Annotated in this window: 56 protein-coding genes and 1 CRISPR repeat array (1 of these 57 running past the window's edge); of the genes, 31 read left to right on the forward strand and 25 right to left on the reverse strand. The window is 35.8% G+C overall.

From position 1 onward, the window contains the following. Positions 1-89 precede the first annotated feature (89 nt). The 9 genes from J2743_RS08270 to J2743_RS08310 all read right to left on the reverse strand — a co-directional run bounded on the left by J2743_RS08270 (position 90) and on the right by J2743_RS08310 (position 8,524). Positions 90-518, reverse strand: a complete 429-nt coding sequence (locus tag J2743_RS08270; protein WP_342451642.1) for a nucleoside deaminase — start codon at positions 516-518, stop codon at positions 90-92. A gap of 14 nt (positions 519-532) precedes the next feature. Continuing rightward, complete coding sequence (locus J2743_RS08275) at positions 533-958, reverse strand: DUF1284 domain-containing protein (RefSeq protein ID WP_209626120.1); 426 nt, start codon at positions 956-958, stop codon at positions 533-535. Positions 959-967: 9 nt separating this feature from the next. After that, positions 968-1,585, reverse strand: coding sequence for a biotin transporter BioY (locus tag J2743_RS08280; protein WP_209626121.1), 618 nt, complete (start codon positions 1,583-1,585; stop codon positions 968-970). A gap of 436 nt (positions 1,586-2,021) precedes the next feature. After that, the gene (locus tag J2743_RS08285; RefSeq protein ID WP_209626122.1) at positions 2,022-3,209 is read right to left on the reverse strand and encodes an MFS transporter; all 1,188 of its coding nucleotides are present in this window, start codon (positions 3,207-3,209) and stop codon (positions 2,022-2,024) included. A gap of 107 nt (positions 3,210-3,316) precedes the next feature. Then, positions 3,317-3,619 carry a PadR family transcriptional regulator gene (locus J2743_RS08290; protein WP_245248180.1) on the reverse strand — a complete coding sequence of 101 codons (303 nt, stop codon included), beginning with the start codon at positions 3,617-3,619 and terminating at the stop codon, positions 3,317-3,319. A 354-nt stretch (positions 3,620-3,973) separates the two neighbouring features. Next, entirely contained in the window at positions 3,974-4,972 is a 999-nt protein-coding gene (gene xerA / locus J2743_RS08295; protein WP_209626123.1) for a site-specific tyrosine recombinase/integron integrase, read from the reverse strand. A gap of 174 nt (positions 4,973-5,146) precedes the next feature. After that, complete coding sequence (locus tag J2743_RS08300; RefSeq protein ID WP_209626124.1) at positions 5,147-6,658, reverse strand: ATP-binding protein; 1,512 nt, start codon at positions 6,656-6,658, stop codon at positions 5,147-5,149. A gap of 193 nt (positions 6,659-6,851) precedes the next feature. Then, on the reverse strand, positions 6,852-8,018 hold the full coding sequence (dnaG, locus tag J2743_RS08305) for a DNA primase DnaG (RefSeq protein WP_209626125.1): 1,167 nt from the start codon (positions 8,016-8,018) through the stop codon (positions 6,852-6,854). 83 nt (positions 8,019-8,101) lie between these two features. Then, on the reverse strand, positions 8,102-8,524 hold the full coding sequence (locus J2743_RS08310; protein ID WP_209626126.1) for a toprim domain-containing protein: 423 nt from the start codon (positions 8,522-8,524) through the stop codon (positions 8,102-8,104). Positions 8,525-8,852: 328 nt separating this feature from the next. Between J2743_RS08310 and J2743_RS08315 the strand changes: the two genes are divergently transcribed. The 6 genes from J2743_RS08315 to J2743_RS08340 all read left to right on the forward strand — a co-directional run bounded on the left by J2743_RS08315 (position 8,853) and on the right by J2743_RS08340 (position 12,990). Further along, a complete protein-coding gene (locus J2743_RS08315) occupies positions 8,853-9,143 on the forward strand; it encodes a DUF211 domain-containing protein (protein ID WP_209626127.1) in 291 nt (96 codons plus the stop codon). Between the two features lie 29 nt (positions 9,144-9,172). After that, complete coding sequence (locus tag J2743_RS08320) at positions 9,173-9,841, forward strand: RraA family protein (RefSeq protein WP_209626128.1); 669 nt, start codon at positions 9,173-9,175, stop codon at positions 9,839-9,841. Positions 9,842-10,071: 230 nt separating this feature from the next. Next, the gene (locus tag J2743_RS08325; RefSeq protein WP_209626129.1) at positions 10,072-11,151 is read left to right on the forward strand and encodes a UPF0104 family protein; all 1,080 of its coding nucleotides are present in this window, start codon (positions 10,072-10,074) and stop codon (positions 11,149-11,151) included. 124 nt (positions 11,152-11,275) lie between these two features. Next, the gene (locus J2743_RS08330) at positions 11,276-11,551 is read left to right on the forward strand and encodes an H/ACA ribonucleoprotein complex subunit GAR1 (protein ID WP_209626130.1); all 276 of its coding nucleotides are present in this window, start codon (positions 11,276-11,278) and stop codon (positions 11,549-11,551) included. Positions 11,552-11,607: 56 nt separating this feature from the next. Continuing rightward, on the forward strand, positions 11,608-12,543 hold the full coding sequence (locus J2743_RS08335) for a transcription initiation factor IIB (protein WP_048199818.1): 936 nt from the start codon (positions 11,608-11,610) through the stop codon (positions 12,541-12,543). A gap of 177 nt (positions 12,544-12,720) precedes the next feature. Continuing rightward, complete coding sequence (locus J2743_RS08340; protein ID WP_209626131.1) at positions 12,721-12,990, forward strand: hypothetical protein; 270 nt, start codon at positions 12,721-12,723, stop codon at positions 12,988-12,990. A 4-nt stretch (positions 12,991-12,994) separates the two neighbouring features. Here J2743_RS08340 and J2743_RS08345 read toward each other — a convergent pair whose 3' ends face one another. The 4 genes from J2743_RS08345 to J2743_RS08360 form a co-directional block, all read right to left on the reverse strand. Further along, positions 12,995-13,192: a YwbE family protein gene (locus J2743_RS08345; RefSeq protein WP_209626132.1), complete on the reverse strand. Its 198-nt coding sequence runs from the start codon at positions 13,190-13,192 to the stop codon at positions 12,995-12,997. A 67-nt stretch (positions 13,193-13,259) separates the two neighbouring features. Then, positions 13,260-15,374: a phage holin family protein gene (locus tag J2743_RS08350; protein ID WP_209626133.1), complete on the reverse strand. Its 2,115-nt coding sequence runs from the start codon at positions 15,372-15,374 to the stop codon at positions 13,260-13,262. 32 nt (positions 15,375-15,406) lie between these two features. Continuing rightward, positions 15,407-16,261, reverse strand: a complete 855-nt coding sequence (locus J2743_RS08355; RefSeq protein ID WP_209626134.1) for a metallophosphoesterase — start codon at positions 16,259-16,261, stop codon at positions 15,407-15,409. A gap of 149 nt (positions 16,262-16,410) precedes the next feature. After that, positions 16,411-17,115, reverse strand: a complete 705-nt coding sequence (locus J2743_RS08360) for a DUF2238 domain-containing protein (RefSeq protein WP_209626135.1) — start codon at positions 17,113-17,115, stop codon at positions 16,411-16,413. A 263-nt stretch (positions 17,116-17,378) separates the two neighbouring features. On the opposite strand from J2743_RS08360, the gene J2743_RS08365 reads away from it, so the two are divergent. Together J2743_RS08365 and J2743_RS08370 are read left to right on the forward strand one after the other, a co-directional pair. Next, positions 17,379-19,394 carry an FUSC family protein gene (locus tag J2743_RS08365; protein ID WP_209626136.1) on the forward strand — a complete coding sequence of 672 codons (2,016 nt, stop codon included), beginning with the start codon at positions 17,379-17,381 and terminating at the stop codon, positions 19,392-19,394. A 45-nt stretch (positions 19,395-19,439) separates the two neighbouring features. After that, complete coding sequence (locus tag J2743_RS08370) at positions 19,440-20,282, forward strand: ion channel (protein ID WP_209626138.1); 843 nt, start codon at positions 19,440-19,442, stop codon at positions 20,280-20,282. 78 nt (positions 20,283-20,360) lie between these two features. Here the strand turns inward: J2743_RS08370 and J2743_RS08375 are convergent, their stop codons facing one another. Together J2743_RS08375 and J2743_RS08380 are read right to left on the reverse strand one after the other, a co-directional pair. Continuing rightward, a complete protein-coding gene (locus J2743_RS08375; RefSeq protein ID WP_209626140.1) occupies positions 20,361-20,840 on the reverse strand; it encodes a DUF308 domain-containing protein in 480 nt (159 codons plus the stop codon). A gap of 226 nt (positions 20,841-21,066) precedes the next feature. Continuing rightward, positions 21,067-21,582 (reverse strand): DUF308 domain-containing protein, encoded by a 516-nt coding sequence (locus J2743_RS08380; protein WP_209626142.1) that lies wholly within the window; start codon positions 21,580-21,582, stop codon positions 21,067-21,069. A 239-nt stretch (positions 21,583-21,821) separates the two neighbouring features. Here J2743_RS08380 and J2743_RS08385 point away from each other — a divergent pair, with 239 nt between their 5' ends. From J2743_RS08385 to J2743_RS08395, 3 genes are all read left to right on the forward strand, one after another. Continuing rightward, positions 21,822-22,874 (forward strand): AI-2E family transporter, encoded by a 1,053-nt coding sequence (locus J2743_RS08385; RefSeq protein WP_209626144.1) that lies wholly within the window; start codon positions 21,822-21,824, stop codon positions 22,872-22,874. Between the two features lie 64 nt (positions 22,875-22,938). Beyond that, a complete protein-coding gene (locus tag J2743_RS08390; protein WP_209626146.1) occupies positions 22,939-23,646 on the forward strand; it encodes an ABC transporter permease in 708 nt (235 codons plus the stop codon). A gap of 229 nt (positions 23,647-23,875) precedes the next feature. Next, positions 23,876-24,031: a hypothetical protein gene (locus J2743_RS08395; RefSeq protein ID WP_209626148.1), complete on the forward strand. Its 156-nt coding sequence runs from the start codon at positions 23,876-23,878 to the stop codon at positions 24,029-24,031. 23 nt (positions 24,032-24,054) lie between these two features. Here J2743_RS08395 and J2743_RS08400 read toward each other — a convergent pair whose 3' ends face one another. After that, positions 24,055-24,207 carry a pilus assembly FimT family protein gene (locus J2743_RS08400; RefSeq protein WP_209626150.1) on the reverse strand — a complete coding sequence of 51 codons (153 nt, stop codon included), beginning with the start codon at positions 24,205-24,207 and terminating at the stop codon, positions 24,055-24,057. Between the two features lie 295 nt (positions 24,208-24,502). On the opposite strand from J2743_RS08400, the gene J2743_RS08405 reads away from it, so the two are divergent. After that, positions 24,503-24,979 carry a DUF308 domain-containing protein gene (locus tag J2743_RS08405; protein WP_209626152.1) on the forward strand — a complete coding sequence of 159 codons (477 nt, stop codon included), beginning with the start codon at positions 24,503-24,505 and terminating at the stop codon, positions 24,977-24,979. Positions 24,980-25,098: 119 nt separating this feature from the next. Here J2743_RS08405 and J2743_RS08410 read toward each other — a convergent pair whose 3' ends face one another. Together J2743_RS08410 and pyrH are read right to left on the reverse strand one after the other, a co-directional pair. Next, the gene (locus J2743_RS08410; protein WP_209626154.1) at positions 25,099-25,299 is read right to left on the reverse strand and encodes a DUF2116 family Zn-ribbon domain-containing protein; all 201 of its coding nucleotides are present in this window, start codon (positions 25,297-25,299) and stop codon (positions 25,099-25,101) included. Positions 25,300-25,379: 80 nt separating this feature from the next. Next, positions 25,380-26,060 (reverse strand): UMP kinase, encoded by a 681-nt coding sequence (pyrH, locus tag J2743_RS08415; protein WP_209626156.1) that lies wholly within the window; start codon positions 26,058-26,060, stop codon positions 25,380-25,382. Between the two features lie 479 nt (positions 26,061-26,539). Between pyrH and cas6 the strand changes: the two genes are divergently transcribed. The 15 genes from cas6 (at position 26,540) to prf1 (ending at position 46,603) form a co-directional block, all read left to right on the forward strand. Further along, complete coding sequence (gene cas6, locus J2743_RS08420; protein WP_209626158.1) at positions 26,540-27,292, forward strand: CRISPR-associated endoribonuclease Cas6; 753 nt, start codon at positions 26,540-26,542, stop codon at positions 27,290-27,292. A 399-nt stretch (positions 27,293-27,691) separates the two neighbouring features. Continuing rightward, positions 27,692-29,041, forward strand: coding sequence for a type I-B CRISPR-associated protein Cas8b1/Cst1 (gene cas8a1, locus J2743_RS08425; protein WP_209626160.1), 1,350 nt, complete (start codon positions 27,692-27,694; stop codon positions 29,039-29,041). 2 nt (positions 29,042-29,043) lie between these two features. Then, complete coding sequence (gene cas7i / locus J2743_RS08430; RefSeq protein ID WP_209626162.1) at positions 29,044-30,042, forward strand: type I-B CRISPR-associated protein Cas7/Cst2/DevR; 999 nt, start codon at positions 29,044-29,046, stop codon at positions 30,040-30,042. Further along, positions 30,039-30,656 carry a type I-B CRISPR-associated protein Cas5b gene (cas5b, locus tag J2743_RS08435; RefSeq protein WP_209626164.1) on the forward strand — a complete coding sequence of 206 codons (618 nt, stop codon included), beginning with the start codon at positions 30,039-30,041 and terminating at the stop codon, positions 30,654-30,656. Before cas7i ends, cas5b begins: the two co-directional genes overlap by 4 nt. Next, entirely contained in the window at positions 30,641-32,884 is a 2,244-nt protein-coding gene (cas3, locus tag J2743_RS08440; RefSeq protein WP_245248182.1) for a CRISPR-associated helicase Cas3', read from the forward strand. The genes cas5b and cas3 overlap by 16 nt, the downstream gene beginning before the upstream one ends. 268 nt (positions 32,885-33,152) lie before the next feature. Then, entirely contained in the window at positions 33,153-33,386 is a 234-nt protein-coding gene (locus J2743_RS08445) for an AbrB/MazE/SpoVT family DNA-binding domain-containing protein (RefSeq protein ID WP_209626166.1), read from the forward strand. Further along, positions 33,383-33,772 carry a type II toxin-antitoxin system VapC family toxin gene (locus J2743_RS08450; RefSeq protein WP_245248185.1) on the forward strand — a complete coding sequence of 130 codons (390 nt, stop codon included), beginning with the start codon at positions 33,383-33,385 and terminating at the stop codon, positions 33,770-33,772. Before J2743_RS08445 ends, J2743_RS08450 begins: the two co-directional genes overlap by 4 nt. Then, on the forward strand, positions 33,773-34,291 hold the full coding sequence (gene cas4, locus J2743_RS08455) for a CRISPR-associated protein Cas4 (RefSeq protein ID WP_209626168.1): 519 nt from the start codon (positions 33,773-33,775) through the stop codon (positions 34,289-34,291). A 54-nt stretch (positions 34,292-34,345) separates the two neighbouring features. Then, positions 34,346-34,879 carry a nucleotidyltransferase domain-containing protein gene (locus tag J2743_RS08460; RefSeq protein ID WP_209626170.1) on the forward strand — a complete coding sequence of 178 codons (534 nt, stop codon included), beginning with the start codon at positions 34,346-34,348 and terminating at the stop codon, positions 34,877-34,879. A gap of 99 nt (positions 34,880-34,978) precedes the next feature. After that, positions 34,979-35,944, forward strand: a complete 966-nt coding sequence (gene cas1b, locus J2743_RS08465) for a type I-B CRISPR-associated endonuclease Cas1b (RefSeq protein WP_209626173.1) — start codon at positions 34,979-34,981, stop codon at positions 35,942-35,944. A gap of 3 nt (positions 35,945-35,947) precedes the next feature. After that, a complete protein-coding gene (gene cas2, locus J2743_RS08470) occupies positions 35,948-36,211 on the forward strand; it encodes a CRISPR-associated endonuclease Cas2 (RefSeq protein ID WP_209626175.1) in 264 nt (87 codons plus the stop codon). Positions 36,212-36,565: 354 nt separating this feature from the next. Next, a CRISPR array of direct repeats spans positions 36,566-39,705; the repeat unit is 30 nt; unit sequence GCTAAAATCAGACTATTTTAGGATTGAAAT. Positions 39,706-40,011: 306 nt separating this feature from the next. Beyond that, positions 40,012-43,683: a DEAD/DEAH box helicase gene (locus tag J2743_RS08475; RefSeq protein ID WP_209626178.1), complete on the forward strand. Its 3,672-nt coding sequence runs from the start codon at positions 40,012-40,014 to the stop codon at positions 43,681-43,683. A gap of 674 nt (positions 43,684-44,357) precedes the next feature. Then, entirely contained in the window at positions 44,358-44,660 is a 303-nt protein-coding gene (locus tag J2743_RS08480; RefSeq protein ID WP_209626180.1) for a nucleotidyltransferase domain-containing protein, read from the forward strand. Further along, on the forward strand, positions 44,653-45,024 hold the full coding sequence (locus tag J2743_RS08485) for a HEPN domain-containing protein (protein ID WP_209626182.1): 372 nt from the start codon (positions 44,653-44,655) through the stop codon (positions 45,022-45,024). Before J2743_RS08480 ends, J2743_RS08485 begins: the two co-directional genes overlap by 8 nt. A gap of 349 nt (positions 45,025-45,373) precedes the next feature. Beyond that, on the forward strand, positions 45,374-46,603 hold the full coding sequence (gene prf1, locus J2743_RS08490) for a peptide chain release factor aRF-1 (RefSeq protein WP_209626184.1): 1,230 nt from the start codon (positions 45,374-45,376) through the stop codon (positions 46,601-46,603). A 178-nt stretch (positions 46,604-46,781) separates the two neighbouring features. Here prf1 and J2743_RS08495 read toward each other — a convergent pair whose 3' ends face one another. The 7 genes from J2743_RS08495 to J2743_RS08525 all read right to left on the reverse strand — a co-directional run bounded on the left by J2743_RS08495 (position 46,782) and on the right by J2743_RS08525 (position 53,281). After that, positions 46,782-47,381: an orotate phosphoribosyltransferase-like protein gene (locus tag J2743_RS08495; protein ID WP_209626186.1), complete on the reverse strand. Its 600-nt coding sequence runs from the start codon at positions 47,379-47,381 to the stop codon at positions 46,782-46,784. A gap of 148 nt (positions 47,382-47,529) precedes the next feature. Continuing rightward, positions 47,530-48,489 (reverse strand): Gfo/Idh/MocA family protein, encoded by a 960-nt coding sequence (locus J2743_RS08500; RefSeq protein WP_209626188.1) that lies wholly within the window; start codon positions 48,487-48,489, stop codon positions 47,530-47,532. Beyond that, positions 48,486-49,358: a hydroxymethylbilane synthase gene (gene hemC / locus J2743_RS08505; RefSeq protein WP_209626190.1), complete on the reverse strand. Its 873-nt coding sequence runs from the start codon at positions 49,356-49,358 to the stop codon at positions 48,486-48,488. Before hemC ends, J2743_RS08500 begins: the two co-directional genes overlap by 4 nt. A 211-nt stretch (positions 49,359-49,569) precedes the next feature. Next, the gene (cfbE, locus tag J2743_RS08510; RefSeq protein WP_209626192.1) at positions 49,570-51,009 is read right to left on the reverse strand and encodes a coenzyme F430 synthase; all 1,440 of its coding nucleotides are present in this window, start codon (positions 51,007-51,009) and stop codon (positions 49,570-49,572) included. Next, complete coding sequence (locus J2743_RS08515; RefSeq protein ID WP_209626194.1) at positions 51,006-51,845, reverse strand: NAD(+) kinase; 840 nt, start codon at positions 51,843-51,845, stop codon at positions 51,006-51,008. Before J2743_RS08515 ends, cfbE begins: the two co-directional genes overlap by 4 nt. Further along, complete coding sequence (locus J2743_RS08520) at positions 51,842-52,684, reverse strand: bifunctional fructose-bisphosphatase/inositol-phosphate phosphatase (RefSeq protein WP_209626196.1); 843 nt, start codon at positions 52,682-52,684, stop codon at positions 51,842-51,844. Before J2743_RS08520 ends, J2743_RS08515 begins: the two co-directional genes overlap by 4 nt. Positions 52,685-52,837: 153 nt before the next feature. Then, a complete protein-coding gene (locus J2743_RS08525) occupies positions 52,838-53,281 on the reverse strand; it encodes a pyruvoyl-dependent arginine decarboxylase (RefSeq protein ID WP_209626199.1) in 444 nt (147 codons plus the stop codon). 238 nt (positions 53,282-53,519) lie between these two features. On the opposite strand from J2743_RS08525, the gene J2743_RS08530 reads away from it, so the two are divergent. The 4 genes from J2743_RS08530 to ade form a co-directional block, all read left to right on the forward strand. After that, positions 53,520-53,909, forward strand: a complete 390-nt coding sequence (locus J2743_RS08530) for a translation initiation factor IF-5A (RefSeq protein ID WP_209626201.1) — start codon at positions 53,520-53,522, stop codon at positions 53,907-53,909. A gap of 53 nt (positions 53,910-53,962) precedes the next feature. After that, positions 53,963-54,841 carry an agmatinase gene (gene speB, locus J2743_RS08535; RefSeq protein ID WP_209626203.1) on the forward strand — a complete coding sequence of 293 codons (879 nt, stop codon included), beginning with the start codon at positions 53,963-53,965 and terminating at the stop codon, positions 54,839-54,841. 265 nt (positions 54,842-55,106) lie between these two features. Further along, entirely contained in the window at positions 55,107-56,327 is a 1,221-nt protein-coding gene (locus J2743_RS08540; protein ID WP_209626204.1) for an ornithine cyclodeaminase, nickel-pincer nucleotide-dependent, read from the forward strand. A gap of 255 nt (positions 56,328-56,582) precedes the next feature. Continuing rightward, positions 56,583-57,671: the 5' portion of an adenine deaminase gene (ade, locus tag J2743_RS08545; RefSeq protein ID WP_209626205.1), read on the forward strand. The gene runs 519 nt beyond the window's last position; only the first 1,089 of its 1,608 coding nucleotides appear in the window; it begins with the start codon at positions 56,583-56,585; the stop codon falls past the right edge of the window.

Raw genomic sequence — 57,671 nt, forward strand, 5'->3', positions numbered from 1 at the left:
TACAATGAAATAATCGGAAATAAAACATTTTACGAAGGATGGATAAAAAAAATTTTAAGAACAAATTGTTAAATTTTTAATGTCGTGGACTATAAATTGATTAACTGAATATTGTTATCCTGAAGATGTTTTTCTGGACCTTTGAAGTTTTCATTTTCCCCAATAACTACCACAGGAATGTTATAAAGTATTATTGCTCCAGAACACATCACACATGGTGAAAGAGTTGTGTAAAGTATACAATTTTTATAATCATCTGCTTTCATCCTACCTGCATTTTCCAAACAGGCCATCTCAGCATGTAAAATAGTAGAATTCATTTGCACCCTTTGGTTATGGCCTTTGCCTACGATTTCGCCATTTTTAACCAGGACAGCACCAACTGGAATTCCCCCACCATTTAAACCTTTTATGGCCTCTTTTTGAGCCTGTGACATGAACCAGTGATGTTCATCTTCAAGTGTGTCTGGGTTTTCCTGCATGTTCCTACTTCCCACCCTAATTATCCAGTGTTTCAACAGTAGCATCTAATCTATAACATCTTTTCTTGAAAATAAAGGCATTTGTTCCGCCAAGAACAATTTCCGCATAATTTTTTTACAGTTTGACTGTTCAACTTCATTGTTTTGGATAGGAGTGATGCTGAAGAATGTACTGATCCTTGTTCAATCTTTAATTTCTCAATGACTGCAGAATCCATGATTTTAATATTGTTTGATGAGTCCCTATTGCATATCCCCTGAGAATTATGCGGACACATCTGGCATATCGAATCCGTCCCAATCATAACCTGAATAAAAGAAGAAGAATTTTTTATGGTTTTTTCTATGATCTGGGCCATGTTTTCAGTGAATTTTTTATTGTAACCAAATCCCTGAAATCCTTGCATGCAAAGGAGATGGTGGGCTCTGATCCTTATCGGTTCCGAACCAACGCCATTTTTGACGTTTTTCACCATTTATACCTCTTAATATTCTTTTTTTGGAGTTATGGCTTTTGTGAGTGCTGCTGCACCGGCAATTTTCACCAAATCCCCCAAGATGAAGGGGAAAAGACCCATGGTAAGAAGGGTCAGAATTGTTGGAAAGCTTCCGTTTACCATGTACATCCATAATCCTAATCCTAAGAGTCCGGGAATGTAAATAAATGCGAAGTTTGCCACGGATAGCAACCCTAACATAGGACGGAAGTTTCGGGACTGAACATATTTATCTGTGAAGTATCCCATGAAAAATGCGGTTAGAATGAACCCAAGGAAATATCCTCCGGTAGAACCCAAAAGTATACTATATCCACCAGTCATCCCTGCAAACCATGGGACTCCTAACAAACCTACGGCAAGATACATTACTTGGCTGAGTCCACCCCACCAACGACCCAGAACCACACCTGCCATTAAAACAGCGAAGGTTTGGGCAGTTATGGGCACAGGAGTCCATGGCAATGGTATTACTATCTGAGCCATTATTCCAGTGACACATGCCATGAAAAATGCCATTATTACTTTGTTAACTAAAGAAGTATTAGAACGCCACGTGAAAAATGAGTATCTTTTCCGGAAATAATTTTCTATACTGATTTCCATTTCTATCACCCACATATGTGTATAAATTCTGAATCTGTTGAAAACTATTTAAATCCATTTTAATTAGTTAAGATCTATTTAAATTCCATCTAAATTGGTTGGAATCTATTAAATCCCCAAATTATCTTTTTAAATGTTCAAAGAGCAGATATGCGGAGATAACTGCTTTTTCAAATATTTTTTATAATATTTTAGAAGTCTCTAAAAGATTAAGAAAAGCTTGATAAGCTCTTTTAATGATTAGATTCCTGATAAATATATAGTTATCTTAAACTAGAATTTCACGAATAAATTCGATTACAACTTTTAGAAAGTTAGTCGAACTCCTAAAAAGATTTGAAAGAACAAAGAAATTTAAAAATTTCATATGGAACTAATTACTGAATTAAAATATTATATAAATGGCTTTAAATAATTATTTTTTCTCGGTTTCTAATTAAGGCCGATATTTTCTAATTAGAAATAATGGTATCACTGCCAAAATCTGGGCAAAAAGGGAGAATGTCACCATCAAAGTTATGGAGAAATCATAGATTATTCCCAATGTAAAACTACCAATAAACCATGAAATCCCATAAATAGTGCTGAATACACCATATGCTGAACCTCTTATGTTTACTGGGGACATTTCAGCAACAGCTGCTCTCATGATGGATTCTTGAGCTCCCATGCCCACCCCCCATAACCCCATTCCCAGTAGAGCCATGCTGAAATCACCCCAGAAAACCAGTGGGGCGAAAAATGCCGATGAGGTTACTGCAATGATCAATGCCCACATACCGATTTTATCAAATAATCTGCCGAATACTAAAGCTGCCAGTGCATCTACTCCCATAGCCACTGAATAAAAAATTGGAATCATCACTGGTGATACCACTTCTGCCCTTTGGAAGTGATAAGCAACCAGGGGAAAATCAGCAAATCCCAGGGCAATAAAAATCACTGCTACTATGTATATCCAGTAAACCTTCATTAAACCCTTTGTTTGGATTTTTGGAACATTCACTTCAAGATCATGCGGATTGGGATAGAGAAGTCTTGAAGTTACTAGAACGGTTAAGGTCAATATCGCAGGTAAAAGTAGAAAAGCAAAACACAACTGGTAGTTACCAGAGAAGTACAGGATGACTGCAACCATTAAAGGTCCTATGATGGCCCCTATTTGATCCATGGCTTCGTGAAGTCCAAAACCCCATCCACGACCCACCTGTGATGTGGCATGGGATAACATCACATCCCGGGAAGGTGTGCGAATTGCCTTTCCCATTCTCTCAGCAATAAGTAGAAGGGCAGCCATGGGCCAGTTTCCTGCAAGGGCTAGTAACGGTACTGCAAAGAGGTTAACTGCATAGCCGATGATGGTCATAGCCCAGTATCTTCTTGTTTTGTCAGCCAGATACCCAGAAAGAAAACGAAGGGCATATCCAACCAATTCACCAAATCCGGCAACGAAACCCACTACAGCTGCATTTGCACCCAGTAATGCAAGGTATGGTCCAGTTATGCTTCGAGCACCTTCATAGGTCATATCTGCCAATAGGCTTACAATTCCAAGCAAAATAATGAATTTAAGAGCATGACCCTTAATATCATTATCTGGAATATTTAGTTTTAGATTGACCATATAAATCAGATTTTTTTTTAAGCTGTGATTTTCATCAATGCTTTACCTATCCCCAGAGTAGTAGGAGTGGTGGGAGAAGTAAGATGAATATTGGTTTTTAACTTATTTTATTCTTCTATAACTTCTTTTATGAGTTCATTAATTTTTTGACGTGATTCATGGAGGATTTTTTCTCCTCTGGGTGTTATCTTATAATATTTCCTTATCTTTCCTTTCACATTTTCTTTTCTACATTTCAAAAAGCCTTCACTTTCCAGAGAATGGAGAATAGGGTACATAATACCAGGACTTACTTTATAACCATGATTTTTTAGTTCTTGAATCATTTGAACCCCATATATTTCTTCTTTACTTGCATGGTAGAGTATGTGTATTCTAATAAATCCCAGGAAAAATTTTCTATTTAACATAATGAGTACCTCTACTAATTTAATATCTGATTTAGATATTTAGTTTAGATATCTTTAACCAATATCTCATATAGATTTTATACTTAATAAATTTTCATTTAAAATTTTTTAAAAAAAATCAAAAAACCATCCTTAGTTAAAGTAAAACCTGAAAAAAAACAACTGAAGGTTGATCAAAGATGTCACTTGTTGCGTTATTACTATAAATGGCAAAAATTAATATTAATTTTATGCGACATTCAATGTGATCTCATCAATTAATTAAGTATAAATTATTACTTTTATTGATAATTTTACTACATGATCTTGTAAATCACTTAATCAATAACCCGGAAAAAAGAATAATATACGAATTTAAAGTAATTTAGCACGGTCATAAACATTTTTGAGTGTTTTCATATCCACACTGGTATATATCTGGGTTGTAGATAGGTTAGAATGGCCTAAAAGTTGTTGTATAGCGCGAATATCCACACCATTCTTTAACAGATGCGTGGCAAATGAATGGCGGAGAATGTGAGGAGTTACCTTCTTTTTTATACCTGCTACTCTGGCGTAATCCTTGATCATCATCTGCACATAACGAGGAGTTAAATGGTTGCTCTGACGATTGACGAAAATGTATTCACTATCACATGATCTTTCTTGGAGATATTCTTCCATCAGCGTTTTGGTAGCATCGTCAAACAGAACAATTCGATCTTTTTCTCCTTTCCCCCGAATACGGATGGTTCTTTCTTCTAGATCAACGTTGTTAGTCTGAAGGGTGACCAGTTCAGAAACCCTTAAACCTGAAGAGTATAGTAAAGCCAGTATCAATTTATTTCTAAGTTTTAAAGATTTGGATGTGGGAGAATCAGAGTCCACAGGATTGTAATTATCCAGAGCATTTATAAGATTTTTCACTTCATCCTCATTTAGGGATTTAGGAAGTGATTTGGTTCTTTTTGGGGTTTTGACCTCTTCAAGAACGTGGATCCCTCCAAATTCAAAGAACTTCTTAACAACCACGGTCACCAGGTAAATGTAGTTCTGGGAAACTTTTTTTTCACGCTTCAAATATCGTATATAACGTTTGAATCCTCTTAAAACTTGTTGTTCGTTGTTAAGTTCTTTTTCATTCTGTAGATGTTTGTAAAAATTGTTTATAATGGAACGATAGGTTTTGATGGTGTTACGGGAATAGTTGCGTATTTCCAGTTCAAAAAGATAGTCTTCAATCATTTCTGGAATATCAAAAACTTCCAAGAAGTTTGCTTCCGGAGGATAGTTAGAAGTGTTACCTACAAATCTTTTGATATCCGTAGGATCCCCACCAGATGATTTCCAGTTTCCGTTGGAATAAGGGTTCATGGTACCAATAATAAATTTTTGTTTAAACCGAATTCTAGGTTAATTATATAAGAATATTTCCTCTAGAATAATTAAATCTTTTCATTTTCCAACTTTATATTGGATAAATAGAATAATTTCAGTATAAAGACTTCAACAAAAGAATAAAAAAGTAATAGTTAAAAAAAAGATTTCTTAAAGGTAGCTGCGGTCCACATGGTCATTGGGAATGCCCTTACTACCTGAATGCATCTTCTGAGAACTGGATGTATCCTTCTCTATTGCCTGTTCAAAGGACTGATAACGTTCAAGTATCTGGTCTTCAATGGATATGGCGTTTTTAACAGCAAATTTTATATGACGAGCCTCAATTAATTCACTGCCTTCCATCACTGCCATATCTCCAGCCATACGAACCAAACCCCCCATGTCTCGAAGTCTTAATGTTAAAGAATCTTTTTGATCGTCTATTATGTGGGCTCTCTTTCTGGATTCATCCATAATCAGTTCAACAGCATTTAAGGTTGCATGTGGGATTTTACCATCCATTTCAATCTCCTGAGCTACGAATTGAGCCATTTTTGCCTGATTTTCCCCAGTATCTGGCATAGTGGTGCGCATCAAAATTTCATATCCTTCCCCCTGAATACGAGAACGCAACGGAGGTAATATATAATGAAGGTCTCGAATATTGCAGGCCCCTACAAATATAAAATCACAGGGCACATCCTCTACTTTCACCGAACTCCCAGCGCTTTGAGGATTTCTGCCAACAATGGGAAAGCATTTATCCTGCATTGCACTTAATATGTAGCGCTGCAGAGGTGCTATGTGTACGATTTCATCAATGAAGAGAACTCCTTCGTGGGCTTCATGGATTGCACCTGGAACAACTCTTTCATAGGGTTGTGTTCCCAGGTCAGGGTGTCCACCATATGGGTCATGCCTTACATCCCCCAGTAACTCGGTTTCACTGGCACCGGTAGCTTGGATGAAATTTTTCCGTTTTAAGGGAACAATAATGTTTTTGGGTTTTTCCTCAACCATCTCCCTTCTCTTCTCCAGAGCATGTTGGTCAAGTATCTTAATCTTGTCCCCATCAACCCGTTCATAAATCACCACTTCTTCGCGACCCTGATGCATTCTTGTGGTGGTGACTCTGTCCTGTGGAACATTTACAGGCTCATTATCCATTTCAAACATTCCTAAAAGATCACCTAAATGTTTTCTACGTGCATTTATATGAGAGTATTTGTCCGCTCCACACTTAGGGCATATGCTCTGATACGCACTACTATAACTTTCACAAGTAGGACATCGAAAACCTAAACGTTCTGCAACAAGTTCCGGAACTTCCTGGGGGGTGACAACATCCCCTTCAGCCCTTTGTAAATCCTCTATTTCACTTTCAATTTCCGATCTGTTTTTTACTTCCACAAAAGGTCTTTCAGGCCTTTCTGGGTTGTGGACAACGGTTATTTCCTCTTGTGGCTTACTCAGGTGAACCGATATGCCTTGTGCTATTAATGATTTTCCTATACCTGGAGGACCTACCAGGAGAAGATTCCTGCGTTGTTTAGCGGCTATTTTCACAAATCTTATAATGTCATCATGACCAATAACCCTTTCCAGGGGATCTTTAGGTATCAAGATATCTGCAGTGCTTTTAATATCTTTAAAAAACTCTTTTTTCATGTTTGCATACATGATATCCCTCAAATTTTGCATCCCCAAGTTCATTTTTGATTCCAATGAATTGAAGACTGAATAAATAGTATATTAATAACTTCATTACTGAAAATGAATGGTTAATAGCCATCCAGAAGTATAGTTTCTGGATTAGCTATTTTTTTGTGATTCTCTGAATAGTTTCAGAGTCATCTTTTTGAAAAAACCGTAGTTATCTGCCAGTGATTATTTTAAGTGGACTTGGTTTTTTGACAACTTCACTCATGCGCACTGCTACTATCTGTTTTATTCCCTTATCTTTGGCAATGTCAATGAGTCTCTGGCTGACCACACCATCAAATACCACTGCATAGGCTCCTTCATTTTGCAAAGCCTTCAGTTCATCGTATAGGGATTCTACTTTAACTTGTTTAAGTATGTTTAATGCATCATCGAGGATTTCTGCATTTCCGGAACCTTCAACATCTTTGAGTAGTCCTTTGAGTAACTTTATTTTATCTGGTGTTTTGTCTACTTGTTTTTTTTCTGGTTTATCCAGTTTTATTCCCATATCATGGTAGATCTGTTCTACGGGTATTTTATCTCTTAACGCCACCATAACTTCATCTTTGGTGAGATCTTCCACTTCTTTACCTCTAGGAGCTCGGGTTACGTAGTCCAGTTCTCCTACTTGAAGGAGTTCCTTGAGGATTAAGTCACCGCCACGATCTCCGTCTAAAAATGCGGTTACTGTTTTTTTCTTGGTAAGTTCTGCTACAGTTTTTGGGACGCTAACTCCTTCCACAGCTATGGCATTTTTAACACCATAACGCAGTAAGTTTAAAACATCGGCACGACCTTCCACAACCAGAATAGCATCAGATGATACTACATTGGGGCCTGAAGGAAGTTTATCATGCCCAAAATCAGTGATTTCGTGGATGCGCATGGCCTCTTTAACTTCTTCAATCATTTTGAGGCTTTCTGGGGTGACTTCTTCCATCATTCCCTTGTAAAGTTCCTTGGCTCGATCCACTACTTTCCTTCTTTTAACCGCTCTGACATCTTCTACTTTGTTAACTGATATGTACGCTTCACAGGGTCCAACTCGGTTAATGGTTTCTAGGGATGCTGCCAGTATGGCAGTTTCCACTCGATCCAGGCTGGATGGGATTACAATTTCCCCTTTGGATCTGCCAGCTTTTGAGTTGATGTTCACCTTGATCCGGCCGATTCTGCCGGTTTTTTGTAGTTCTCTTAAATCAAGATCATTACTTAAAAGTCCTTCTGTTTGTCCGAATATGGCACCTACCACGTCCGGTTTTTCAACGATTCCGTTAGCATTAATTTGAGCATGAATAAGATATTTAGTTGTACTGATTTCTTCTTTCGCTCCCATATTTGGGCCTCCATCAATGTATAGATACTACTGATAAAATGAGGCTATGTATCTTACAGCCTGAAGATCAGTATCTGGAAATACTATGAATGATAGTAATACCATTGCCCACCAGATGGGCTTTCTTCAAGTTCCAGCTGCTCCAGGTGCCGAGGGAGGCTCTCAATATCTTTAATAAAGCGACGAGTAATACCCATGATGGTTCTCCTGAAACGAATGTCCGGATGAGAACCAAGGCTTTGAATATCCTCTGAAAGTCTTTTGGCAAGTTGATTGCCCTTTCGATCAAAGTCAGTTAATATAATCACTCGTGATGATAATTGAGTTGCTATCTCTGCTATTTCGAAGAGTTTTAGTCCTGATCCAGAAACTTTTATGAAATTTCCATTTACCCCCAGCTCTTTTAAGGCCTTTTCATCCTTTTGGCCTTCAATCAGAAATGGGATTCCCTGTTCCCCACAGATCTTAAGCTCTTCGATTATATTGGACAACTTGATAAAACTCATGATAAGCCCTTTTGATGGTGCTAATAAGTATCTATAGATTAATATACACCATCTCCTATATAAAATTGAAGTAGATATCAATACTTCTTTCCCACTAAAATTGTTTAAACCCTGTTATATGCTCTAATAAAATTGATAATAATTTATTCCATAATTTGGAGAGTTTATAAAGTGTTATGATTCCTTTAAATATATTTAATTTATGTTACAGTGCCCAGTGTTGGCATAAAGTTTTATAATATCCCCAATAAAGAATTTATATTGGTAATTATTACATGTAATGTACAATAAAAAAAAATTGATGATAAATTAATTGGAGGGCCTAAAATTGGCAAAAGGTCTTATAAGAATAGTTCTAGACATATTAAAACCACATGACCCCACTTTACCTCATTTCGCTAAATTTTTAAGTGAAGTCAGTGGAGTGGAAGGTGTAAATATAACTTTAATGGAAATTGACAAAGAAACTGAAAATATTAAGGTTACCATGCAAGGTAACGATTTGGACTTTGAAGAAATTACTAAAGCCATTGAACAGTATGGTGGTTCCATTCACAGTGTGGATGAGGTTGTTGCTGGTAGAACCATGGTTGAAGAAGTAACCACACCACAGGATTGATTTCTTAAATTAAAAATAGGATGTTTTTTATGGCTAAAAAGATTGAAATATCTCCAGAATCTGTTTTAGAAAAATTTTCAACCCCCAAAAAAGAAGATCACTTTCCCCACCTCGATCTTCCTACATCACAGATCTCCGATGCTCTAAAAAGTATCACCTGTGAAAATGGAGTTATCCACGGGATAAAACCAGTGAAAAATAATATTAAGGTGATGGGAAGAGCAGTTACAGTTAAAACCGATCCCGAAGATTGGGGAACTGCTCTTAAAGGCATTGATGCTGCTCAAGAAGGAGATGTACTTTTTATTGATGCCGAAAATGGTTACGATGCAGTTTGGGGTGAATTAACCTCTAGTTCCTCCCAAGAAAAAGGTATTGCTGGTACGGTAGTTTATGGTGCTGTGCGAGATGTGGAAGCCGTCCGAAATCTTAACTATCCTGTTTACTCCTGTCGTATAGTTCCCTGTGCAGGTGAACCTAAAGGAGAAGGTGAAATTAACATTCCTCTAGAATGTGAAGGAGTAAAGGTTAAACCAGGGGATTGGATCATTGGAGATGACTGTGGAGTAGTTGTGGTCCCAGCTAAATGCTTTAAAGAAGTAATTGAAGCTGCTTCTAATATAAAAGACAAAGAAACACGTATAATTCGCCGTTTAAAAGATGGATGGTCTTTATCTGAAATTCTGGGAATTAAATAAAAATTTAAAGGCTAAAAAAATCCATATATACTACAAGAAACCATCTCAATCTTTTGAAATGTATTAATTAAATCAGGGTTACAATTAACATCAACATCCCTCATCTCTTGTGATAAAAACAGCATCACCATCAACAAGTTTACTTCAAATAAATTTAATAAACAAATTTTCAAGGCATTTTATATTAACAGGATCGTTTCATCCAGAAATCAGATTTTTAGAGGTGCTTAATGGAAGACACTTACGCACTTATCCGGGAACATAAATGGAAAATCATCATTTCATTTGCCGTGGCTGCATTCGTCATATTTGCCATTACATTCATCATAGGATTAAATGATGTGGTGGATGCCTTAGAAAGGGCTAGTTTAGAATTAATCCTTTTAAATTTCGTGTTAGAAGCTGCTATAATTCTAATCTGGGCTTTAAGGTGGAAATATATTTTAGAAGTGGTGGATAAGTCTCCCAAGTACACTACTGTGTTAACTATGCTCTTTGCTAGTTTATTTGGGAACAATGTAACTCCAGGTTCTGCAGGTGGTGAACCTTTACGTGCTTATATTTTAAGAGAAGTGGAAGGAACACCCTTTGAGATAGGTTTTGCTTCTGCTACATCTGATCGAGTATTTGAATTCTTTCCTTTTGTTTTAATATCCATTATCGCTGCACTGTTCGTTCTTAGCTGGGAACTTCCCACACTTACCCGGATAATCGTGGTGATAATGATCGTATTTACCATTATAATGTTTACTATAATGATATATGCTGGTCTTAGAAGAGAGATAGCACAGAAGCTAATTATTTCAATAGCCAAGCCCATCTACCCTACCTTCGCCCGTTTTAGCAAAAATAATATTTCTTTTAGGGAAGTAAGTGAAAAACTTATTTTTTATGTTAACCGATTTTCAGATGGTTTTGTCACCTCATTACAGAACCGAAAAGTCTTTATTTTTTGTTTTTTCCTTTCGTTTGCCATGTGGGGTTTAGACATGACCCGAATGTATGTTTGTTTTAGTTCACTAGGGACATATCCACCATTTCTTCCTTTGGTGATTATTTACACCATTGGAATTTTCATATCTTTCCTTCCCCTTCTCCCAGGAGCATGGGGGATACGTGAAGCTACGCTGATTGGTCTTTTTGCTGTTATTGGAATATCAGCCGATATAGTGATGGCTGCAAGTATCATCGACCGTTTGGCCAGTTACATAGCTCCCACCATAATTGGTGCTGTGGCAGCACTCTATTACGGGCGAAAGGTAAAAAATATGGATTCAAAGACCAATGAAACCAACATGAAAACGGGTTAGGCATATTAAGACCTATTGTGAGGAACACTGGAAGACTTTTAGTGATCTGGAATTTAAAACTATCGAAATATTTATATACTAGTTCAACGAAAACAGTAGTATATAAAATTTTCGGTTTTAGTGCATGAAGGAACTTGGAAAAATACTGCATCTGTCTAACCGAGGTCGAATTATACTCCGATCACGTCAAACACCCGCCTTGGGACTGTCTGTTTTTAACTCTCACCACCAGAAAGTGGGGTTCGTTCACGATGTTTTTGGACCTACCAAAGATCCCTACATCTCAGTAAAAATTCGTGCATCAAATTCTAAAAAACTTGAAAACCGAGTTGGAGAGACTCTTTATGTACCTAAACAATCCAAGAAGAAATGGGGGCGACGGAAACGAAACAAGAATTAATTGAAAAAAATCCCGAAATTGCTAAAGAAAAGACAGAAGTTTCGGGAAAAGAACAGATGAAACAGGATATGTCCGAAATTGAAAAAATCGAGACAAAATGTCCTGAATGTCAATCTGAAAAACTTATAAACGATCATGAACGTGGCGAAATTGTCTGCGGTTCCTGTGGTCTGGTTATTGACGATAACCTAGTGGATATGGGGCCAGAATGGAGGGCCTTTGACCATGAACAGCGTGATAAGAGAACCAGAGTAGGTGCACCCATAACCTACACCATCCACGACAAAGGTCTTTCCACCATGATCGACTGGAGAAACAAGGATATCTACGGAAGAGATATTCCCGCCAGGAACAGAGCCCAGTGGTACCGTCTCCGAAAATGGCAGAGAAAAATCAGGATCTCAGGCGCCACCGAACGTAATTTAGCCTTTGCACTCTCTGAACTTGACCGTGATTCCTCACGATTAGGACTTCCCAGAAGCGTCAGAGAAGCAGCATCAGTGGTTTACCGTAACGCCGTGGAAAACAAGTTAATCAGAGGAAGAAGCATTGAGGGAGTCGTAGCAGCATCCCTATACGCTGCCTGCAGAAGATGTAACGTACCCAGAACTCTGGATGAAATTGCAGAAGTTTCAAGAGTAAGTAAGAAAGAAGTAGGGAGAACTTACCGTTTCCTGACAAGGGAACTAAACATCAAACTACCACCTACCAGCCCAGTTGACTATGTGCCCCGTTTTGCCAGTGAACTAAACCTCTCAGGAGAAGTTCAGTCCAAAGCCATAGAAATCATAGAAAAAGCCATGGAAAAAGGTTTAACCTCTGGTAGAGGACCCACAGGAGTAGCTGCCGCTGCACTGTACATAGCCTCAGTATTACTCGGTGAGAGGAAAACCCAACGCGATGTAGCTGATATAGCCGGAGTTACTGAAGTTACTATTCGTAACCGATACAAAGAACTCACAGAACAGCTGGATATGGGAGTTACACTTTAGCAACATATTGCTCGAATAATTGTGAAACATAGCCTACTATCTTTCACATTTTTCTAATTTTCCAGTTAAAATAACACCATACATAAACAGGAACTTAGCTAACTGTGAATTCGTGGACAGTGACTCACATTCAATTTGTGAATGATCTTTTAATCAATAAAATAGGAGAAAAATAGAATGTCTGTAGATTTTTATAAAAAAATAATGGAAATATCAAAGGTAATGGAAGAAAAAGGTGATGGAATTAGCTATATCCGGAATAAAAGTGACAATTACACCATTGGAACCAAAAAATACAGTGAAGAAATAGCTAAATATTTGGATGAACACGTTGAATCATGGGAAGGTAGTGAAGCCCAGATAACCAAAAAGAAAGGTAAAAATAAACAGTTAAATGGTAAAAAAGTTGGTTACCTTTGGAAAATTCCTATAACTGAAGGTAAATAATTATCTACCTTTTTATAATTTCTTTAACCCGTCCAACTTGCCCATCTTCTAATCGAACCTTTATTCCGTGAGGGTGAACAGAAGAATGTGTGAGTATATCCTTAACAATACCCTTAGTTCTTTTTCCTGTGCGTTGATCTTTTTTAAGAACAATCAAAACCTTATATCCCTTTTTAATATCTTTTTTATTCTTTCCATCCATTTAATTCCTCTCTTAATTTTCATATAACATTTATAAACTAATACGTATACTACAATTTATTCATAGATTAAACTTCTTTTAATTGCCTCTTAAGCAATTCATGTAATTTTTCAGCACCTACAATCTCTTCAGAACCCATGTTCCATTCAGAAGGGTGTAAGATGAATGGTTGGGTTTGTTCACCACCTAACCCACCATGACTGCCCACCAGTTCCTCAAAGGCTGCCACTTCGTTGGTTACAGGATCATAGAAACTGTTAACCAGAATATCAGGAACATGTTTGAAAGTGTCAGTGCGTGAAAGGTGTTCACGTGCTCTTGGTCCGAACGGAGTTAATGGATCGTCTCCTTCAATGGTTCCATCTTTAAGATAACATATTCCTTCCCTTCCCATGGCCATAGGACCGTACTTCTCTGAATGGACCATTACAAAACCTATCCCATCGTGTTGCACCAAACCTGGAATTAAATCCGGATAAATGGCCTTTATCTGTTCAAAGGTAAGTCTTTTCACATACTCAGTGAGGTAAATCAATCCCAGATTTCCTGAAGCAAGGACTATTACTTGAGCTTCTGAAGATGATGTTTTCTTGGGAGGGGCTTGTCCTATCTCATGACGTTGCAAATAGTCTAAAACTTTACCTCTTATTACGGGAGCTTCATCCACCTTTCTCACTGCTTGGTTAAAAATGTATCTGCTTTCACCCGCCACCAAATCACCCCGACCCTTCAGGTAAAGTTTACTATCTTCTATAGGGTTTTGAAAAGCCTGGCCAAAATGATCTTCATTGGAGGACAGTTCACTGTAGATCAGAGTTTCTGGTGGTATTAATTCCCTTACTAAGTCCTCCAGGGTTAATCCATATCGCTGCAGGAAAGTGGCACCATTAGTTTGCCCATGATCAGATTGCACCACCAACTGGTAGGGGCGTGGCGCATATTTCCTGGCATTTTCCAACCTATGAAACTGCATATCAAGTTTTTTAAGTGCATAAAAAGCATCCCAATCACGAGTTCCTGAATGATGGGCTATTTCATCGTATCCAAGATAGGTTACATAAGCAACATCCACTTTACCATCTAACATGTCACCAATAAGCACTGCTGTGGTTACTTCACGGAGGAATACGTTGGCACCTCCCCTTATGAAGGGATATATCAAGCCTCGCCGTATTCTGGGCCTGATATTCTTGATTATGTGTAATAATTGAGACGCAAAATCCAGGAAAACATCCCAGAAAAACAGAACCACAATACGTGCGAAGTTAGAGGGATATGAATACACATAATACCAGGCACGTGAGTAAAATCTTCTCAGGTTCTTAAGTTTACTGTAGGTGAATATAACATCAGCAGCATCTCCAGAAAAAAGGTTGCTTCTACTGGCACCATGACAGTTTAAAAGCCCGTTCCCATCAGAAATTCTTTTTTCAATAATTGGAGCATCTGACAATCCTGTGGAAACCATTATCTTATTGTTATTATCCTTTTCCACCCATCTAAATGCAGGGATGTTATGGTTATTTCCATGCAGTATTCCAGCCTGGCTAGCTCCAGTCTGGCTCGAAAGATCCGTTTCCCATCCGGTGACCTTATGAGTGCCCTCATCCAACCATCTTTTTAGTGTCGGCATGGAACCATTTTTTATGGCTTCATTTAAAATATTAAGGGCAAGTCCATCGATTTCCAGAAATATAATTCCTGGTTTTCCTTTAAATTTAATTTTGCCCTTTTTAATTTTTCTGATGACATTCCGATAATATGTAGCATCATCATCAATGGTTAAAATAGCTGATAGTAATGCAGTGACTGCTGCCATGGCAAGTGGGGTTAGTATCAAGGCAGGCCCCCCGATAGTAAATCCATCTACTAAACCACCTGCCAGCCAGATGAAAAATCCATTTAACAATAAAGCCCCTATCCCTACAGTGAAGACCATGAATGGTAGTAATACACGGGCAAGCATGGGCCAGAACAAAACGTTAAACAGCCCTACTAATCCTGCAACAATAAAAGCAGTGCTCCAGTCATCAAAACTTAAACCCACAGATAAGTGGTCAATGATTATAAAAGCTAAAAAACCCCCTATCCACATTATAAGAGAGCGACCTAACCAGTAAAATCTGGAACGGTCCTGGATACGGTTCTGCCAATCTAAAAAATATTTTTCTTGATCCCCCATTTAAGAATACGCCTCCCTATGGATTTTCACCCTTATACTAACTCTTCCGGACACTTTAGTTTGAAAATAGTGATTTCAGGATCACAGTTGATCCTCAGCCAGAATACATTGGTTCCCAATCCTCTGCTGGTGTATTGAATCATGTCACCCACCATATATTTCCCTGCAGGATATTTAAAAAAATGTGGACCCCTGATGAAGGTTCCCAAACCTGGGATGAGGAATTGTCCACCGTGGGAGTGTCCAGATATTTGAAGACTGAAACGACCTGTGCTAGAACTTATATCTGCAAAATCAGGTTCATGAGCCAGAAGTATGGCAGGACCCTCTTCAGGTAGTTTTTTCATAACCAGATCAAGACGATTCATACCCAGCATCACACTATCCACTCCCGCCACATGTAGAGAAGCTTCATTACGGTAAATGGTAAAAAAATCGTTGCTGACGTCGATTATATCACATCTATCCAATATTCCACGGATTTGATCAGCATCTAACCAGTGATCATGGTTTCCCAGGACAGCAATGGAGAATTCCTTCGGTTCTAATCGTTTCAAAGAATTTTCAAGATCATCGGCAACATCATCCAGAATATATGAAACAAAATCACCAGTGATGGTTACAGAATCTGGTTTCTCTTTATTGATGATGTCGATCACACCATCAAGATGTTTAGGTGTGATCCACTGACCCAGATGTATGTCAGAAATATTGGCCAGACAATAATTATGGAAAGAAGGATCCAACCCAGGAATAGTGACTTCCACATGTTCTAACTGGAAATCTTTATGGTTAAATTCAGGGTTTCCTATTTTATTACGCCAATGAGTCATACCCCTTTGAACCTTCTGCATATATTTAAGCATATTTGGATCTTTTTTATTCATGATTAAACCATTGTAAATTTAAATTAATATTTGGAGATGGTGTTGTTAATGAATTGGTACCATTGTTCATGATATAGGTAGGGAAGGAAAATATGATGGATACCCATGTTAACAAAATTTATTGTAGTAACCCCATAATTAAAATTTCTTTAAACTTCTCCCATCTTTTCCATTTCATCAGCAACCTTCCAGTATCCACCATCTTTTTCAGCTCTTCGGATCAATAAAACACCCACTATTGCCCCAAAGATTCCGCCAGCAGTATCAGTGAATAAATCGTTCATGGTATCATCTAATGGGTCTTGAGTTGGGGAGCCCTGCATTTGCGTGTTGCCTGTGATTTGTCCAATGGGCCCCTTAGATAAATATTTATCATAAGTATATTCACCCATTTCAAGTATACCTCCAAATCCTATGGTTACAATCACGATAACAACTGCCATTTCGGCTAAAGATGCTTTTAATCTACCAAAATGATACATGGTGTAAACAACCATCATCCCTATCAGTGCTATATAAAGGGGTAAAATGAAATGCATGAAATTGTCATAGTAAGGAAGTCGGACATACAAGCCCAAAGCATCTCCACCCACCAGTTCAAACAACACCATGGCCAGAAGTAAGAGTTCTATTTCCACTGGAATGGCCCGTATGCGATTTTGAGTGAAAAAAGCCGGGGCATTGATTATTGCCAAAGCCACTAAAATTAATATCCCAAAAATTCTCTCTGCACCGTTGACTCCGCCAAATATGGTAATGTAGATACCGGCAATAAGCAAAAATATCCGGATAATTCTTAGTAGATTTCTTTGAAGAGGACTTATATCCTCCTTATCAGGGTTTAAAAAGCTCATTTTACCAACTCATAGACTAATCCTTAATCATTCTTAATTATCTATATTTTCCTATGTCACTAATTAATCATTAATTACCCTTTTGAAATTGGATAACAATCTAAAACTATTACTGCTTTAGTTAGATTTATCCTATTATTTAGAGTTTTATTTTTAAGAGTTTTGACATTGCAGTAACACTTACATGTTTATTTGCTAAACAACAAAATAAAAATCAAATAATTGTAACATGGATCTATATTTCAATAATTAGAGGTGTGCAAGTGGAAAAGAAGGGTTTCATGGGGAAATTGAGGATACTTTCAAAACCCACTGGTAAGCCCCAGTGGAAACAAGGGATTGTAGCCATCTTTTTAATGATTTTAGCTGCTTTGGTAGCTAAATTTTTGGGTTTTGAGGATGGCATAAAAGCCATCATGTTCATAACTCTAATAGCAAACATAATAATAGATCTCCCCCTCCCACTACGTAAAAGTGTTCCATTGACCGTGATAGGGTTTTTAATGACAGTTTTGGCCTTTATCAGTTCATCATTAGCACTTTCCAGCCTTCCCCTTTTCCTATTTTTTACTATCCTCTGGTCTTTTTTTAGTCTTTCCACCTACATTTTCAGTGAAGCTTTCGGTTCATTTGGATTCATCATATTCTGTTGTTACTTTTTGTCGGTTGTACTGGTGAATCGAGATGCTTCACCACTTGACTGGGGATTTTACATAGTTTTAGCCTACATGGTTGCTTCCATTTCCTTCATCCCCAAATTATTGAACAAAAAGAAGGATCTATCTAAACTGGTGGCCTCACCTTTCTCACCTGAAACCTCTCTGGAGCGAGTCTTATCAATCAGACAGATGTTATCGGGAATACCCCTGGAAGGTAGGGATTACGAACTTTTCAGAATCGGAACCTACCTTACTGGGTTCAGAAGTTACAGTAAAATTGTTTTATCCCGCCTATCTGGAGAATCCCGTGAGATATTCCAGAAATTCATAGATACGACCAATAAGAGTAGTTCGAAAATTGCCGCCAGTATCATTAGTAAAACAGATTCTGTTGATCTTGAATCCATGGATGTTGAGCTTGCCCATGTTCAAAATGCTGCTTTAAGTGAATCTTCTTCCAATGCCCCATTAAGCATAGCACAGAATATGCACAGTCTCCTGAAAAAGGCCAATGAAATAATTGTTAAGGAAAAATCTGTTAATGCGACAGTTATGGAAAAGTTGAAAATACCCTCCCCTCGGAATTCTCTCAAAAATGTTTTAGGGGCGAATTTCAATCTTAAAAATATGTATATACGCCATGCCCTGCGTTTCACCCTGGCTATGACCATTGGCCTTCTGGTAATATATTTAACCCATGAACGTGATGCCATCTGGGTCACCATGGGTATTCTCATCATCATCAAGCCAGATGTTACCAGCACCCTAAACAACATGATTGTGAGGGTTTCCTTTAATGTTATTGCCATCATCCTGGCCATAGTTGTGAGTTTTATCTTCCCTCACTATATACTGTTCTGGATTGCATTCCTGATGCTGTTTTTATACCGGGCATTTTACCCTACCTATATGGCGCTTTCAGTCATGGCTTTAACCGTCTTCATAATTCTGGTATGGCCCACCGGAACTGTGTTTGATAACAGTTTGGCCCGGATTATCGACATCACAATCGGAGCTATCATAGCATTCATATGCGCATATATAATCCTTCCAAGCAGAGTAACAGTGAATCTTCCTCAACAGATAGCTCAAACTATCCGCACTAACCGGAAGTATGTGGAAAATGTTCTTCCAATCCCAGAAATGGTTTATGATCATCAAAAGGCAGTTAATGCTTTTAGAAATTACATGTTAGAGGAAAAAAACCTGGAATCTGCCATTAAAAAGGTGGAAGATACTTTTGACGATGTTGAAGATGATTTAGCGTTGTATAATGATTTTTGGGCAGCTAATCAAAAATTAGCAGCTGACATATCTGCTGTTGGAACTTTAGCAGAAGCAGGTGAAAATTTACCAGATATTTCCCGTTTCAGAGAACAGGTAGCTAATTCCCTTAATGAAATGGCACTATCTGTGGATAAAAATATTGTGCTGCCCAGAGCAAGGATAGATGATGTTTACCCTAACTCTGGATCAGATAACAGATTGAAAGTGGACAGATTACCTGAAGAACTCCATAACTATTTGAATTGGATCACTTCTGACATCCATTATCTGCAGGAATTGGTGGAGATCGCAATCAAATCAGGGGCATTGAAAAAGTATCAGGATATGGCTTAGTATCCATTCATAACACACCAAAAATATTTACTAAAAAAGGAGTAAATGAAACTTATGAAACAGAAAATAATGATGTTGATGGAACTGATTTTCATCACCTTCATCTTTCTTGATGGGTTCCTACTTTTTGTCAGCATATTTTTACCCATCCGACCCATGGCATTTACAATTGTAATTTATCTTGACCTGTTCACCAGCATACTGCTCATTTTTGGCTATTTTATCCAGATGAGGAGGCGAAAAAAAGGTTTATACATTAAAAGGAATTGGAATGGTCTTATATCCATCATGCCGTTCTATTTCATTGGGATTATTCTTTTGGGGATGAATGAGACATCCGTCATCCTGAAGATACTCTGTTTAATTAAAATATTTGCATTAGCCTTTTCTGCTCGCCAGGTAGGTAAATCTGTAGATGAATTTGTTGAAAAAAGTAAACTGGTTTATGGGTTTGCATTTTTTGTTGTAGTTCTTATATTCTGTTCCGTGCTGTTCTTTTTACTGGAAAGTGGGGTTAACCCTGAAGTTGCCACATATGAAGACTCATTATGGTATGTTATTCAAACCATCACCACTGTTGGTTACGGTGATGTAGTACCTATCACCCAGTGGGGACGTTTGGTAGGAGTAATAGCCATGATCAGTGCTATTGCTATTTCCAGCCTTCTGACTGCAGCCACCACTTCTTCCTTAATGGATAAATTACGGGAAGACCGTGAAAAACTTGCCAAAAAGAGTGGTGACTATATCAAAGACCTTGAAATCAGAATATACGATTTAGAATCAAAAATGGCTAAAGAAAAAAATATTGAAGAAGTTAAAAGTGATTTGAATAGTATAAGATCAGAAATAAGTGAACTTAAAGATTTGTTAAGTAAAAAAGAATAAAAAAAAGGAAATAATTTTTTTAAATAATTCTTTCAACAGTCTTCCTGAGTTTTTATTTAGATCCTTTGTGGTGGTGTTTTACTCGAACAATGCCAGTATACCACTTATAACTAGCCAGATGCCTATTAAAATTCCCAGATAAATTGGGTCGAAGGCAAGTGTGCCTAAAATGATGTACAGGATACCCAGGATTATTCCCAGAATACCAACCCATGTGGCGTTTTTAAATTCATTGCGTGAGGCAAGTGCGATTATACCTGCAATGATCATGAATATACCTGCTAAGTATAGTAGGAAACCTGTTAAGAATGCGAATAATGCTGGACTGAAAATTAGACCAATACCTATTATAAGGACAATTATCCCCAAAATCAGGTTCAAAATACCTGCAGTTTTACTGATCTCCAGCTGGGATCCACCTACAATCAGAAGCCAGATAGCGATCATCAATATTACAAAACCGGTTAACACACTTGCAGCGACAAGACCCGCTAGTGGAAACGCTAACACTATCAAACCAAGAATTATGGCCAGAAGGCCTACAACAATGTTTTTCATTTAACCCCTCCATTTTTTTAAATCAATATTGTGGTATGGAATTGTTTAAGTATGAAACTATAAAAATTTTATGTCCCATGAGCATCCATTACCTTCCGTAGGTGAGATGTTAAAAGTTTTTTAAAGAAAACCATATTTAAACAGAGAATATGGATGAAGAAATTATTAGAATGCCCACTATTATTAATCAAAAAAAATTACCGATTAAGGTTTAAATTAAACAACCCTAATCTTCACTTTTTTGTTCTTCTGTGGGAACAATGAAAATTTCCATTATTCCAGCCAATACTAGGAAAGCTCCAATAATTATCGCCAGGAAAAAAGGATCAGCAACATAAACACCCACTATCATGTACAGAAGGCCGAATATGACCCCTAAAACTCCAATTCCCCTTGCTTTGAGATTTTTCCCTGAAAAAAGTGCCATTAATCCTGCAATTATCAGGAAGAGTGCTACTATGTAAAGTGCCAGGAATGTTAGAAATTCAAATGCAGCTACATCTCCCACAAATACTATTCCCAAACAAATGGAAAATATCCCCATTAACAAGTTAGCTATTCCTGCTGCCAGGTTCTTACCCCATATATGGTAACTCTGCGCAAAGAACCAAATACCCAGAACAATTATTCCAAGCCCGGTTAAAACACTTAAAGTTACCACACTAACTAATGGAAATGCAATTATTATTAAACCAAGTATTATTGCCACGATCCCTATTAAAGTATTTTTTCCTTTGTCCATGTTATTCCTCCTTTTATGTTAATGCCCTACTTAAAACAACCAACAAAATCATTTTTAACAAATGAAAACATTCAACCACATATAGACTATAATATATGCAATTAATATATTTTAAATTTCTTAAAAAATAGTTTTCACTTATATTATAGATTTTATCTTACTCTATTTTTTAAAAAACTCTATAAACTTATTATTATGTTCTAAAAATATTAATCTAAGAATCAACCTAACGGGATAACATGGTACTTGAAAACTTTCAGAAAATACCCTCTTCAACAATAATACCCATCATAATAATCCTGACACTGATCTCATTATGGATTTTAACCCCAATTTTGACTATTGTGATTTTTGGAGCCATATTAGCCTATTATGTTCGCCATATAACCAAGAAAATCAAACCTTATGTTAAAAACGACAGTTTATCAGTTTTCCTGGGAATGATCATACTTGCCATTCCCCTTATTCTGTTGTTATATTTCACATTCAGCCAATTTGTAAACATAGCCGGTTCCTTTTTCGGTTCCCTGCAACAGGCCGCCACTGGCAATTCCACCATGCAAATGGCTCAAATAAATGATGCTGTGCAAAATCTGGACCTTCCAAACAACATCTCAGTAAACATCACCGATACCATAAAATCCGGAATTTCACAGTTTATCTCTTACACCGCCAGTTCAGTGGTAAATCTGGTTAGTTCCATACCTGGTATTGCGGCTCAAATTTTAATATTAATTTTTTCAATGTTTTATTTTGCCAAAGACGGAGATAAGATTGTTAAATACGTTAAAGACATAATTCCTGCACAGGATCAGGATTTCTACCAGCAGATAATTGATAGTGCCGATGATGTTTTAAAAAGCATTATTGTGGGTAATCTTATTCCGGCCATAATTCTGGGTATACTCTCTGGAATCTTATATTATTTCCTTGGATATGAATATGTGATTCTATTAGCAATTATAAGTGGAATTGCCATGTTTATACCCATTATCGGACCCTGGATAGTCTATGGTGTCATAGGGATTTTCAGCATTCTCATTGGTAACACCTTACCAGGTGTGCTGGTTATCGTGTTTGGTTGGATAATTGAAACCAGCACTGACTTCTACATCAGACCCAGGATTGCAGTTCAATACTCAGAGATCCATCCACTGGTCTTTTTATTAGGGTTTATCTACGGTGCGGTGACAATGGGCCTTCCTGGACTGTTTATTGGGCCATTGATATTGGGAATCACTTACGAAGCCTACAAAGTATATAGAAAAGAAAAAGTAAAGTCAAACCCTTAAAATTTCTTTATTGAAGAAGACAATACCTAATGATTAATTAATCACCAAATTGAGCTGATGTTAAATGGGAATATACACATTGCCTTTGAAAAATCTGCATCAAAACAAGTTGAGAAATATTTCCACTGTTCTGAGAATATCTTTGGGGGTTATAATTCTATTAATCCTGGTAAGTTCGGGTTTAGGGATAAACAGCTTTATTGAAAAGTCAGGATCATCTGATGTGAATATATTGGGCACAGCACCAACCAGTCAGAATGCCAACACCACCCAACAAACAGATATTGTAACATCTACCGTAGACTACTTAAACTCGGTTTTTGGTAGTCAAATCACAGAAAATCAGCTTTTCAATCGTTTGGAAGATTTTTTAGTCAATGTAGTGTATATTTTAGATGGTTTAGCCAGTGTTGCATTGTTAGTTGGTGTTATGGGAATTATGAACACCATGGGTTTTAACTTGTCAGAAAGGACAAAGGAAATAGGTATTCTTAAAGCCTTAGGATTCACTGAAAGACAAATACTTATAAGTTGCACCCTTGAAGCAGGGTTACTGGGATTAATCGGTTCTGTTATTGGCGCTATACTGGGATCAGTAATCATATGGATTATCTCTACATTCATAGATCCAGAATTATTAACTATTCTTCTCCCACTATGGTTAATCCCTGGAGCTATATTCATAACCACCATTCTCAGCCTAATTTTAGGCCTGTATCCAGCGTGGTTTACCTCCCAATTAGATGCCATGGAAATTCTACGTTATGGTTAACACTTAACCCATTTAATTTTTACATAAATTTGGATGATAATCGTTAACAACTGGTAAAAAAAGCATTAAAATATTCTAATGACAATTAAAAAGTTTAAAAACATAATTATAAAAAAATATTATCTTAGTAGTGGTTGATGTCATTCAATGTTCTCTAATGAACCTAAAAATACTAATATTTAAAGATATAATAATTAATGAACAATTAAGATAGGATAGGAGGGAAATGATGAATAATCAAATGAATGGAATCATAATGATAGTGTTAGGTATACTGCTGGGAATTATCTACTTTGCTCTGCCCACATTTCTGATTTATGCCTACTGGATTGCAGTTCTAATACTAGTTGTGTATGGAATCTATCTCTATCAGAAAAAAGGATAAATAAATTAAAATTTTTTTTCCCATTATTTAGAAAAGTACAGATAAAGACCGTACCCCAATAGTATGGCAACGATTATCCCATATATCCAATCGATCCAGTTGGGAATTGCTATATATAATATCACCAGTACAATGGCGAGTACTATCATTAAAAGACCATTAGTTTTTTCGTTCATCATTTTTCCACCTCAATTCTTAATTATAATTTATTTTTTTAATTTATTATCTATATTCTTTTGGATAAATTGGTGCCATAGATTTTTAGATATTAATTTGCCATATTTTCACATAATGAGTTGTAAGATATTACATTAATCGACCTGCCACTAATTATATTATTATCCAACAACAAAAATTAAAGTGGCCGTGAAATCTGATTCTATCTTTATAGAATTGATTATTCACCAGATATTTGTTAGTAGATTGACTTGACTACATCCAGTAGCATGAAATCACCATGAGGTTATTTAAATGAAAAACGCACTAGTTGGAATTATTGCAATAATTGTGGCCATTATTATGATTGCCTCCCCAGTAATTGGATTAGCCACTTTAGGACTCATATCTGGACTATTGATACTGGTAACGGGTATTTGGTTAACAATTTTAGGTTTCAGTGAAAGAACATCCAATGATTTATGGTTATTCCCCCTTCTGGTCGGATTAATAGGGGTGATTATGGGTTTAACATTCCTCTTTAATACTTCCTGGATTATCAGCCTTGGAGTTTGGACATACCTACTCTCTGGAGCACTTCTAATAATAGCTGGAATTATAGCCCTGTTTGTAGGTGAAAAACAGACATATAAAACCTATGCTGGAATCTTTGGACTGGTGTTGGGATGTCTTTTCCTGATTGTAGGCTACTTCAACATAGACCCCCAAATATTAGGGGTTATAACTGGAATAGTACTCCTAATATTTGGAATACTGAATATTCGAGAATGAAGTGATTAAGAAAAGGTTACATCAAAAAATACTAACGAATTAATTTACTAGAAATCATTCTCAAATATCGTCCACTAAAAAAAATAAAAGGAACAAAAGATGGATCATTAATGACTTTTTTAAAATCCTATTTGGTCCCTTAACATGAAGACTATCCATACCAGTATGAAGATGGCAAAGAGCGTGTAAAGCATTCTTCGACTTTTTCTGACCTTCTGCTGGTTTGCAATGGCTATTTGCTCACATTTAGGTGAACAGAACCTTTCATCCATGGGTATTGGTGTTCCACACACTGGACAATGTTTATGTTGTTCGATCATGAATAATTACCTCTTTTTTCCTTATTTTCTTAATACTTCAACTTCAAAATAAATTCCAAACTATTCCAATTTTTTAGTATTTATTCAGGATTCGGCACGATCAAAGTTCCGATTTTTTCTTTAAGTGCCTTTTTAAGGTTTTCTGGGGTTTCTCCATTGAAGATAACTGTTTTTATCCGGGAGCGGCCAATGATCTGTATGGCGGTTTTATCCAGAAATTCATATGTTCCTGCCCGCATTTCTTTATCCGACAATAATTCCATCATCTTTCGTGGTGTAATCTCCGAATACATCTTGGCATCAGAGTACTTATTGGGATCCTTATCAAATAATCCATCTACAGAAGTGGCATTTAAGAGTAAGTCCGCTCCTACGAATTCTGCCAGGATGCTTCCCACTGCATCAGTACTGTGTGCTGGTTCAGTTCCACCCATTACCACGATCTTGCCAGAGGTGGAGAATTCCAGAGCCTCACTGAAGTTGTGGGGCACTCTGGGATAAGCATCATCTTTCAGGGCTGTGATAAGGAGTCTTGCATTGAGTCGGGTGACTTCAATACCTATATCATCGCAAAGGGCTTCAGAAGCATCCAGGTCCCGTGCTATGCCTATGTAGTCCCGGGCAGTTCTGCCACCACCCACTACCACCAGGATCTGGTGTTCCTCTGCCATACTCCTCAATACATTTGCATAATCCGAGAATTTTTTATAATCGTGGTCCCTTATTATTATGGATCCACCTACTGTAATCACTATGCGCATCTCTCATCACCATAATATATAATCTAATCAATTGATGTTTGACTTTAATCTAATATATAATTTTTAAAATAATTAATTTAAAAAAATAATCACCGGTTTTAAACTATTTATTTTAAAATTAAATCCCCTATTTCCCATGATTTAGATTTATAATTAAAATTATTGTTTTGTTTTTTGAAATGCATCAGTTGATACCGTTTAATCTGTCGATTCCCCACCTCATAACAGGTTACTATTCTTTTAAAACCATGCATTTCTCAATAAATTCCCTACAATACAATAGAATAATATCAAACTGTGAATGTAAAACATATACATTTATATATTATTACTTACAATTATGTTTTGAAGATATTCACTGGAGGAGGCTTACCCCAATCATCTACTACAAAAATGAGTTACTACAAAAATGGGTTACTAATAATGAGGAGAATAATAATAAAATTTATATAAATGAGCAATATACTGGAGTATGAAGTATGAGATTAAAAATCAGCCTGGCATCAAAAAAAGGGAACTACCTAATTCCATTCAATTACAATCATATTCTGTCTGCTATTATTTATCGTAAGATTGCTGACCTTGATCTGGCTGCTAAACTCCATTTTTCAAAGGATTTTAAGTTTTTTACTTTTTCTCAGATTTACGTTCCAAACTGGAAGCGAACTGATAGAGGTATTATTTCAAGGGATGGGAAGCTGGAGTTTTATATCAGTTCTCCCAATGACAATTTAATCAAAAGCCTGGTGGAAGGACACCTTGAAAACTCTGAGGTTATTTTTAAGGGGGATAAATTGCTGGTAGAACAGATTGAACTTCTAAAAAAACCAGATTTCAGCAAAACCACAGGAAGCATTAAAATGAAAACCATGTCTCCAGTTATAGCCAGAATAAAACGGGAAGTCAATGGTAAACTCAGGATATGGGATCTGGAACCTGGAGATGAACGGTTCTATGAGGGTATTCAGAAGAACCTGATAAATAAGTACACTGCATTCTATGGGGATTACGATGGTGACAGATGGGTGAAGATAAGACCAGATATGAACTCCGCCAGGAGGCGTAGAATAGACATTAAAGGTAACTTCCACCGGTGCTTCATGATGAATTTCGAGATGGAAGCAGATGCCAGACTTATAGAGTTTACTTATGACTGTGGTTTAGGTGAAAAGAATAGTATGGGTTTTGGGATGGTTGAAATTATAGATGAACTAACTAGAATCAAAAAATAGGAGTAAAATTGAAACTTTAAAGATATTCTCAAGCCAAAAATGAAAAAAACCATATTTAAAGATTTATATAATACTAATCAAATAAATCCTAGAATTTGAGCCTAATATAGTCTGATTTGAATGGAAATTTAAGTTTTAATCCAAAATTATAGTTTCGATTCCATTATGGTCTGATTTCATGAAAAGTTGTGGAATATATAATATAAAAAGTATAATAAACTTTTTATAGCGAAAAAATTAGTTCCATATAAATTTGGTTTAAACAAAAAAAACGCAAAATTTATAAGAGTAAGTAGTCAATCATTTTATCAAAATATGAATAAGTCCTAATAATTGCTAAAGAATATTAAAAACACTACTTACCCATGATAAAAAAAAATGAAAGTTGGGGGATCAAAAATGAATGAAATTTTTTATGATTTCACTGGAAATCCATTTGTCGATGCCGGAATTTGGGCTATAAGCCAATGGGTCGGTAAAAAGCCTGAAAAATTAGACAAGGATGATTTTAGGAGTATCATTAATGATGTAACATTTTTATATTTAAGTCCTAAATGGTCAAAAAACATGTATCAAATCTTTCCAAATAATCCTATTACAAATAACGCGGTTAAAGATAAAAAAAATAGGTATTCACAAATTTTAAATGAATTAATAGAAGAAATGACTCCTTTAGGTAATAATGGAAATTGTATTTCCTGTGGTCGAAGAGATGTTTTAGAAAGATCTGCTAAAGATAGGGTTCCATTAACAGGATCTAAAAAGTTAATTAACTACTTTTCTTTTGGTACTGATGGAGCTGACTATTGTCCGGCATGCACATTTGCAATTCAATTCGCCCCTTTGATAATGTACTCCTGCGTTAAAATGCTTTTAATTCATTCAAATTCAAGAAAAGTCATGAAAAAATGGTCTAAAAAAGCAAAAAATAACATAGATAAACAATTATCATCTAAAAATTATACTGGGTGTTTAAATGAAGGATTTAAAAATCCAAAAAATGCTCTTTTTCACATAATCCAAGATATGATTTTAAGTTATGATGAGAGATGGTATCTTGAAAAACCTTCTATTAACTTTTATCATTTTACTAATTTTAATCAAGGGCCCAATTTAGACATATATAATGTTCCAACATCCGTTTTTAGGTTTTTAGCTTATATACCCCCTGATAACTTTGAAAACTGGTTAAAAGTTGTCAGAAGAGGATATAGATTTGTTAATTGGGAAAAGGTAAAAGAAGAAGATGAATACAAAAATAATCCAAACACGGTATATGATAATCTTTTAGAAAATAAATCAATTATTAGATTTTTTATTAACCGGAAAAATAGAGAAGCAATAGGAGGATGGGATTTAATCAGTTATTATCTTGAGGAGGTAAGAAATATGGATGAAAAAAGGATAAATGTAATAAAAGACGTGGGAGATAGATTAGTAGATCATATAGAAACTATGGACGATATGAAAACACTGAACCGGTTAGAAATGGCTGCTAATTACCGGAGTTTCAGAAATGTTTTGAGAATTATAATCAAAAAGAGAATATCAAATGGTATTGAAGATCCATTGTTCACATTTGATGATTATGTGGATTATCTTTTCCCAGAAGGTAACTTAACCTGGCGGGAAACTCAAGATCTGATTTTGTTTAGAATTTACGAAAAATTACAGCCATGGATAATTCAACAGGGAAATCAAAGTGAGTTAGAAACTCAAGAATCTGAAGAAGCTCAGGAGGAGGAATAAACATGTCAAAAACAGTTGTAGGTTTTATGTTAGTGGATGCACCTCATTCTGCATTGAATAATGCAGGTGCAGATGCAGGAGACAGAACTGATAATATTGTACGGGTTAAATCAATTCGTAGAGGTAGAAAAGTATATCCTTACGTTTCAGGACAGGCTTTGAGATACTGGTGGAGAGATACCCTGGAACAAAAATACAATTGGAATGTTTCACCTATTGAGAGACAGAAAAAAATTGCTTTTACCAGTGCAAATCCAATAGAATATGATGATGACGATGTTTTTGGCTATATGAGGGCTTTAAAAGCTAAAGAAGGTGGAACTGTAACCCGAATATCTCCATTAAAAACTTCTCCTTTAATATCAGTTATTGGGCAAATCCCAACTCAAGATTTTGGTGTTATGGCCCGTCACGAAGGAGATCCAGTGCCTTATGAACATGAATTTTATTCTACAGTATTAAAAGGAATATTTTCATTGGATTTAGATAGTTTGGGGGTTTTTTATGCAGATGAAAAAACAGGTTACCGAAATATGTATCCTAAATTAGAAGAAAAAGCTGAAGAGGAAGGCCTTGTTAAAGATGAAAAAAATAATAAATGGATAATGCCTGAAGATATTAGAATAAAAAGGGCACAAGATACAATTAAAGCACTTCCATATCTCCAAGGTGGAGCAAAATTAACATCACATTTAACTGATGTATCTCCAAAATTCCTGGTTCTTGCAGTGATCGATGGGGGTAATCATATTTTCATGAATATAGTAAAAGAAGAAAATGGAGAACCACAAATTAACATTGAAGCACTTCAAGAGGTTATAAATGAATATTCTGATTCTTTCTTAACAAATATTTATATCGGCCGTAGGAAAGGATTTATGGATGAATTGGATGAAGATATTGTTAAATTAACAGCAGAAAATGAAAAGGTTGAATCTGGAACCATCAAAGAAACTGTAGATCAATTTGCTGAAAAAATTCCAGAGCTGATAAAACAATGAAAGCACTGAGAGTCTTGATTGGAGGATGGGTAACCTCTTTTAGGTACCCTGCCTTCATCAGCGGATTTCAACCAACTTTACCCGTGCCCCCATTAAGTACAATTTATGGTCTCATATCTGCAGCTAAAGGAGAATTAGTTACTCCTGAAGATTTATCTGTTGGTTACATATTCAATCATCAGGGAAGAGCAGTAGATCTGGAAACTATATACGAATTATCTGGTTTAAATGGTAAATCGAATGTCGTTAAAAGGGAATTTTTAGTAGATCCTGAAATTTATTTATATGTAGATGATCTGGATTATCAGGATTATTTTAAAACACCACATTACCCCCTTCTTTTAGGACGTTCAACTGATCTGGTAACTATAAAAGAAATTAAAGAAGTAAAACTTGAAAAAGAATCAAACATTAAACTTGGAAAAACTATACTTCCATTGGGCACAGACGGAGCTTTTGGTACAATTCAAGCATTACCCACTCACTTCACTGACACAATTCCACGTAAAGCTGTAGGTACAAAGCCATTTATTTTAATGAACCAGTTCTTTGATTATCCTAATGAATGTCATTGTGATAAAGAAAAGGGGTGGGGAGTTTGGTTCCACAAATAAACACTGAGAATGGCCTTTTAGCAAAACCGGATGAAACTATCTTACAACATACAAAAAACGCATTGAAAGTCTTTAAAAGCATTAAACGTACTTATGAAAATGTTCCGGAGTTATGTGGTATTGATAATTTTTGGGAACATCTCTTTTATTCTATTTTTTTCCATGATTTCGGAAAGGGAGCAGTTGGATTTCAGGAAATGCTCATCAATCCAGAAAATAATTCAAGATGGAAATATCGCCACGAGATGTTATCTGCAGGATTTGTTTCAACTCTAAATTACGATGATTTTTACAAAAAAGCAATAGGACTCGCCATAATTACTCACCATAAGGATATAAATAAACTGCGAAAGAGGTACAATACGTTTCCAAACCCCAATGGTAAAAGATTGTATCAAAAAAAATTAAAAGAAATAGAACCTAATTTTGAAGAACTTTTAAGTTATTTGGAACTTATAGGACCCTGGAGTAAAAAATATCTTGGATATAAATTAGATAATTACACTTCAATTTCCTCAATAGATGATTTAAATGATGTCTATAAATGTTCAGCACTTCCCTATTATTTAGAATGGGAAGATGAAAAGTATTCCACTTTACATAGAAAATATGGGATTTTTTTAAAGGGTTTTGTAAATGCATGTGATCATTTGGCTTCCGGTTCCAAATACGAAATTTTAGCTGGTATTCATGATATGCGTTCGATATTTGATTTTGAACTTAGAAAAATCCAAGAAAAAACACTAAATACTGAAGGAAGTGCTTTTCTTACTTCTCCAACTGGAAGTGGTAAAACTGAAGCATCTCTTTTTTGGAGTGATACCAATCAAAATTCCAGTAAGTCAAAACGAGTTTTCTATTTATTGCCCTACACTGCAAGTATCAATGCAATGTATAAAAGACTTCAAAAAGACTTTGGAAATGATGAATTAGTGGGATTATTACATGGAAAGGCATCTTATTTTCTTTATAAAGCATTATCTGATGATATAACTGATTATAATATAACAAAAAACAAAATCAGAGATATAAAAGGTTTGTCTAAAAAGATCTATAGACCATACAAAGTTCTCACACCTTTTCAGATTCTCAAGGCCTTTTTTGGAACCAGAGGTTTTGAAATGCAACTTTCAGAAATGACCAATGGTTTATTTATTCTTGATGAGATACACGCCTACGATGCACATACCACATCTTTAATTCTGGAAATTCTCAAAATTTTAAAAAATAATTATAATGCAGAGATGCTGATCATGTCTGCTACTCTACCAACATTTATTAAAAATCTTTTTAAGGATAATTTAGGAATTTCAACTGAAATAAGAATGGATGATGATGAACTTGAAAAATTTACAAGACATGAAGTTAATGTTATCCACGGGGACATCCTGAATAATCTTGATAGTATAAATGAAGATTTAGATGAAGGAAAACGAGTTCTTGTTGTATGTAATACTGTTTTAAGAGCACAAGAAGTTTTTGAAGAAATATATGAAGACGTAGAAAACAGCGCCCTTTTGCATAGTAGATTTATGCTTCGAGATCGAGAGGAGATAGAAAAATCTTTGGATGATTTGGATTTACTGGTGGGTACACAGGCAATTGAAGTATCACTTGATATTGATTATGATGTTTTATACTCAGAACCAGCACCTATTGATGCTTTAATTCAACGATTTGGTAGGGTCAATAGGAAAGGATGGGATAAAGATAAAATTGCCACTGTGAACGTTTTTTCAGAAGGTTCTGAAAAGGATAAATATATTTACAACCCGGAAATTGTTCAAAAAACTGTCCAAAGTCTTGAAAATGTTGATATTTTAAAAGAAAAAATCATTCAGAGACTTGTAGATGATATTTACAGTGATGGATATGTTGGAAAAGATAAAGAAAACTTTGATAGGGTACATAAACCTTTTGAATCCTTCAACAGACAGATAGTTCCTTTTATTAATGATAGTGAGAGTGAAATGGAGTTTTATTCCCTTTTTCAGTCTTATGAAGTAGTTCCATTTAAATATAAGCTTGATTATTTGGAAAAAATAGAAGAAGGCAAATATTTTGAAGCAATGAGTTATTTTCTTTCTATCAATATTGGACAATTTAAAAAGCTTGAAAAGGAAGATAACGTGGAATTAGATGGAAAAACATATTTTGTGGATACGAAATATGATAATAAACTAGGTTTAATGTTAGAAAAAGAAAACAATTCTGTTGAAATTCATTAAATGAGTTATATGTTAAGGTTAAGTTTAAACCTATGAGGAATTCCAGCTTAACTTATTAATAATTAGTAAAAATCTATGAAGTCTTTTCATATAATAATTAAAAAAATGGTTGGCCGGATTTTACTCATAAAGTTGAGTAACTCCTTAAAGACTTACTCAAAAAGTTGAGTAAAAAATCAGAAACCTTATAAAAAATTATCATTTGAACAGTAGTTTCACTTTGAAAAAAATAAATACTTTGAAAATCAATATTTCAAATGGTGGTAATATGACTTCAGAAACCAAAATCTCAAAGGGCTTTCAAACTGTAGTTCCCTCAAATATAAGAAAAAAGTTTGATGTTGGGCCTGGAGACATTTTAGAATGGAGACCTACTGAAAACGGAGTAGAAATCAAATTCCGTAAGAAACTAACCTTTCAAGATATTGCAGGAATGGTAAAGGGCGAACCAACCAATGCTGTTGAACTTAAGAAGAAATTCCAGAGGGGAGAAAAGATTTGATATTCGTTGATTCTTCTTTTTTTATTGCCCTTATACTTGAAAATGATCAATGGCATGCTAAAGCTCTGAAATTAATTCCTAAACTGGAAAAATCTCAAAAAATGGTATCTGGCCTTATAATCTCTGAGACTGTTACTATAGTAGGGAGTAGGGCTGGTGGAAAAGCAGGTAAAATGATTTATGATAATATTAAGGATAATTGCAAGATATTCCCTCAGGAACAATCTCTTTACGACCATGCCATTTACACCTATATTCAGTATGATGGAACTCTATCTTTGACTGATTCAGTAACAATCGAGATTATGAAAAATTGCAATATCCAAAAGATAGTCTCTTTTGATTCTGATTTTGATAAAGTTAAAGGAATTCAAAGGATACATTAAATGTTCTCAGACTCAGAAAAAGAACTCAGAATAATTGGAACCCAGATCAATTACTATTTTATTTGCAAGACTAAATTATGGCTTTTTTCTCATCATATCCAGATGGAACAGGAGTCTGAACTTGTTTCACTGGGAAAAACACTCCATCAGGATTCTTATAAAAGAGATAAACGGGATCAAACCATTGATAATCTGATCAGTTTTGATTTCGTTCGTAAAGGAGAAGTCCTGGAGATCCACGAGGTTAAAAAGAGTAAAAAGATGAGTAAAGCCCATCACTACCAGCTGCTCTATTATCTGTATTATCTAAAACACAACAAGGGGATCAACAATGCCATGGGAATTATTGATTACCCTAAGATAAGGCGAAGAGAAACCCTGAAGCTTGATGAGAGAAGCGAACAGGAAATACAGAACATTACCAAAAGAATAGGTAATATTTTAAAAGAAGAAATGCCTGCACCAGACCGGAGACCTGCGTGCCGCAGGTGTGCTTATTTCGAGCTTTGCTTTGTATGATGAAGAAATATTTAAATAGAATATGTTCCAAAAAATGAACATATGTTCCAAAAAATGAACATATTTTCAAAAACATCTTTGAAAATATTATGTTTCCTTGGCCGAAGATACCGAGACCAGTATCATACAAGAGAGTTAGTAAGAAGGCTTGAAATAGGATTGGGATCAGCCAGCAGATACCTTAAAATATTAGAAAAAGAGGAACTGGTCCTAAAAGAAGAAAAAGGAAAATTAACGATTTACAAAGCGAATATGGAAAGCCCACTACTTAAAGAACTTAAAATCATTTTCACAATGATGGAAATAGATGAGATGATTAAAGATCTGAAAAATATTTCATCCAGGATAATTCTCTTTGGGAGCTGTGCAGAGGGAGAAGATCATAACCAGAGCGATATAGACCTGTTGATCCTCTCAGATAAAGAAAAAGAGGTTAACCGCGTGTTAGATCAACACCAAAATATGATCCAGAGGAAGATTTCACCGGTGATCCTCAATGATACTGGATTTAGAGAGTTAAGTCATCGAGATAAACCCTTTTATTTGAGAATCAAAAAAGGAAGAATCTTATATGAAATACCAGTTTGAAAGATGTAAAGAGAAAGGAAAGATTCTGAAAATCCAGATAGACTACCAACTAATGAAAAATTGATTGAGGAAGTAAAAGATTAAATTGAGGTTTGATCAATGAAAAAAAATTACTACCTGATGTCAGATGGAATATTAAAAAGGAAAGAGAACACCCTTTATTTTCATAACAAGGATGGTAAAAAACCCATACCTATCAATAAGATATATTCTATTTATGCATACGGTTCTCTGAGCTTTTCCTCCCAGGCAGTTCACCTTTTAGCCAAGGAAGGCGTGCCCATACACTTTTTCAATTATTATGGATTCTACGATGGTAGCTTTTACCCTCGAGAAACACTGTTATCTGGTGATTTGCTTATTAAACAGGCTGAAAATTATCTGGATCATGAAAAACGAATTGTAATTGCCGGTAAATTTGTGGAAGGTGCAGCCCATAACATGCAGAAGGTTTTATCCTACTATAAAATTGAGAATGGTATAGGTGAGATCTTAAACGATCTGGGTTCCTGCAGGGAGATAACTGAATTCATGAATGTAGAGGGAAGGATACGTGCACATTACTATGAAAAGATGGATTTAATATTACCGGATGGTTATAAAATGGAAGGCCGAAGTAGAAGACCTCCTGAAAATATGATCAACGCGCTGATAAGTTTTGGTAACTCCCTGATCTACTCCACGGTACTCACCGAGATCTACAACACCCAGTTGAATCCAACAATATCTTACCTCCACGAGCCATCGGAACGAAGGTATTCCCTGGCACTGGATTTAAGTGAAATATTCAAACCAATACTGGTGGATAGGTTGATATTTTATTTGATAAATAAGAAAATGCTGAGGGAAAAAGACTTTGAGCGAGATCTTAATTACTGCCTCTTAAACGACCAGGGAAGAAAAACATTCATCAAAGAATATGATGAACGCCTGAAAAAAACCATTAAACATCGTAAACTTAATAGAAAAGTATCTTATCGTCGATTAATACGATTAGAGGCTTATAAACTAATTAAACATTTGATAGGTACTGAGGAGTACCAACCATTTGTGATGTGGTGGTAAATTATGTACGCCATTATAGTTTATGATATTAAGGTGGAAAGAGTCAACAAAGTCAAAGGATACCTTAGGAAACACCTTAACTGGATACAGAACTCTGTATTTGAGGGAGAAATTACATTAAGTGAACTGGAAATAATCAAAAAGGGTTTAAAAGACATCATAAATAAGAATGAAGATTCAGTGATAATATTCACAGTAAGAAGCGAGAAAGCCTTTAAAAGACAAGTATTGGGGATTGAAAAAGCACCTATAAGTGGAATATTATAATTTCTACTTGTAAAATTTTATTTGAATTATTTGAATAACTCTTTTTCTCATAAAAATCTCTCCCTCCCAGTCGTTTTTTAAACAAATTTTTGGATCAGGTTAAAATTATTTCAGGTTACTTTAATAGAATAAAGAAATGATGAGCATTTTATGAATCGTTGAAGATATAATTCTCATTAAAAGGTCTCTATTTTAAATATTCTTAATAAATTTTCAGCATAAAACTGTAAAAATTCATTATAGGATGTCGTCTTACCATATAAAAGAAAAACACAATTAAACACCGACAATTTAAGTACCTTGAAAGAGTAAAGAATAGAATGAATTAGGCCAAATAGACAAAATTTCCCGCCTGCTAAAATCAGACTATTTTAGGATTGAAATGATATTGGATTAACTGATTCTATTTCTAGTGTTCCAGCTAAAATCAGACTATTTTAGGATTGAAATTCGTCATCATCTTTATCAAGTTTAAGCTTCTGAGGAGGCTAAAATCAGACTATTTTAGGATTGAAATGATGAAGTTGAACATTTAGCAGCAACAATTAAACCCGCTAAAATCAGACTATTTTAGGATTGAAATAAAGCAGCTACACACTCAGCATTGGTGGGAGCGCCAGCTAAAATCAGACTATTTTAGGATTGAAATAATTATCAACCCTATCAACCCTATCAACCCATCTAAAGCTAAAATCAGACTATTTTAGGATTGAAATGGAAGTGGATCCGGTGGAGGTGGAGCATGGGGACCGCTAAAATCAGACTATTTTAGGATTGAAATTGAATACCATGTATCATCATAGCATGTTCGTATATAAGCTAAAATCAGACTATTTTAGGATTGAAATATTTACAAGTATTATGCTGTTTAACTGCCTCCAATAGCTAAAATCAGACTATTTTAGGATTGAAATAAATTATAATCAGTTATTTGATGGGTTTTTACTTGGCTAAAATCAGACTATTTTAGGATTGAAATGACATTGAATATTATGTAACTAATTTTTTAAACCCGCTAAAATCAGACTATTTTAGGATTGAAATTGTACTTTGCATTGATAACCTCTCCAGGTTGAAACGGCTAAAATCAGACTATTTTAGGATTGAAATTCATCATCTTTACTAGCATTGCATTCAACACAACGAGCTAAAATCAGACTATTTTAGGATTGAAATATCGAAATAGAACGACCTTACATTTATGATGATGGGGCTAAAATCAGACTATTTTAGGATTGAAATTATTAAAAAAGTCCTTAGTGAAGCTGGTATATCAGGGCTAAAATCAGACTATTTTAGGATTGAAATTTTTTCACATCTTCCTTTGCTTTATCCCATATTTTCCGCTAAAATCAGACTATTTTAGGATTGAAATTTAAAGATGAAAGTATTGAAGATACACTTTTTGATAAGCTAAAATCAGACTATTTTAGGATTGAAATTGAGAACTCGAAGACTCGACTTGTTTTTTTTAATTGGCTAAAATCAGACTATTTTAGGATTGAAATTAATTTAAACAGTCACCCCCTCTGGAGGCTCACCAGGCTAAAATCAGACTATTTTAGGATTGAAATTTCCCATAAAGATAAGGCCACTTGATCCAGCCCCCGCTAAAATCAGACTATTTTAGGATTGAAATTGCTATGTCTATGTCGACGAATCTGGAGTAGATGGGCTAAAATCAGACTATTTTAGGATTGAAATTATCTACAACAGAATAATGCCTGTTTAAGTTAGCATAGGCTAAAATCAGACTATTTTAGGATTGAAATAGTGTAGTCTTGGCGTCTGCGAGAGAGTTCTGCCCGCTAAAATCAGACTATTTTAGGATTGAAATAAAACAGTGATAACAGTAAAGTCTGCGGTTTCTTTAGCTAAAATCAGACTATTTTAGGATTGAAATGTGACATACAAAGAATCAGACCATGTGGCTTTAACTGCTAAAATCAGACTATTTTAGGATTGAAATAAATGAGAAGCTATTATATTATTATATTGCTCAATTGGCTAAAATCAGACTATTTTAGGATTGAAATTCCACACCTCCATTCAGTTGAAATAACTGAAGATACGGGCTAAAATCAGACTATTTTAGGATTGAAATCCGAACCAGGTAGATTTGAAGATAGACTATAATTAGGAGCTAAAATCAGACTATTTTAGGATTGAAATTCTGGTTCCTGTGAACTGTAACCTACTTCAGCAATGCTAAAATCAGACTATTTTAGGATTGAAATGAAACCCTACAAGAAAACAAAATACTAGAAAAAATGGGCTAAAATCAGACTATTTTAGGATTGAAATGTTGATGAAGGTAAACTTCAGGGGTCTTGGGGTATTGCTAAAATCAGACTATTTTAGGATTGAAATTTTAGTGGTGGAACTGAAACTTCAGCACCAACAACGCTAAAATCAGACTATTTTAGGATTGAAATGCTGTTATAACGTCTTCTTTTAGAAAAGAAATAGAAGAGCTAAAATCAGACTATTTTAGGATTGAAATTTTCCAGATTGACTTAGATAATCCAGTCCGGCAGGTGCTAAAATCAGACTATTTTAGGATTGAAATTTTTATAATAAATATGGGAACCATGATTATGAAGTTGCTAAAATCAGACTATTTTAGGATTGAAATCAATTCTGGTTTAAATATGATGCAACAACCTATGTCCGCTAAAATCAGACTATTTTAGGATTGAAATGAAATACGATATCAAGGACATGGATAATGAGGATATAGCTAAAATCAGACTATTTTAGGATTGAAATTCAACTTTTAAGCCACTTGGAGGTTCAATTATGTTATGCTAAAATCAGACTATTTTAGGATTGAAATATCAGGATATAAAAACTCTTAAAAAACATTTAGACGAGCTAAAATCAGACTATTTTAGGATTGAAATTTGTAACCTGTAACCTGGCAATCAAGTTACAAAAACGCTAAAATCAGACTATTTTAGGATTGAAATAAAAGATAAACTATATAATATAAAACATAAAGGAGTGCTAAAATCAGACTATTTTAGGATTGAAATAAGACTATCTATGACATGATCAGTGATGTTGATATCGCTAAAATCAGACTATTTTAGGATTGAAATGACAATGAATGAGGACATAGACCTGGAGGTGATCGTGCTAAAATCAGACTATTTTAGGATTGAAATATTTCATCCCTTTATATGACTTGAAGTAGGGACATGCTAAAATCAGACTATTTTAGGATTGAAATCTTAGTCTATTGATTGATTATATATTCAACAGTAGCGCTAAAATCAGACTATTTTAGGATTGAAATGAGTTTTTCTAATGTTTTGTATCTGTTTTTTTCACGCTAAAATCAGACTATTTTAGGATTGAAATGTACATAGTGATAACACTATTAAAATCTAGAATGGGCTAAAATCAGACTATTTTAGGATTGAAATCTCAGCTAATTTAAAGTGTTGTAACTATTACTATATACTAAAATCAGACTATTTTGGGGATTAAATCCAATTATAACCTCATTTTAAGGGTTACGGTTAGGAAATAATGCATAAAATCGCCGTTCTATGTTTTTCAGGTGCTAGTTTATCATATAAACCTTCATAATGATTTGCTCTTTTCATTTCACAAACTTTTAAAAAGGAAGGCATGATAGAGTATCAGAACATGTAACACGCTTAAAACCGGAAATATGCTACCCTGTTAAAATCATGAAAAAGAAAAACATAAAACCTTATTTGACAAACATCTTGACAACAAAAACAACACTGCAAGAACGCATTAAATTTTAATAAGTAACTAACACGATTTTCATGGCAAGAGTTCAATATGGAAAAACCTGGTGGGGAGAAAAATGGCTTGATGCCCTTAAAGACATTGACTTTGCCAACAGATTGCCCCGGGGAAAAACATATGCAAACACAGGTAAAGTCTACGATATCAATATTAATGGAAATATAATCACTGGAAAAGTGAAAGGTAACTACCGACAATACTACAAAGTCACAGTGAAGCTAAACTCATTTACTCAAAGTGAAAAAGAACTTGTTGCCCAAGTTATAAATAATTCTCCATCAATTCTTGCCGGACTTTTAAATAAAAAACTTCCAGAAGAACTGTACTACAAATTGGCTGCAGTCGGAATTGAGTTATTCCCTAAATCATGGGAAGATATTAATGCGGAATGTAATTGTCCGGACTATGCACTTCCCTGTAAACATATTGCCAGTTTAATCTATATGATAAGTATAGAAATTGATAAAAATCCCTTCAGAATCTTTGACATTCATAACTGTGATTTACTAAGTATAATTGACCATTTAGATGATGCTGAAGATTTACAGGTTCGAAAAATCACCAGTATCAATGATATTTTATTTTATGATGAAAAAATAGACAAAACAGGACAGGAATATGATAAAAAAATCCCAGAAGATATTGATTTTTCTGATATTCCGATTCTGTCTGAATATACATTAGCCATCCTAAAACAATCCCCTCTTTTCTATGATAAAGACTTCAAAAATGTTGTTGAAAGCATATACAGATCAATGGCAAGATACTGTAAAAAGCATTATGGTTACAATCATTACAACAATGAATACAACAACTTTATTACCTTAAAACCAGGAATAAAAGATATTTCAAAGTTATCTAAAAGGGAAGATGAAACTTTAAAAGAATGGAAAGAGAGATATTTGTCCTTTAAATGGAATAATCCTAAATTATGGGAAGAATTCTATTTAGTTATAGATGATGATTATAGAATTTCAAAAATATCCATAAAAGATGAAAATACTCCAGATAAAAAAGCAGCTAATAAAAATTCAAAGAACCCATTTACTCTAAAAAATGATCCAGATCTAGAAAATATTTTATTAGGATTTCTGGTGGAAATATCCCATACCAATACACTGCAATACAATTACAACATACAATTTCTACACTTACTCCTGCAATTTTCATTAAAACTAATAAAAAAACAGGGAATCATTCCTGAAATCATAGAATTAAAGGATAATACCTACTGTGTAAGGTGGGTGCCCTGTCTTTTTGATAAAAAAATCAATACCATATGTGAAAAATTATATTCCCTGTGTCCTGATAATTTGATGGGTTATAAAAATTCCCAGATAAACCAGGAACAACAGGTAATAACCGGAATAAGCCTTATAATCTCTGGAATCATGGAACATTACACCAGATATGGCATGCCGCAACTGTTAGAACGACAAAGTCATGACCCGGTTTTTAAATTATTTTTCTTTAATGAAAGATTAAAATTTGATGAATTCAAGACAAGAGGATATGAATTTTTAATCGATCAATGGCTTTCAAACCTGTATTTAAGGAAAAGGAAGTACACTCTTTATTTAATCATAGAAGAAACCACAAGTGATGAAATTTTCAGCATTCATTTAAAAGTAGGAGATGAAAATACTCCTCCAGAAGCTGTTAATGAAGTTATTTCTAATAAAGATTACAAACAAAACAATAGGAAATTAGAGTTATTATCAGATCTTTACTTAATACAGGAGTATTTTCCTGAAATTAAACAGGCACTTGATCTAAAAAAGCCCATCATACTAGATATGAATGAATTTTCAGGATTTTTTATGGATATACTTCCCTTACTAAAAGTGATGGGGATTTCAGTAATCCTTCCAAAGAGTTTGGATAAAATAGTAAAACCTAAACTAATATTTGATTTAAAAAGCACTAAAGAGCTTAGTTTGGAGAGAAAAACTTATCTTTCACTGGATGAACTGGTGAAATTTGATTGGAAAATTGCAATCGGCGAACATGATATCAGCAAAGAAGAATTTAAAAAGCTTTTAAGAAAATCTGAAAAAATAGTTAAAATAAGAGATAATTATGTTATTTTAGATGAAAATGAAATAAAATCCTTCATAAAAAGATTGGATAAACTACCCGAAACTTTAAATCAAACTGATTTAACACAGGCCATAATCAGTGGGGAATTTGAGGGTGGTGAAGTTAATATCGATGAGGATATTAGGTCTCTTTTTGAAAGGATTAAAAAATATGAAAACGTGCAGATTCCAAGTAATTTAAATGCTGAACTTAGACCATATCAGGAAATAGGATTCTCATGGCTACTGCAAAATATTGATCTTGGTTTTGGCAGTGTTCTTGCCGATGACATGGGACTTGGAAAGACTTTACAGGTTTTAACTTCAATTTTACACCTGAAAAATAAGGGATGTTTAGATGAAAAAAAGGTTTTAGTGATTGCCCCAACCAGCTTACTGTATAACTGGCAAAATGAAATGAAAAAATTCACCCCAACACTCAAACCCCACATATATCACGGACCTAACCGGAAATTTCCCAAAAAAGATGATTTTGATGTGATTATAAGCTCTTACGGAACCCTTAGACGTGATGTGAAAAGATTTAAAAAGATTAAATGGTGTCTGTTGGTTGTTGATGAAGCTCAGAACATTAAAAACCCCACTGCAAAACAGACAAAAGCAATAAAATCTGTTAAATCAGATAATAAAATTGCATTAACTGGAACACCCGTGGAAAATAGACTTGCTGATTACTGGAGTATATTTGACCTTACAAACAGAAATTATTTAGGATCTCTGAAGAAATTTACACAAAAATTCATCGTACCCATTGAAAAGGAACGAAATAAAAATGCTCTTAAAACTTTCCGGAAGATCACTGATCCTTTTATTTTAAGAAGGCTGAAAACTGATAAAGACATAATAAAAGATCTCCCCGATAAAATAGTGAATGATGTTTACTGTAAACTGAGTATTGAACAAACTGCACTATACCAGGAAATGGTAGACTCATTGATGAATGAAATTGATGAAAGTGAAGGCATAAATAGAAAGGGACTTATTTTTAAATTGATCAACAGTTTAAAACAGATCTGTAACCATCCCGCCCAGTTTTCTAAGACAAAATCAATAAATATCCCTGATTCTGGTAAGATGGAAGTTTTGATGAATATCCTGGAAAACATAACTGAAAATGGGGAAAAAGTCCTAATTTTCACCCAGTACGTTCAAATGGGAAATATAATGAAAAAATTAGTGGATGAACGATTCAACACAGAATCATTATTCTTACATGGTTCTCTATCCAGAATAAAAAGAGATAAAATGATCCATGATTTTCAAAACAAATCCCAGCATAAAATATTCATCATCTCATTAAAGGCAGGAGGAACCGGTTTAAATCTAACAGCAGCACAAAATGTTATACATTACGACTTATGGTGGAACCCTGCAGTTGAAAACCAGGCCACAGACAGAGCTTACAGAATTGGACAGAAAGAAAATGTAATGGTCTACAGATTAATAACCACAGGAACATTCGAAGAAAAAATAAACAACATGATAGAAAGCAAAAAAGAACTGGCAGACCTCACAGTGGGGACTGGAGAAAACTTCATAACAGAAATGAACAACAACCAATTAAAAGAAATACTGAAATTAAGGAAATAACCATAAGATGGAGTTTAAATATTTGGTTGTGATAGAACAACTGCTATAACATTAACCTTGAAATAGTCCTGATTTAACTAGCTTTCTCTTTATCTTTACTTATTCTTATCATGGGGTGACTTGATTAAAAACCATTCCATAGAAAACATGGCGATCATAGAAAATTTCTATGTTTACTATGAAAATTAGTTTTTCTGGTGAATATCCCTTGGATCCATTCCAAAAGAGAACCGGTATTTTCCCTTCCTATTACAGGGAAATGGTGAATTTGACCAGTTAAAAGAGATTTATGAATTTTACTTGAGCAACAGGACATATAGCTACAAAGGAACTGGAAAAACATGATTATCTCTTTTAAACTTTTTAACATAATAGACAACAGATTTTAATATAATTAACAATAGAAATTGATTAAGTTATGAAACTAAAAATGAAAATCAGACTATTTTAGGATTGGAATATGAATTTAAAATTAAACTTACTTGGGAGTATTATCCTATTTTAATCAGACGATATTCTGATTAAAATAAATTTTAAGTTTGTATTCATTATTAGAACTTTAAAATTTAAATTTATTATTTCTAATACTTGGAATAACGCATGAAATTTATTAAAATCTTAAAAAAAAAGATTTCAATTTGTGCATACTACTAAAAAAAAACCTTGTGATAAGAATGAACAGAAGAAAAATAGCTGAAGATTTTTCAGCATCTTTAAGTTATCCAGGGATAGAAAAAGTTATCCTTTTCGGTTCAGTTGCTCGCAGTGAGGATAAGGAAGGTTCTGACATTGATCTACTTATCATTTCAACCAATAAAATTGAAGCTAAAGATGAGGTGATGAGAAAGGTTACTGAGGTACTGGTTGAAACAGGAGTCTATATATCAGCTAAAGTTATCTCTCCAGAGGAATTTAAACAATTGCAAAACACTCATTTCATTTCCCAGGTTAAAAAAGAAGGTGTTACTGTTGGATGATGCAGAAATTTTAATGAGTAATGCTTATAAAAAGCTGGAAGTTGCAAAAAATCTGTTTAGTAATGGTTATTATGGGGATGCTGTAAGTAGATCTTACTATGCTATGTTTTTCGCAGCAAAAGCTCTGTTATCAAAAAGGAGTAATTATCCAAGGACACATCGTGGCTTAATTTCACAGTTCGGACGAGAATTTGTAAAAACAGGTGAATTTAATCACAAAGTTTTTAATATACTTACAAGGGCCCAGGAAGATAGGGAAGAAGCAGATTATGGACTTCTCCCTGAAATTGGGAAAAAAGAAGCTGAAATTATAATTGATGGTGCTGAGGTGTTTTTACAGGAATGTGAAGTTAAAATACGATAAATTGGACAACATTTACTTATTTTTTATATAAATTGTTACTTTATGAAATTGTAAATTTAATGGGTGTTTTAACTGCTCTACCCAATCATCAAATACTTTACATCCCACAAATCATTAATAAACCATAAATTATAATCCAACTGGATTACTACTAAGACCATTACTATAATAAAGTTTAGATAACATAATAATATTGAAATAGCTCTGATATTTTTATGAGATATGAAAGGAAGATTTTTTAAAATGAACAAAGTTTAGAGTATTATGTTAGGATAACCACATGCATATCCTCTACATTATTTAAATATATACTTTTATGAGATTTTACGAGTTTTAGGAGAGATATTAGATGTCAGAAACATCAACAACAGAACTTTACGAGGTTAAACGCACACTTAAAGAACTTTCCGAAAAAAAAGGGAGAGGTACTGAGCTGGTGTCTGTTTACATACCTCCAGATAGGCAGATCAGCGATGTAGTCAAGCACATGCGAGAGGAGCTCAGTCAGAGTGCTAACATTAAAAGTAAACAAACAAAAAAGAATGTGCAATCTGCTATTGAAGTTATAATGCAACGTATGAAACTTTTCCCCAAACCACCTGAGAAGGGTCTGGTGTTATTTGTGGGAATGATCCCCAAAGGAGGTCCAGGAACAGAAAAAATGGAAACCTATGTTTTCGAACCTCCAGAACCTGTTCAGACTTATATTTACCATTGTAACTCCCAGTTTTTCCTGGAACCACTGGAGGAGATTGTTGAAGATAAAGAAATCTATGGATTGGCAGTTATCGACCGAAAAGAAGCCACCATAGCAATAATGAAGGGAAAACGGATTGATATAATCCAAAATCTTACCAGCGGTGTTCCTGGAAAACACAAAGCAGGAGGGCAGTCACAAAGGCGTTTTGACCGATTAATCGAACTCGCAGCTCACGAATTCCTGAAAAGGATTGGTGAACATATGAACGAAGCATTTTTAAATGTGGAAGGTCTTAAAGGAGTTATAATTGGAGGTCCAGGCCATACTAAGGAAGATTTCATTAATGGAGATTATCTCCACCATGAAATCAAACAAAAAATCATTACCACCGTGGATACTTCATATACCGGTGAATTTGGTATCCGAGAAGTAATAGACAAATCCATGGAGGTTTTAACCGAAATCGACATCATGCGTGAGAAAAAACTAGTTCAGGGTTTTTTAACCGAACTGGTGGATGAAAATGGCCTAGCATCCTATGGTGAAGCAGAAGTCAGACAAAACTTGATAAACGGTGCAGTAGATGTTTTATTACTCTCTGAAGATCTTAAATCCAAAAGATACACTTACCAGTGCACCTCCTGTGGAGCTGAAAAGGTAAAAACCATCAAAAATGAGTCTGAAGCCGAAAATATAGCCTGTGATAACTGTGGAGACACCATGAAACCCTCTTCTTCAGAAGATATCATCAGTGAATTTATTAAATTGGCTGAAGAAGTGGGTTCAGACGTGGAGATCATATCCACAGAAACAGAGGAAGGAATGCAGTTATTCCGAGCCTTTGGAGGTATTGGGGCCATATTAAGGTACAGAGTATGATGATGTACCTTTGATTCTTATTTTTTATAATTCCTATTTTTAAACATTCAATATTTTATTTTAACGACAAACCTAATCTTATTTTAAAAACAATCAAAGTTTTGGATAATTAAAGAAGTGAAATATGTTTATAAAAAAAAGTATGTTAGATTAAAAAGGATAAAAATGGTTTTAGTGGTTATCCCAGTCTGCTGACCAGGATAAGTGATTCTACAGGAACCCTTTCCACTTCCAGTAATCCCTTCTTATCAATTAAAACTACTGCAGCTAGTGGTTCTGCTCCCAGATTTCGGAAGACTTTTATTGCTTCTCCAATGGTTCCTCCACTGGTTATCACATCATCCACAATTACCACTCTTTTTCCCTCAACAGAGGCAAAATTACTGCTTACCGCTCCTTTGGCATCTTTTCCTTTACGGTGTTTAATGGGGTGGAACACTGCCATGTCTGCATCTAAAAATTCAGCCATCATGGTGGCAAAGGGTATTCCACTAACTGTGATCCCTACCACTACTTCCACATCACCGTGTTGCAGAGCCATATCTGCCATGGCCGCTGAAACATACGACATTCTAGTGGAACTACCACCCAAACTCTTCCAGTTTATAGCAAAATCCACCGGAACCTCTTCTTCAGCTTTTCCTTTTGTTTTATCTGTTCCCTGGAGTATAAGCCACCGGGCAGTGTCTTTTGAGACATTAAGTTCGTCTGCAATCTCACCTGTAGTAAAACCTCTGCTCCTAAGTTCTTGAGCCTTTTCGATAAGTTTTTGGTCCATTATACCACTCCAGATTTTTTAAAAACAATTATGGTACATGTTGAATTGATTACAAGTTTGGTTCTTGTGTGTTTTTTATATGATTTATTGATCATATACCTATTTTTGTTGGAAGATTTATTATTCTTCAGGGATGGGTTGATGATTCTTAATCTATGTCGATGTCAATGTTAACTGGAATTTTCTCCTTGGCAGATTTCATTGCAGCAAGAACTGTTTTTAAAGCGTGGATTCCGTCTTCTCCGGTAATTTTTGGTTTTTCATCCAAAATAATGGCATTTAAGAAGGAATCAAGTTCCTCCATAAGAGGTTCATGATGAGGTACCCTAACCTTTCTGGCGTGTTTCCCGTAAACCTCCACGTTCTGGTCAATGTAGTCCAATGAGATTATTCCATCAGTTCCAGTGACTTCCAGTTGCCTTTTTTTGTATGGAGTTAGCCAGTTCACCTCTAACATGCCTGTGGCCTGGTTGTAGAATTCCATCATGATCTCAGCATGGTCTTCGTATTCACATTTTTCCAGTCGGCTACCTACATGTGCGTAAACCCTGGAAACCGGGCTGTCCATTAGGTATGCCATCACATCCACCTCATGGATTGCTAGATCGATGGTTACTCCCACATCTTTTATCCGTGGGGGGAATGGCCCTACCCTTTTGGCAGATACTGAAACCACTTCTCCTATCAGTTTTTCTCGAAGCAGCTTTTTTGCCTCTAAAACTGCTGGGTTGAAACGTTCCACATGACCGGTTGCCAGTTTTACTCCTTCTTTTCTGGCTGCTCTGACCATGTCTTTTGCTTCTTTAAGGGTGAATGCTATGGGTTTTTCCACCAGTACGTGTTTTCCCTGTTCAATGGCACTCATCACCACTTCATAATGGTAGGTGGTGGGAACGCAAACACTTACTGCATCTATTTCCGGCATTTTAAGTATATTATCGTAATCAACAAACCCGACGGTGTTGTATTTTTTGGATACTTCCGACAGGGTGCCTTTCATAAGATCTGAAACAGCAAGGAGGTTGGCATTTTTGAGTCTGGTGTATACTCTGACATGATTGTGGCCCATGGCCCCTACACCAACAACTCCTACATTTACCTTATTCACGAGTAATCCTCCAGCATGTGGCCAGCTACTTCAAGACCAATCCGTTCATAATCGTTTACAGAACCTCTTACTCTATGTTGAGATAAGAGTTCACCTTCCCTGCTTAATAAAATACCTTTGAGTTCCATTTCATCCCCTTGGACTCTTGCACAGACCCCGAGGGGCCACTGACACCCAACCCCCAGTACTTCTAAGACTTTTTTTTCAGCCATTACTTCTCGATAGGATGTACTGTGATTCAGGGCTTCTAAAATTTTTCTTTTAGGTGTATCTCCCCGTGCAACTACTGCTAAAGCTCCTTGACCTGCTGCAGGAGTCATGTAATCTAATGAAAAATTTTGTTGAATGTGATGAGTTAAGTTTAATCTTCGAAGACCTGCTTCAGCCATTAATGTGGCGTCATATTCACCAGATGTGACTTTTTTTATTCTGGTGCCAATATTACCTCTTATTGGTTTTATGTCCAAATCTTTCCGATGGTAATGGCAAAATGCTTCTCTTCTGAGACTGCTGGTCCCTAGAGTAGCTCCTTCAGGCAGTTCTTCCCAACTGTAAGGAGATATCAGTGCTTCGTGGGGTGATTCTCGTGGGGGTACTGCTATTATTTCAAGATCATCAGCAAGTTCACTGGGAAGATCCTTTAAACTGTGAACAGCAAAATCCACATCCTCTTCAAGTACTGCCTTATCCAGTTCTTTGGTGAAAACTCCCTTTACATCTATATTATAAAGTTGAGAATCCCTAATTTTGTCCCCGGTGGTTTTTACTATTTTTATTGATATTTCGTCATCTGTTATATTTGATAAAGAATTGATAATATTTTTGGTTTGAACCATGGCCAGACTGCTGCCCCTTGTACCTACCTTCAATGCATCATCTCCGAATGTTGCGGATTATATGTGAATTCTAGTCATAAAAGTTTATTATTATATAATAAGCATGGTGCCTAACATAGCTAACTTAAATTAAGAATCCTTAGTTGATTGATTTTGTATGATCTTTAATAAATGTTGTCATGGATAAAATTCCCAACCAATCCTCTTTAACATAGTAAATATATTGAAAATACTCCCTAAAAAGTTATCTTCTTCCCAGATCAGAATAATTAGAACGAAAGATAAGCAGGATATTTTTAGCCCCACACTTACCCGCCATATCAACTGCAGAATCTATCTGGCTGTGATAAAGCACTCCATCTTTCATCTTACCCATCATGCTTTTACCTAATTCTCCAGTTAATATTATCAAAATCTCATTATCCATCCCATTTAAAAAATCTGACAGGGAGTTCTCATCAATTTCTTCACAGGTCACCCCATAACTTCCCCCCATCACCAGAGCGGGATTTTCATATTCTTTAATCATGTTCACTGCTTTTTTCACTGCAGTGACATTTATACCAGGATTTATTTCTTCAATCACCCTTACTTTTCTGTTTTCACCAGACAGGTAATTGTTTTTTATGCTGGTTCTTCCAGGTAAACCTTTAAAAGATTTTAAACCTCTTATAATAGTTTTTATAGGGGTTCCCATTGATAATGATGAACATACAGCAGAAAGAGCATTTTCCAGGTGATGTTCAGCTGGTGCAAATGTGGAACATTCAAATGAAGTGTTAATAATTTTTCCATGGATTGTTTTGAGATCCCTAACCCTAACCTGGAAGGAAGTTTCAAAAAGGCCATAATTGATATTAAAAGCAAAAACATTAGATTTAAAAGCAAAAACATTAGATTTTTTTTCTACAGAGTAAGTATTTGTTTTTTGGTTTAATGTATGGAAATCTGAATCTTTAGAATAAATTTTCTGGCATGAATCATAGTCACATACCACGATCTCACTTTGAAACATCTGTTTTTTAGCTTTGCTTGCACAGCTTTTACCCTGACATATGGAATAATCTTCAGCAATGTTGGTTATAACCCCCACATCTGCTAATCCAGTGCCTCCTAAAGAACTTTCAAATATGCAAATTCCAATATTGTAATTTTCTGCGGTTGATAATTCTTCTGCAAGTTCCCATGCAGTTATGATACTGGCTGGAGTTATACTAATGTTTCTTTGTAGGTTAATCTCTTCATCATCGGCTACAACCTCAACTCCAAGACTGCTTAATATGAGAGGAGTTTTTTCTCGATATATTTCTTTAAGCATGGCTACTACACTGGTTTTGCCTTTAACTCCAGTGACTTCGATTACAGGCACGGATATCCTGTCTTTCATAAAGTAATGAACAGCCTGATGATGTGTCATGTGGATGGGATGGGGTAGATTGCAGTGTATCGGAGCAACCACCATTAATTCATCATTTTTAAAAGAAGATGATAATTTTCCTTGTGTAAAATCATCAAAAAAAGTTTCATCAACCAGTTGGATTTTCTGAGATTTCAGTGAGGATTTAACTTCACAAGGTAAAGTATGGTAAATATCCCATGCGAAAACCTCAAAATCCTGTTTTTTGGAAAATTCAGATGCCAGTATGGCACCTCCATGGGTGGTGTCTACAACCAGAACTTTCATTTGTTAATTCCGCCCTGAGTTAACTTTTCTCTGACTTTACGGTAGAAATCTTTGGTTAAACGTACAAAGTATGCACAGTTTTCGGATTTACAGAAAATGATCTCATCCATATAATTTATCTCTTCTTCAAACTGACCATCTATCACTGCAATGGCTTTTTTGCCTTCTCTTAGAAGTTTGACCTTAATTACACTCTCATCTGAGACAACTGTAGGCCGAGCTCCCAGTTTAAATGGGCATATGGGAACTATGATAAATGCTTTCACCCTGGGATCTATGATTGGTCCACCTGCAGACATGGAATAAGCTGTGGAACCACTGGGAGTGGCTATGATTAACCCATCGGCACGTAACTCCTCCACAATCTCATCATCAACACTGATCTGTATGTGAAGCATTTTGGCAGGCTTTCTGGTCATCATAACTACTTCATTTAAGGCAGGGGGTAACTCATGATTGTGCCAGACTATCAGTTGATTTCTTCTTTCAACAGAGTAGTTTCCAGCAAGAATCTCTTCAAGAGCACTGAAAGCATTTTCAGGATCTATTTCTGTTAAGAACCCTACTGTTCCCATGTTAATTCCTATTAGTGGAATTTTTTTGTGACTGATATAACTCTGTGTTCTGAGGATAGTTCCATCTCCCCCCACCGCCACCATCATATCCACATCCATGTCCTCCAGTGCACATTGTTTATTCTGATATCTATCCAGTTTCTGGGCCAGAGGAATGTCCAATAAAACATCAACTCCTTTTTCAGTTAAAAAATCAGCTAACTTGCCTGCAAATTCTATTGCATCCCTCACATCACTACGGGCAGCCAGTCCCATGATCATTTAATCCCCTCCACTATGCGAACTATCTCCTGGTGAATAACTGAATTACATGTGGCTATCATGGAAGTTTTCTCCATAACATTTAATTTACCATTTAAGGCTTTACCATATCTATCCGTCACTATTCCCCCACTTTCTTCCAGTATCAGTTTAGCAGCCGCCAAATCTACCAGCCTCAGATTATCTCTAACATCAACAAATGCATCGTAAGTCCCATCGGCAACGTAAGATATTTCTATGGCCACTGCTCCAAGAATTCTCATTCTCCTTACGCTCTTGCACAGCTTTTCTACTTTTCCCATGTTCATTCTGTAAACATAAGCCCCCAATGATATTTGAGATAAATCCTGTTTAGATGACGGTGTGGGGTTTTTTCCATTGACCAAAGCACCTTGACCCTTAAATGCAGCATAAAAATCATCTGTTGCATAATTTTTCACAAACCCCATCTGAATATCCTGAACTGTTAAAGGACCCTTCTGATTGGTAGGAATGGGTGCCACTGCCACTGATATCCCATAAGCCGGAATATTCTTAACAGCATTGCTGGTACCGTCCAGTGGATCCACCACCATTACAACTTCAGGTTGGCCTTTTCCTAAATTCACTTGACCAATTTCTTCACTGATCAAAGTTAAAGGTTTATCAATACTTTCCAGTACTTCAATAACCTTTTTTTCTGCCACAATATCAATATACATAGTTGGAGTGCCATCAGCCCCTGTTTTAACGATTTCAGACCCTTCTAAAGACCCTATGAGTGGTGATATTGCATTTTGAGATTCTTTAATTAATTCCTGGCAGGTTTCAGTCCAAAATTCCCTATCTTTTTCATCCATATAATATCCTCCTCCTGGGCCTCAAAAAAACATTTTTATCCTGAGAATTAGGTGTAATTTTCAATCCATATAATGATGTATTGTATGATTATAATGTTTTGTAACGTATAAGATGGGTTTTAGGACCCTATGATTTTGTAAAATCATCATCTGTTATTTTAGGTACACCACTGCAGCCACTGCCACTGCCTCTTTTATAACCTTATGATTTTCATCTGCTATGATAATTTCTCTAATCTCAAGTCCCCTAACCTGCATCATATATTCCACCATGGTTTTTGCTTCGGATCTAATCTTTTCAGGATCCTGATTTACTCCGGAATGTTCCACTACACACCCAAAATCATCAGAGGTTGCCACTGCCACCACCGCAGTTATAAAATCCCCAGGATGATCTGAATGCACATATGAAAGCACACAATTAACCATTTCCCCCTCCTTAATAGGTGGGAGTTCCACTATCTCTGTATCCCTTGGCAGTATACTGGAGACTGGTATAAGGTTCACATCACCAATACCTGCATCGAGGAGGGCATTGTCAAAGGCGTTTAGTCGTGTGGGTCCTTCTGATTTTCCTGAGGTTATAGAAACTTTCATTATATCACTGGTAATTTCACTTAAAAATTTAAATAGGGAAAAAAATATAGGCACTTCTATATCAGATGAGAGGTATCTATAAATATATTTATACAGACAAGCAGACTTATAAAAAAGTACAACCAAGAAGAGTTACATCTATATAAAATAAATCTATCATAGACTCTATTTTTTAGATTCTGAACTTTATGGATCCTCACTGGATCTAAATTGTACGTATTATACGGAGGTAAATAGCATGTCAACTAAGGTAGTGGAAGTTAAAACGCTCAAAGTAGGTAAATATGTAGTATTGGATGGTGCAGCATCAAAAATTGTGAATATTCAGACTTCATCCCCAGGGAAACACGGTGCAGCAAAGGCTCGTGTTGATGCCATTGGAGTTTTCGATAATCAAAAAAGAAACCTAGTAAAACCAGTCGATGCCAAGATAGAAATCCCGATAATCGACAAACGAACCGCACAGGTACTGGCCCTAATGGGTAGTGATGTTCAGCTCATGGACATGGAAACTTATGAAACCTTTGAAGTACCAATACCCGATGATCTACGTGATGATCTGATTGAAGGTGTAGAAGTTAATTATATCGTGGCTATGGGTAACAAAAAACTCATGAGGATCAGATAGACCTCCTGAGAAGCCATATCTACTTTTTACAAATCTGATGAGGATTTAGATAAATGTATCTTTACACTGAAAATCCTCTGAAATTTGCTTTTTCCCAGGATTTTGAAGAATTCAAAGAAAAAGATAGTCCTTGTTTTGGAATTTTAGGAGTACCATTCGATAGCACCACCAGTTACCTGCCAGGCGCACGTTTCGGGCCTTTTTTCGTGAGAGAAGCATCATACAACTTTGAAAAATACAACCTATTATCAGATACGGTTTTAGATATTAACTTGTGTGATGTTGGAAATCTAGAAGTGGTTCCTGGAAACCTGGAAAACACATATATGCACCTGGAATCTGTCGTGTCCTCCATGTCCGAAGACACATTAACCCCTCTAACCATTGGTGGTGAACATGGCATTAGTTATGGAGTTATAAATGCCCTTAACACACAGAATAACTTGCAGGATGTTACCATACTCCATTTTGACGCCCACATGGATCTCAGAGACGATTATGTAGGGGAAAAATATTCCCATGCCACAGTTATGCGACGGATATATGATAAAAACCCTGCAAAGATAATTCAAATGGGTATCCGCTCTTCATCACCGGGAGAAGCTGAATTCGCACGGAAAAATGGTATTGATTTTTACACAGCTCACGACATAAAAAAAGACCTGAAAGGGATTGAAAAAGTTATTAACCAGATAGATGGTCCCATCTATGTCACTGTGGATATAGACGTACTGGATCCTGCTTATGCTCCCAGTGTGGGCACACCGAGTCCATGTGGAATAAATACACAGGAACTGGAAAGCCTAATTTCTCATCTTAAGGGAAAAGAAATTATTGGATTCGATGTAGTTGAGGTTTCATCCACTTCCATTGGAGATATCACATCCATTAATGCTGCTAAAATAATTTTAGACTTTTTATTCTTGCAATAAATTCTTCACATTGCTTTTTAAATTATTAAATCTTATTTAAGAATCCAGATCATCTTGATCTTATTCATTAAAACCTATTTCAATAGGGGGAAATTGCTTCCCATGATAGATCATATATAAATATTTATAGATAGCCAGCCAAATTTATCTGATGATTAGCATATTAAGATTCAACACATTTAACACATATTTCTAAAAGAGATACCAATAAAAAGGTTTTTATTTTAAAAATCCATCGGGCTTAAATTGGATTAGGAGGAAAAAAATGTATACCAGAGAAGTGAAGCTTACCGGACATATTATTGATTCCCTCACCCTACCCAAAGCATTGGACCTTATTATGGACATGGGAGGCGATTTCCAGATCCTGGAATTTGAAGTGGGTAAACGGAAAAAAGACACCAGCCTTGCCAGGATCAAAGTTCAAGCAGATACTGAAACTCTTCTGGGAGAGATTCTGGATGAACTGGCAGAAATAGGTGCCATGGTGGTGGAGATCACTGAAGCAAAGTTGGAAGCCGCCAGTAAGGATAAAACTTTACCTACTGATTTTTACTCCACAACCAACCATCCCACTTTCATCCGCTACCACAATGAATGGGTACCTGTCGAAAATATTGAAATGGATTGTATGATTGTAGTTGAGCCTCAAACCAAAAAAGCCATTATCAAACCTATTGGTCGGATCAAGAAGGGTGATTTGGTAGTGGTGGGTCGTGAAGGGATTAAAGTGATGGCCCCCCAGAGGCCTCGAGGCAAAAAGGGAGTATTTGAGTTTATGGGGAGTGGTGCATCCTCAGAAAAACCCCTCAGAACTCTTATCAAGAGCATTGCAAATGAGATAAACGAGGTTAAAGGTCGTGGGGGCAAAATTGCTGTGGTTGGTGGGCCCGCAATTATCCACACTGGTTCCGGCCCGGTGCTGGCTCGGATGATCAGGGAAGGTTTAGTGGATGTGATCTTTGCTGGTAATGCCCTGGCAACCCATGATATTGAAAGTGCTCTTTATGGAACCTCTCTGGGAATTTGTGTGAAGACTGGTGAAGCTGTGGCACGGGGACACCGCCACCACATCTACGCCATAAACCAGATCAACCAGGCCGGCTCCATCAAAGATGCCGTAGAACAGGGAGTGCTTAAAGAAGGAGTAATGTATGAATGTGTCAAGAATGATATTCCATTTGTACTGGCCGGTTCCATAAGGGATGATGGACCTTTACCTGATGTTATAACTGATGTGATTGATGCTCAGGATGAGATGAGGAAGTATGTTCAGGACGTGGATATGGTGATCATGATCGCCACCATGCTCCACTCCATAGCCGTGGGAAACATTCTACCTTCACAGGTGAAAAGTATCTGTGTGGATATTAACCCTGCTACAGTCACCAAACTCAGTGATCGTGGCAGTGCCCAGGTGGTTGGTATTGTAACTGATGTGGGAGCGTTTTTACCCATACTTTACCATGAACTTAAGGAAGATTAGTTTTAGGGACCTTTAAGATCCTGAAATATCCATCCACTTAAATTCTTTTTAAGTGAAAACTAAAACCAGAGTAATGATTTAAGACAACATCAGGCTATTCCATATTAATTACCTACTGTTCTGTGTTTCACTGGAATAAAAATAACAATACTAACCAGTGCCCGCCCTTAAATGTTAGAACAATGAATAAATGATTGATGAAGTTTAAATTTCACTTCAAACTTTAACAAATCCATTCAGGATGGGGAAATGTGTATGATAAAAGGAAATCTAGTAAATGTTTTTACAGAAGAGATTTATCCTGCCGAAATTGAAGTTAAAAATGGTATTATAACCTGTTTAAGGGAAATTAAAGGAGAATATTCTGGATATATTTTACCCGGTTTTATTGATTCTCATATCCATATTGAAAGTTCCATGCTTACACCCTCCCGTTTTGCTGAGGCTGTGGTACCCCACGGAACCACAGCCGTGGTGGCTGATCCCCATGAAATCGCCAATGTCATGGGTGTTGAAGGGATCAAATATATGATGAAAGATGCCGCTACCACTCCCCTGCAAGTTTTCTTTACTGCATCATCTTGCGTCCCGGCAACTCCTTTTGAAACTTCCGGAGCCATTTTAGGCCCTGATGAAATAGACACTCTGATGGATGATGACCAAGTGGTGGCTTTGGGGGAGATGATGAACTTCCCCGGAGTTATAGGAAATGATCCTGTGGTTTTGGAGAAGATTAAAATCGCCCAAAAGCACCGTAAACCAGTTGATGGGCATGCCCCATTGTTATCTGGAAAAGATCTGTGTGATTACATTGGGGCTGGCATATCCACAGACCATGAATGCACCCAGCTAGAGGAAGCCCATGAAAAAAAGGGTTTGGGTATGAAGATCATGATCAGGGAGGGTTCATCTGCCCATAACCTGGAAGAACTGATTTCTGTAGGGGGAGAATTCCTGGTATCTGATGATCGGGACCCTGAAGACTTGTTGAATGGACATATAGACCAAATTTTAAAGAAAGCTGTGCATTTAGGTATGGACCCTGTGGATGCCCTGAGAATGGTCACTTTAAACCCTGCAGAACATTACAATTTGAGTTGTGGGGGATTAAAACCAGGTTCCCCTGCAGACATGGTGCTGGTGGATGATCTGGAAAATTTCAAAGTGGACAAAGTGTGGATTAAAGGAAAACTTGTGTCTCAAAACGGTGCCCCACTCTTCCAAGTGGACCCCCTTCTTTTAAAGAGTACTTTCAGAGTTAAACCCAAAAAAGCATCTGATTTTGAAGTTAATTCTCCTCATGAAGAAGAAAAAGTCAGGGTGATTGATGTAATAGAAGGCCAG

Source organism: Methanobacterium petrolearium (assembly GCF_017873625.1).
Lineage (GTDB): Archaea > Methanobacteriota > Methanobacteria > Methanobacteriales > Methanobacteriaceae > Methanobacterium > Methanobacterium petrolearium.

Excerpts from the sequence above, each read along its gene's own strand:
- J2743_RS08275 (WP_209626120.1), bottom strand. The coding sequence starts at position 958 with ATGGTGAAAAACGTCAAAAATGGCGTTGGTTCGGAACCGATAAGGATC.
- cas4 (WP_209626168.1), top strand. The coding sequence starts at position 33,773 with ATGTTCTCAGACTCAGAAAAAGAACTCAGAATAATTGGAACCCAGATC.
- J2743_RS08410 (WP_209626154.1), bottom strand. The coding sequence starts at position 25,299 with ATGATCGAACAACATAAACATTGTCCAGTGTGTGGAACACCAATACCC.
- cas7i (WP_209626162.1), top strand. The coding sequence starts at position 29,044 with ATGTCAAAAACAGTTGTAGGTTTTATGTTAGTGGATGCACCTCATTCT.
- J2743_RS08520 (WP_209626196.1), bottom strand. The coding sequence starts at position 52,684 with ATGGATGAAAAAGATAGGGAATTTTGGACTGAAACCTGCCAGGAATTA.
- J2743_RS08390 (WP_209626146.1), top strand. The coding sequence starts at position 22,939 with ATGGGAATATACACATTGCCTTTGAAAAATCTGCATCAAAACAAGTTG.
- pyrH (WP_209626156.1), bottom strand. The coding sequence starts at position 26,060 with ATGCGCATAGTGATTACAGTAGGTGGATCCATAATAATAAGGGACCAC.
- J2743_RS08370 (WP_209626138.1), top strand. The coding sequence starts at position 19,440 with ATGAAACTTATGAAACAGAAAATAATGATGTTGATGGAACTGATTTTC.
- J2743_RS08405 (WP_209626152.1), top strand. The coding sequence starts at position 24,503 with ATGAAAAACGCACTAGTTGGAATTATTGCAATAATTGTGGCCATTATT.
- J2743_RS08530 (WP_209626201.1), top strand. The coding sequence starts at position 53,520 with ATGTCAACTAAGGTAGTGGAAGTTAAAACGCTCAAAGTAGGTAAATAT.
- J2743_RS08460 (WP_209626170.1), top strand. The coding sequence starts at position 34,346 with ATGAACATATTTTCAAAAACATCTTTGAAAATATTATGTTTCCTTGGC.
- J2743_RS08495 (WP_209626186.1), bottom strand. The coding sequence starts at position 47,381 with ATGGACCAAAAACTTATCGAAAAGGCTCAAGAACTTAGGAGCAGAGGT.
- xerA (WP_209626123.1), bottom strand. The coding sequence starts at position 4,972 with ATGAACCCTTATTCCAACGGAAACTGGAAATCATCTGGTGGGGATCCT.
- J2743_RS08330 (WP_209626130.1), top strand. The coding sequence starts at position 11,276 with ATGAAGGAACTTGGAAAAATACTGCATCTGTCTAACCGAGGTCGAATT.
- J2743_RS08445 (WP_209626166.1), top strand. The coding sequence starts at position 33,153 with ATGACTTCAGAAACCAAAATCTCAAAGGGCTTTCAAACTGTAGTTCCC.
- J2743_RS08355 (WP_209626134.1), bottom strand. The coding sequence starts at position 16,261 with ATGAATAAAAAAGATCCAAATATGCTTAAATATATGCAGAAGGTTCAA.
- J2743_RS08480 (WP_209626180.1), top strand. The coding sequence starts at position 44,358 with ATGAACAGAAGAAAAATAGCTGAAGATTTTTCAGCATCTTTAAGTTAT.
- J2743_RS08335 (WP_048199818.1), top strand. The coding sequence starts at position 11,608 with ATGAAACAGGATATGTCCGAAATTGAAAAAATCGAGACAAAATGTCCT.
- cas5b (WP_209626164.1), top strand. The coding sequence starts at position 30,039 with ATGAAAGCACTGAGAGTCTTGATTGGAGGATGGGTAACCTCTTTTAGG.
- prf1 (WP_209626184.1), top strand. The coding sequence starts at position 45,374 with ATGTCAGAAACATCAACAACAGAACTTTACGAGGTTAAACGCACACTT.
- J2743_RS08325 (WP_209626129.1), top strand. The coding sequence starts at position 10,072 with ATGGAAGACACTTACGCACTTATCCGGGAACATAAATGGAAAATCATC.
- J2743_RS08345 (WP_209626132.1), bottom strand. The coding sequence starts at position 13,192 with ATGGATGGAAAGAATAAAAAAGATATTAAAAAGGGATATAAGGTTTTG.
- J2743_RS08525 (WP_209626199.1), bottom strand. The coding sequence starts at position 53,281 with ATGAAAGTTTCTATAACCTCAGGAAAATCAGAAGGACCCACACGACTA.
- J2743_RS08475 (WP_209626178.1), top strand. The coding sequence starts at position 40,012 with ATGGCAAGAGTTCAATATGGAAAAACCTGGTGGGGAGAAAAATGGCTT.
- cas6 (WP_209626158.1), top strand. The coding sequence starts at position 26,540 with ATGAGATTAAAAATCAGCCTGGCATCAAAAAAAGGGAACTACCTAATT.
- J2743_RS08540 (WP_209626204.1), top strand. The coding sequence starts at position 55,107 with ATGTATACCAGAGAAGTGAAGCTTACCGGACATATTATTGATTCCCTC.
- J2743_RS08350 (WP_209626133.1), bottom strand. The coding sequence starts at position 15,374 with ATGGGGGATCAAGAAAAATATTTTTTAGATTGGCAGAACCGTATCCAG.
- J2743_RS08310 (WP_209626126.1), bottom strand. The coding sequence starts at position 8,524 with ATGAGTTTTATCAAGTTGTCCAATATAATCGAAGAGCTTAAGATCTGT.
- J2743_RS08290 (WP_245248180.1), bottom strand. The coding sequence starts at position 3,619 with ATGTTAAATAGAAAATTTTTCCTGGGATTTATTAGAATACACATACTC.
- cfbE (WP_209626192.1), bottom strand. The coding sequence starts at position 51,009 with ATGAAAGTTCTGGTTGTAGACACCACCCATGGAGGTGCCATACTGGCA.
- J2743_RS08340 (WP_209626131.1), top strand. The coding sequence starts at position 12,721 with ATGTCTGTAGATTTTTATAAAAAAATAATGGAAATATCAAAGGTAATG.
- J2743_RS08385 (WP_209626144.1), top strand. The coding sequence starts at position 21,822 with ATGGTACTTGAAAACTTTCAGAAAATACCCTCTTCAACAATAATACCC.
- J2743_RS08360 (WP_209626135.1), bottom strand. The coding sequence starts at position 17,115 with ATGAGCTTTTTAAACCCTGATAAGGAGGATATAAGTCCTCTTCAAAGA.
- cas8a1 (WP_209626160.1), top strand. The coding sequence starts at position 27,692 with ATGAATGAAATTTTTTATGATTTCACTGGAAATCCATTTGTCGATGCC.
- dnaG (WP_209626125.1), bottom strand. The coding sequence starts at position 8,018 with ATGGGAGCGAAAGAAGAAATCAGTACAACTAAATATCTTATTCATGCT.
- J2743_RS08380 (WP_209626142.1), bottom strand. The coding sequence starts at position 21,582 with ATGGACAAAGGAAAAAATACTTTAATAGGGATCGTGGCAATAATACTT.
- J2743_RS08300 (WP_209626124.1), bottom strand. The coding sequence starts at position 6,658 with ATGTATGCAAACATGAAAAAAGAGTTTTTTAAAGATATTAAAAGCACT.
- cas2 (WP_209626175.1), top strand. The coding sequence starts at position 35,948 with ATGTACGCCATTATAGTTTATGATATTAAGGTGGAAAGAGTCAACAAA.
- J2743_RS08375 (WP_209626140.1), bottom strand. The coding sequence starts at position 20,840 with ATGAAAAACATTGTTGTAGGCCTTCTGGCCATAATTCTTGGTTTGATA.
- J2743_RS08515 (WP_209626194.1), bottom strand. The coding sequence starts at position 51,845 with ATGATCATGGGACTGGCTGCCCGTAGTGATGTGAGGGATGCAATAGAA.
- speB (WP_209626203.1), top strand. The coding sequence starts at position 53,963 with ATGTATCTTTACACTGAAAATCCTCTGAAATTTGCTTTTTCCCAGGAT.
- J2743_RS08280 (WP_209626121.1), bottom strand. The coding sequence starts at position 1,585 with ATGGAAATCAGTATAGAAAATTATTTCCGGAAAAGATACTCATTTTTC.
- J2743_RS08395 (WP_209626148.1), top strand. The coding sequence starts at position 23,876 with ATGAATAATCAAATGAATGGAATCATAATGATAGTGTTAGGTATACTG.
- cas1b (WP_209626173.1), top strand. The coding sequence starts at position 34,979 with ATGAAAAAAAATTACTACCTGATGTCAGATGGAATATTAAAAAGGAAA.
- J2743_RS08400 (WP_209626150.1), bottom strand. The coding sequence starts at position 24,207 with ATGAACGAAAAAACTAATGGTCTTTTAATGATAGTACTCGCCATTGTA.
- J2743_RS08285 (WP_209626122.1), bottom strand. The coding sequence starts at position 3,209 with ATGGTCAATCTAAAACTAAATATTCCAGATAATGATATTAAGGGTCAT.
- J2743_RS08320 (WP_209626128.1), top strand. The coding sequence starts at position 9,173 with ATGGCTAAAAAGATTGAAATATCTCCAGAATCTGTTTTAGAAAAATTT.